Here is a 43,252-nt window from a genome sequence, read left to right as displayed (position 1 = left end):
GGTCCTCTCAATGGGCCAGAGCTTACTTCAAAATGGATTATTTCAACGGGGCAAGGTCACTGCTGTCGGACATTTCAGCAGGAGATGGGTCGCGGGAGTTCTCAGCAGGTAAGAAAATACCATCGAGATCTTGCGAGAGCTGCTTGTAGCTGAGGTAGGCTTCCACTTCTCTACGATCAGTCAAGGGACTGCTTCGGAGCTTCGAAGCCGCGTCAACAAAATCCTTGTAGATCGCAAAATAAGCGAGGCTGACACCTGACCGCAGAGCGAACGCAATTGTTTCGTTGGCGCTCTCGGCGCTGTCATGTTGCCCACCGAGGATGAAGTACCCTTTAGTCTTAATTCCTGCGGCTTTGAGGCGTAGAATCAATGCACATATGTCGTCATTACTGAGTGCCGTCGAAGTCTTGTTTGCTTTCAGCTTTTTCCGCTGCGTCTCATTGCCATGTTCGATCCCGAAGGCCAACATGCTACAGCCCGATCTAACAAGTTGGCCGATAAAGTCGGGAACCTGCTTCTCATATTCGATGAAATCCTCAAAGCGGAAGATGCCCCGCCAACCAAAGCCGCAGGGCGCGCCTTCACGAACGTCGACAAGACCCGCCAGGAAGTCCTTTGCCCATTTGAGATCGTGCAACACGGCAAGCTCACTGTCAGGAGGTCGAGCGGCGATCTGGGGCAGAAGATTGTCGTCGATGAACTGGATACGCAGGTCTTGATGCTCTTGTGCCAACGCCATCAGTTCACTCAGTACAGATCCGGTGGAGCGCCTTCTTTCGCCCCCGCTTAGATTCCTGCGTTCGGTGCAAAAAGTACACTTCCATTCGCAGCCTCGCGACATGACGACGTGCGCTTCTTTATAGGTGCGATTCTTCTTGCGGGTGGGCGCTGGCTCGTAAGCGCCATCTGGACCTCGGAAGACGCGCCTGTCGAGCATCGCAATCGGTTCCCAGGCGTCCGGCAAAGCGTTCTCGATTGCTTTAGGATAAAAGTGCCATTTCTCGCAGTGGGTGTCTAAGAGTCGTTGATTCTTTGGATTTGCGATTACGTCGGCGATTTCCGGCCACGCGCCTGCACTACCCGTCAGAGCCACCAGATCGACGAAATTCTGCTCCGCATTTCCCCTGACAATGAAATCCCAGTCAGCTTGGCCTGCTCCTGAAACCGAAGTTTGCCAGACGCCAAGATTTGCTGCCGGTCCGCCTATGGCAATCATGACATCGGGGGATCGAGCCTTGATGTCGGCAACGATTTGCTGAGTGGACTTTACGGTGCTCAAAACAACATTGAACCCTACCCAATCGAACTCGCCCGCTCGATCCGCTAACTCTTTGGTCAGTGATGGAAAGCGATGACAGTCGGCAATCTCGACAAAATGTCCGGCACGACTGAGCGCGCTCGCAATGAGACCGAGGCCCAACGGGGGCGTGGTGGTGCGAGATGCATTTTTTCGTTCGGCGCTACCTGCGATCTCGATCGGCGGTAGCACGAGCAAGATTCGCCTCACATCTGCAGCTGCGGCTTTTCGAACATCTTCGACTTCCGGGTGCAGCTTCGGTCGAGCTTTGTCCGTCGTCCGATAAAAACTCGCGCCCAGCAGCTCACGCGACCTCGGAAAGTCATTCAAAGTGAAAGGCGTGAAGCCGCCGCGCCAACCTTGCTTAACCTCCTCGTGATAGAGCCTAATGAACTCGCGCTGAAGCCACGGATGAGATCCATCGTAGCGTACAGCGGAGTCAATAATTTCGCCCAGACGCGTTGTCAGGTTCGTACCGGCTATGAACGGTCGGCTCTTATACGTAGCCTCGACACGCGAGCGAAACGAGCGCGAGAACGCTACATCGACGCACGCCCAGCGAATAGTCTCGTCTTCATCGGTTGAGAATGCCCCAAGCACGCGAAGCGCTTTGTCGACCGGCAGGGCACTCAGCATTGCCGCCACCGGGAAGCGCTTATCGCCTCGCCAACGTCTAGGAATTGAACCGGTTCCGAGCGCCTCCCTGATGAAGTCCAGCGTGAAGTCAGGGGAGTATATCCCTTGAAGGGCGCTTTCGCTTGCTAGCCACAGGAACGTAGCAAAGTGCTCAGGTTCGACTTCTGCAAAATCCAGCTGCTGAGCCTGAAAGGCAGTTATTACGGCGGCGAACCTAGGCAACTGGCTGTAGTAATCGCTCTGTCTCAACACGTCTAGCAAAACTGAATGCTTAAGGCCCAACCGGGCAAGCCGTGTCTGAAAATCGCCATCCGCCAGTCCCCGTCGAATGACCTCCTCGATTTTTGTGGTCACCTCATAGTCGTGGGACTGGAAGTCGTTGTCAAATCTGCAGAGGTAGAAAAAGAATTCCCGTAGCAGGAAACCATCGCTGCAAATCTGCCGCCAAACATTAGGCCTTACGAGATTGATAAAATCGTTGATCGATCCCGACACGCTTGACGCGGCCGCCAGGAAGCGCCAGATGACATCCAGTTCCCCCGAGCTGCGCAGGGAGAAGGTCACTCCCCGTTGACTTTCCAGCATTGTATCAAGCGTCAGCGACAATTGGTCGAGATATGCAAGAGCTTCAAGCCCGACTACTCCGTGTTCGATCTTTCCTCGCGCACTAAGTATGTTGAGGGCGGTACAAACGCGCTCCCACTCGGCATAGACCAAGCCGTTCGCGACGATTTCCTCCGCTTGGCGTATGAGCCCGTCTTCAGTTTCAGGATCCTGCAGGGTGATCTTGGCGACTGCCTGTCTTTCCTGCCATGCGACTGATGTCGCAAGTGGCCAATCGCACGCGCTCGCGAATGCTTTCGCGCAGGCTGACCATGTATAGTGCGCTCTCAAGAACGATGCGAGTTCCATGGCACCATGCTTGCGTCGGCTATAGTTCCCAGTGAGGCCAAGGATAGCTTTGCTCATGGTCTCAGCATCGACGGCCTTTTCGCCCGTGAGGGAAATTTCAACCACCCCCTCGCTGCTAACACCGACATTTCCGCCCCAAACGTTGGCCTTCAAGAACTGGAAGAGGCCGGAATGGCTGGAACAGATCAGTGGTACGCCGAGACTGAGAGCTTCCCAACCGGAAAGCCCAAAGCCCTCGTGCCAAGATGGCATCAAGGCGAAATGAGAATTCGCGAGTGTCTTAAATAGACGTCCCGCATCAGCTGTGTACGAAACCGGATCGAGTGAGATGTGCTCGCCATACTCAGAGAGGTTTGCCGGCTCGGCTGCTTCGGGACCAGCTCCGAACAACGTCAAGCAACCTCGATTTAGAAAACGGCTATCCCTGCCCTGATGGACCTCTTTCGCCTTTCGATAAGCAATGGCAACCGCAGAAATTGCTAGCTGCGCGTTCTTAACCCGGTCGTCCTGCTGGCCGAGACGGCCGCTCATAAAGATCTGCCAAGCCGGTTCGTTATTTTCCATGGCGGGCTCTAACGGCGGCACACCGGGGATGAGCATGCTTACGCGCTTTTTGCCAGTTGCGCCATAAGAGCTCTCAGCGAGAAGTGGCCCAACCGCCAGGACGAGGTCCGCACGATCAGCCAATTCAGTCTGCCGAGCTTCCTTCTCCCCTCGCTCTTCGAGGGAAAGCCCTTTCTGTAGGTCGTACTGCTTGTAATGCATATGCTTGATTACAGCAGATCGGACCGTCGGAAGCTTAAGCCCCCTCAGATAGCCAACGGTATCGATTGCCAGGAAACCTGTATGCACGTCATGTCCGACTACAATGACGTCGTTCTGTAAGTTATTAGAAGCCGCAAGTGCCGCGTGGATACGGTTCGCGATGGCCTCCGGGCACCCGAGTTCCTCTCCTGTTTCGACAATAACCTGATCCTCGACCGAGCTTGCCCTCGGCCCCATCACGAGACAGTGGCACAACCCGGTCGAGCCCAGCTCCGCGGCTACCGCCTTGGCAAGGTCCTGATTGAAGACGTTGATACCGCCGTGTGCGCGTCCCCAGTGCGTGGCGAGAAAAAATGCAGAATAACTCATCGTTTACCGCCGGCACCTGAACAATCATCGGATTCGCTTTCGATCGTGACTACCACAACCTGACTCGTGCGAAAATCCATTTGGCAAGCGAGTTTAGGCCAGAAGAAGAACCGGCGCATCGCGGAAATTGTGAGTATTTGTCCTCGGGTTGATTAGGGCCTGCCTTTTTTCTGCGCTCGAGTGCATCGACGGAATTTAGCTTCATGTGGTTTTCCGAAGGCGCGGCGGAGTGGATCGAGGAGGTGCTGCACGTAGTGTCGGACATGCGGCAGTGCCAATCCTGCTGAGCACCAAGACGTGCGCTGCGCCGTATGCGCCGTCCACGCCCCATTGATTTTTCAGTTTCCGCTACTGGGTAGTGCTGGCTGAGGGCTGGATGTGAGCTCACCGAATAGTATCTGACGAGCTCATTGTGAGGCTTTGATGCGGGCGTCATAGGCCATGGCATCAGGGCATCGATGTCTTTGGCGAGGTGGCCGTGGCGGCAGGAACTTCTAGGGATGGAAGCGCTCGATCCCGTCCGGCGGTATGTGAGGATCGGTGAACAACCGTCGACGTGGGGTTACTCCCGCCGCCGGCTCTACGCGCATGACGCACTGTTCCGTGAGAACTCCGATGTCTACGAGGTCCTTCACGAATTCGACTTCGTCTACACGGAAGACAAGAGGCTGTTCTTCTTTCTGGCGATCTTTGGAGAAGAATACGGGATCGATATGAGCGATCCCGACGCTGCCAGTTGTTTCGACTTTCTTGAAAAGCAAAATGGCGGAAGCCCGCTTTACCCTTCGACGGGCTAGCAATGGTCTAATTCTGAGAACCGGCGTTTGTATCAAAGGCATCACACGAACTCCAACACGAGGGGTGGGTTGTACTCCTTTTTCATTTTGAATCCTGGCCCTTTGCATCCGTGTCTGTACAGATGGTATAGTTGTGCGTACTCGGATACTGAGCAGGCGATCGATTGCCTGTCGAGCGCCTGGGCTGCCTTTCCCCAAGCTGACCGCCTATGAACACAGAAGCAAAGATGAAGATTACTGAACGTGCCGTCGCTAAGCTTGCCAATTCAATGCGTATCTACGCAGAAGCGAATGCCAGGTTCAACGAGCTAAAAAAAGTAGACCTAGAGGAAGCCATCGATAATCTCGATCGCGCATTCGAGGCGAAGCTAGAAGCTTTTCACAGCGTTTATGACGTAGATCGAGCGGTTTTCAATTATTTTGATCATGCCGACACCGCGCTTATTTTAATGCTTAGAAATGCGATCCATCACAGAGATCACGAACTGTTCTCCAGCTGGAACAATACGATGGCGCAGGATGGAGGCCCCCATCGGTTCAGCGGCGCCGAATTTTTGATCGCGAGCCACACCTTGGTAGGCGAGGCACATGTCGGACGCCAACTCTACAAGGCCGAAGATTTCCTGTTTCGCCTCGACCCCAGTCAAAATTCACCTGCTCTAGAAGGCAAAATGAGTGCTTTGAACAGAAGCAAGCTTCTGGGACAATTGAAAGCTGACCTCAGCTTCAGCGAATTTTTCTCGAAGGCACGGCGAGAGGGCTACCCTGACAAACAGCTCTATTTCAACGTTATACCTCTCTTCATATCGGCAGTTTGCCGCGTGTTTCGAAGCTTACGGGCAAGAGGCGTGCGGTTCGTGGGATACGATGCGAATGCATATGAGATGCATTTCACGGACGAGCTGAAAGTAGACTTGTCATCCCTGTCCTACGCTACCATCAGGATCAACTGAGTTGATTCGATTCATCGGCTCAATGTGGAGGTTATTTCGTTTAGCCACTTCGCTACGAAATCCCCCACGCTCGAAACCTCCCCCTGCCCGTCATCTCACGCAAGCCCAGCTCCAAAACAATCCGCCGCGCCGCCTGCGGCGTGACGTCGAGCGTCTTCGCCACCATCCCGGCCGACACGAGCGGCTTTGCCATGACGAGCTCGACCAGCTCCGGCAGCTTTGAAGACGTCCGGCGCCCGTCCAGCTTTCGGTCCATCATAGTCTTCGCCAGCACCAGCCGGTCATGCTCTTTCATGCCGATCTCGGCCGCCGCCAAAAGACCTCGCGCGATGGCGAGCATTCGAGTTTCCCGGTCGCGATGGCGGCGCCGATCGACGGGAATGGTTTTGAGGCCGAGGTTAATGGCGGCCAGATGGGCGCCGGTGGTGATGCCGGCCTGGCGCAGGATTGAGGCGCAAAACAGCCGGCCGAGCCAGGGCGCGTGCTGAAGGACGGAAAACTCGTTCCAGGCATCGAGGGCGACAATCGCCTGCAGCACCACCGGCAGGTGTTCGGCCTGGCGGAGCACCCCGCGCCATTCGTCGAGCCGGGCATCCTCGTCCCAGTCGAGATCATAGACCAACGCATTGCGTTCGCGGATCTCGGCTCGGCCCGGCTTTTTCGCCACCGTCGGCATCGTCCCCCTCCCCTTCCCGAACCGGAGCAGGCTCCACGTCGGCTTCCCTTTCAACCTCGCCACCGCCACCCAAAGATGGTCCAGGCCACGCCTGGCGCAGCGAGCGGATGCCGTCGGCAGAGAGCGCCCAATCAGGAGATTGGCCGGCAACCCGCCGGCGGGTGCGCAGCACGTCGCGGGCGATGGTCAGCTCATGGGTGGGTGTGCGAATATCGCGGGTGGCGTCATGGAGGACGAGGTCTTCCAAGTGGACGAGTTCACCATCGATCCACAGCGAGGCGCAGGCGTCGGTATAGTGCGATCGTTCGATCCAGCCTTGCCCGACCGGTGAACGGGCGATGCGCTCGTCGAGCCGCACCAACAGGTCGCGTCAGCAACCGGTCGCTGAAGGCTGGTCATGAGGATTTTGGACAAATCATAACGCATTGAATTCATGGTAAATGATTTGTTAAACGGACGCTATTGCGGAGTTAGCATCCGTCACTGGTCGACATCGTTGAGACGACGCCTCACTTCCGATAAGTACTGCTTATCGGAAGTGATTGCTATAACGCCGCAAATCAGCGAAAACGGTATCAATGGAGGGCCAATGCGGCCGTGCTGACACCCGGTTTTCGCGCCTCAGGAGGCATTTTGGACATTCTTGCTGCGAACACGGCACCAGACGCGATCGCCCGGCGGGCCGAAACCCTCGACACCATTGCCGCGGTGCTGCCGATCGACCGGCGCGACAAACTCGCCGAAATCCTGTCCGACCAGGACGTCGAGACGCTCAAACATCTGGTCAACGAAGGCATGGGTGCCAACACGCTTCGGGCGCTGACGTCCGATTTCGCTTACCTCGAGGCCTGGTGCTTAGCGGCGACCGAAAGTCCGCTGCCCTGGCCGGCACCGGAAGCGCTGCTGCTGAAGTTCGTCGCCCATCATCTCTGGGATCCGACGCGGCGCGAAAGCGATCCCCAGCACGGCATGCCGCCCGAGGTGGACCAGTCCTTGCGAGACGGGGGCTTTCTCCGGTCGGCCGGGCCGCATGCGCCGGCGACCGTCGGACGACGGCTCGCCAACTGGTCGACGCTGACCAAGTGGCGCGGCCTCGACGGCGCCTTCGCCTCCCCGACTTTGAAATCCGCCATTCGTCTCGCCGTGCGCGCCGTCCCCCGGACGCGCCGCCGCAAGAGCGCCAAGGCGGTCACCGGCGATGTTTTGGCCAAACTGCTGGCGACCTGCAGCGGCGACAGCCTGCGCGATCTGCGCGACCGGGCCATACTGATGGTCGCCTTCGGCTCCGGCGGCCGCCGGCGCAGCGAGGTGGCCGGCCTGCGGAAAGAACAGCTAACGATCGAGCCGCCGGTGACTGTCGAGGATGGAAGCCCCCTCCCCTCGCTCTCCATCCACCTCGGCCGCACCAAAAATTCCGGCGCCGGCCAGGACGAGGTCGTCTATCTGACCGGCCGGCCGGTGGAGGCGCTGCATGCCTGGCTGGCCGCCGCCAAGATCGACGGCGGCAGTGTGTTCCGGGCGATCGATCGCTGGGGCAATGTGTCTCGCCGGGCGCTCGATCCGAAGGCGGTCAATGATATCGTCAAGTTGCGCGTCGAAATGGCCCGATTGGAGGTGGGGGAGTTTTCGGCGCATGGATTACGGTCGGGGTATCTGACGGAAGCAGCCAACCGCGGCATCCCGTTACCCGAGGCGATGGAGCAGTCGAGGCACCGGTCGCTTCAGCAAGCGTCCAGCTACTACAACAACGCGACGCGGCGAAGTGGGCGGGCGACTCGCATAATGGGATGACGAAACATCCGTCCGACGGGCTTGGACGGGTTTAAGAAGTTCATTCTGCTGCCTCCAAGGCCTAAGCCGGATTATGCGAAGAGGCAGCGTTGGTCGACCGAGTTTAGCCGCCTCGTCTTGACTATGCGTGACTTGAGTCGTTGCGCGTCCAGACCAACAGTCTATGATTCCAACCCGGGGCTGAGTTACGCGATGACGGCCGAAAACTGGTCAGTCTCTACCAACTGCCAGCCCTTGCTCGTTGCGAAGTAAATCTCGCCGGTAAACCCGCCGCTTGAGCGGGTTTTGTCCACCAAACAAGCCGCACACCAGTTGCCAGAAGGTTCTCTTTTGAATGATCCGTCAGCCATATACCTTAGGTGTGCAAATGGGCGACCACAGTAGTCACACCCGGCTGGTAGTTGACCAAGCCAAAACTTGTCCGTTTTTGTCGCGCGAGTGGCCGATATGACCTGTTTGAGAAAGGCCTCAGCCTGAACTATTTTCTGATAGTGGTAACCTGCGATGGCGTTTTCAAACCCGGTGTCGGTCTCATCAAAAAACTGCGCCAATTCGGCGACGGCCTCCTGGGCATATGTGACAAAATCCGGAAGCCCTTCCTTTGCTGATTGTACGACCATTTCTTTGCCTTGCAGGCGAACGCGATGGAAACTTCTTTCGGAGGTCTTTCCGATCGAATAGCGCAGGCCAAGATCCGACATGACATCCATGTTCCGTGGTCGGTGCGAGCCCCAAAATTTCTCCGAAGCATAGTCGCGCGCGTGATCTCCGAAGTGACGACGTATGACGGATCGAACGTCTACCGGTGCTCCATCCCATTCCAGGAAGCCCTGGAACACCTCGCGGCGGGTCACAAACTCGATCTCACATTGGAGTGCAGGGGTGTAGAGGCTAGCCTCGTAGTACTCCGCTGCCAGAACGCGGAGAATATCGTCATTGCTGTAGATTTGAAGGCGTATCACCGCCGGTCCACCTGCACTCGCGTATTCGAAGAGCTCACGCAGGGTCGCATGCCACTCGTTGTTAAATTGAAGCGCACGCTTCACAGATGCGGCCAGCTCTCCCATCTGTGCATTCGATTCGGTCGTGGCAACAATATCGAGATCATTGAACGAATCCGTTACAACGAGTTCTTTGATCAGCTCCGCGTCAGTCATCGATACATCGATGAACCTGCCGTAACGCCTGATCTCGGCCTCGCTAATACGATCAGGCGTGAACCATTCGCCTGCCCGCTCCGGGTACGAGATCGTAGAGCTGATCGATCTCAATCTCGAATGGACAAGTTCGAAACCAGGTTCGTACATCCTATCAGCTGCGACAGCCTCTTGATCGATTTGGAGGACGTGACCCTCTACGTCATCCTTGACTTCTCGAAACGCCGCTCGCGAAAGTCGTCTCTCGAGATCGTTCAGATAGAACTCCTTCGAGTTTTGTTGCTGAGCAAAGTATAGGTAGTGCATGTCATCGGCGGGTATTTTGGAAAAAATCAGAATGAAATCTTCGACACCGCTGGTGTTCATGTGCTTTGCGATGAGCTTTATGGCTCGGTCGATGTCCGGTTGAGACCCAAACCGCCACATGTAGTGCCTTCGAGCAATGCGACGATTGAGAACACGCGGATTCGAAACAACCTTTTCGATGCGAGCCGGAAGTTTATTTTGCCCCAGCACAATTCGTCCAGCCGAAACGTCATAGGGGCAGTTCCGCATCCACTCGGAAAACGGGACATGCAGATCCACCCAGTCCACAGATAGAAGGATAAAGCGGTATTCCCGCTCCTTGACTAGAAGCTTGTGTCGAAGAAGTGCGGCATATTTGATCAGTTCATGCACTGCATCGCGCGATGCACTTCGCGTCCGTTTGATCTCAATGATTACATACTCACCTCCCGGTGCGACCGCGAATATATCGAGGAATCCGTCTGAGCCATTTGGGTTCCTGAGGTGGTGTTCCTTACCTAGAAATTTCAGGTTTGGTTCCACCAGATCCAAATTGTCGATCAAATAATCCCTGATTTGATCCTCATTCACACCAGACATGATCGACTCTCGCGAAACCGCTAAATGCCGATTCATATCGGGACAATTGTTACGATACAGCAAACTCCAGCCCAAAATGCCAAACGACGATCAAGCCGCGGGTGGAAACCGCTAGCCTGGATCGCGGGGAGTTTTCCCCTAATGGATTGCGGGCCGGATGATCACGGTGCCGCCAATCGTGGCTTTTCCTCCTCCCGTAGGCGATCGAGGAGACGCTGCATCGACAAGTGCTGCAAGCCTCAAGCTATTTCAATCACGCTGGCCGGCAGTGGGCAGCTGCCTGAATGCAGATTGCCTATTATTCGAGGCACGTAATCGGCCGCAGCTAAGACGCCTTGCAATTAGGAGTAGGGTAATAGAATTTCGGCTACATAAACTTTGATAGGGTTGCCCGATGTCCGAATCCAATAATTTCCGAGATTTTGTCCTCTACCTTGAAGCGGCATGGGACAATCCAGGAAGAACCGAGCTTCCTCCACCTGCCGTCGCGTTTCGTGACGAGGAGGAGCAACTTAACGCAATGCTAGCAAAAGTTCTTTTGGACGACGGAAGCCCCTTTTCAGTGGCCGACCTGCGAAAGCTTATCCGCTACGCAGCATTGTCAAACGCCCTCACGGGGAGAGACGGCGCGCTGCTCTTCGTGTTGGAAAAGATCGCGCAGCGCTTTCCTGTCTCACAAGGTCTTATCAAACCAAGCCACGAACGATGGCACATTGCGCTTGATGTAGGTAGGCGGTTGTTAGCCTTAAACAACTTCAGAACGCCCGATTCAAAGACGGAAAACATGGTCGCTGCCCTGCAACGCTTGCGTGATGGCGGCCACAGTTTCTCGCTCGACGAGACGGGCATTGACCGCAATTCGGACGGTTTCCTGACCGTCACACAGCAGATCCTTGCGCGATTGACAAGCGTTGGCCGGACAAAAGCTTTTTCCTTCTTGGAAGGCTTAGCAAGGCGCCTTTATGATTATGAGTTCGACCAAGTCCTATACTCACGCAATCCAAAACAGCACCCAAGAGAATCCTCCGTGCCCTTCGGATTTCTCTGGCAGCTGACGGCCCGCGTGGAAGGTTTGACGTCCATCGTAGCTGACCATAATGATGTCCTGCATCAGGCTGTGGCGCTGGCCCGCGATCTTGTAGCCCTGACCGGCATAGAGAGCTACGGCCAGTTTTGGGCGTTGAGCGTGTCGACTAGGGATATCGACCAGTGGCTCGCTGACGCGACGCTGCATGATCACCTATTTTCGCTGCAGCAATGGACGCCGTTCATTACTCCCATATTTCTCCGTAGCTTCTTTGGCACCGATCAGGATTCAAGGCTGCGCGGTCAGTTGGGATGGGGAGTGGAGGACGCAGCAACCGCATCAGAGGCCCTGATAAGAGAGGTAGCAACCAGTCCTGGCGTTTTAACTGAGAGCGCATTGGAGTCCGTTCTTCCTGCAGAAACGGTGTCTGCGTTGCTTCGTGACCTGACGCATCAAGCTCCAACCCCGAACAACAACTACGTATCTCCCTTCTCAGCACCCGAAGCAGATCTCATGTTCAAGCCTTTCTGCAGGGCAGGTTCGACCGCGGACGTGTTTATCCCGACTCGATCGGCATTTGGCCCTGCCTGCTACGAGGCCGTCGCTGCTGGCCTTCGCAAAGTGCTCACAAAAGATGAAATTGGCGCATTGACGGGTGAGGGCCTCGAGCGAACCACCGGCGCAATCCTGAAGTTTCGAGATGTCCATCCGACGATAGAAGCTAAATCGTACCAGATGGCCGGTGCCGATGGAGAGTGCGATCTGGTTCTCGAGGATGACAATACGATCATATTTATCGAGTGCAAAGCCAAACCCATTACGCGCACCGCCATGTCGGGCAACGCAGCCGACGCGATACTTCTTTATCTTGAGGGCATCGTTGCCTCACAAGCGCAAGCCCTCCAGCATCAATCCATGCTTGAGAGCCATGGCCGGATTGTTTTCGAGGACGGTTTCGTTCTGGAGCACCGCGCCAGGAAGATCATTCGTCTTTCCATGACCCTTTTCGACTATGGAACCCTGCAAGATCGATTTGTCTTCGCACAGCTTTCTGCTGCTCTAACAGATAGCGAGCTGGTGGCGAAAGATCCTTCGGCCAAGAAGAGAGTGAAGAAGGCAAACGAAACGCTCGAAAAGCTGCGAAAGACCCTGGCCATCGCTAATAATCTGAATGATGACGTATCGAGGCAGATTTGGATTCGCTCACTCCCTACGGCATCGCTCTCTATTGGGCAATTGGCTGCGCTCCTAGTCGAACAGAACGATGTCGCGAAACTCGCCCGCGTCCTTTCCCGACCGGCGAGTTTCGCAACGGGAAGCGTACTCAAGGAATACCACTACTTGCGAATGCAACAGCTAGTCTAACCATCCCGGTGTATCGCTCCAGTCCTTTCGCTGGTTCATTCACACGAACCCCCACCTCGAGAGTGCCGTATCGGAGTAAATCATACGTCCGTGACCCTGACCCTTTCTCGGCTTTTGCGACGAGCGCTTCATAAGGGGTCGCCGACCCGTAACGCCAGAAGTTCGTAGGTGAACCACGCAGCAAATGACTGCAATGCGACGCTCACGATTTCTCCGAACCGTTGCCATATCGGTGAAGGCCTGCATGTGTATCAGCCCATCACGCATCGCGGATCTTTGCCTTCAATAGGAGCGGGCGAAATGCGCTAACCAAAACCCTGACAGCTGTCAGGGTTTTGTCTGTGGGGGCCTTAGGTGTTTAGTCCCGGCATTTGATGGATGGGATCGATGATGAATCGATCTGGCTCCAAAGTCCATCGTTTGCATATGAACTCGTAAGGCGTGAGGCCCTTTAGCGTCTTGAGCCGGCGCCCGAAATTGTAGGCGTCGATAAAGTCGGCGAGATGTTTTTTTAATTGCGCATGATCGTCGTAGTGGAAGCGCTTGACGGTCGCCTCCTTGATCGTTCGGTTCATCCGCTCGACCTGTCCGTTGGTCCAGGGATGCTTCACCTTTGTCAGGCGATGCTCGATGCTGTGATCGTCGCAGACCCAATCGAAGATGTGCTGGAAGGCATTTCGATCACAAGCTCGGTTAGTGAACTGAATGCCATTGTCGGTCAAAACGGTGTGAATGGTGTAGGGCACTGCCGCGATCAGATTGCGCAAGAACTGGGCGGCATTCATCTTGTCGGCTTTGTTGTAGAGCTCTGCGAACGCGAACTTGGATGTTCGGTCAATTGCGACAAAGAGATAGAGCTTGCCCTCAGCCGTCTGCACCTCGGCAATATCGATGTGGAAGTAGCCGATCGGATAACTTTTGAACTTCTTCTTCGGCTCCTTGTCGCCTCCGACCTCCGGCAGACGTGAAATGCCGTGGCGCTGCAAACACCTGTGCAACGACGAACGCGTCAGATGTGAGATGGTAGGCTGAAGAGCGTAGAGGCAATCATCGAGCGGTAGCAACGTATGCCGGCGGAAGGCGACGATAACGGCCTCTTCTTCGAGGGAAAGGGTCGTCGAGTGCGGGTCCTTCGGACCTGTAGGAAGATCGACCAACGATGTCCGCTTCTTCCATTTCGCCACGGTTTTCTGGTTGATCCCGTATCGCTTCGAAAGCGTTCTCAGGCTCTTCTTCACTATTTTGTATTGCTCGACGGATTGCCTCTGTCGTCGTGGCGCTCCCGTGTAGAACTATGGCCCATAGTGCTTCCCTCCATGCCAAGAAAAATATTGCACCATCAAATGCCGGGTCTAAACAACTAGCCCACTGCGCGCTCGCCTTGTCCGTGAACTCTTAGCAGCGCCATGAGAACCGGCCCTAACGAAAATTCGCCCCGTGCCGCCTTGCGTGTTAAATCTCGGAGATATCCTCCTGGCGCGTTGATGTGCCCTGCCCGCTCGAGGATGCAAGCGATCGCCGTCGCCGCGTTTTCCGGCCCCATCACGTCGCATGCCTCTTGATAGGCCGACGGGCTGACGCCCAGCATCGATCGGGCGACCACCGCTGCAATCATCATTGCGCGCCAGCTGTCGATCGTACCGCCCGGCCCATACATCGAGATCTCGGGGCAAGCCCGCATCACCATGCCAAGCGGAAAATTCCGGACTGGCTCCCGCTTTGGCCGACCATCGTTCACGGCCTTTGCGCCCTGCTCGTTCCTAGAGCTAGGTTCAAATTCACAGCAAGATTCGGTATTTGAATTCTGTATGTGCTGCTCATGATGGTCACCATTGGTGCTAACATTTTCATCTTTTTGATGCATTTCCAGGATGTTGATGATCTCCTGCTGCAGAAGCTCCATCTCGTCCAGGATTGAATTCACATCACTGAGCGTCGGAGAGCGCGGAATCCTGCCCACGAGACCGGTGTAGATCGCTTCGATGCTTTCCCAGTTGCCCGACGCACCTTCCTCGATCGCAGCAGAAATGAGCTTTCGAACGTCGCGCCTGCATATCGTTAAATTTTCCTTCGCCCGACGGAGGGCAAAACGATCGGCAACGACTTGTTGCGCCATCATTGCAAGCTCATCCACCCGCATGAGCAAGGGTGACAGATCAAAGCCGAATGCGCTATCGATCTCACCTGCCTTGTCCTTCCGGGCATAGCGCTTCCCATTCGCGCTGTCCTTGCGAACGATCAGTCCGGCCTCTACGAGAAGAGCCAGATGTCTGCGAAGCGTGGCGCCAGCGATACCGTGCGCCCGAAGTGTCAACTGGGCGTTGGACGGAAAAACGATGAGCTGCGCATCTTGGCGCAATTCGTTGTCGGGATAAAAGCTCAAGAGTGCGTCGAGGACGGCGAGGCTGCGATCCTGCAACCCAAGCAACTCCCTTGCTTCGGAGGCGTCCCTAAAGACCTTCCATTTGTCCGCCGTCTTGCCTGGCTTAATCTCACTCGCCTCAATTTGCCGCTTCACCAAGGCAAGCGTCATCGGCCGTCGCCCAAAGGGCGTCGTCACACTTCCAATCTGCATTTTTTTCACCTTCAAAAAGGCAAAAGAAACCCGCTCACCAAAATTACGGTGCCAAAGACTCTTGACTGGGATTCGGGGAAATGCGATTCTCTAGTTGTCACACATTGAGAGAGGCTTCCACGACGGCAACGTTTGGGGGCCTTTTTCTTTTGCAGCGCTTCCTTTCTTCCGAACCCTGACAACTGTCAGGGTTCCTCGTTTTCTCGCAGGCGGGCAAAGCGCTCAGTCAGCGCTGGGAGCTCCGCCTCAACAAACTTCAAAAATTCAATCCCAAGCGTGCCCTCAGCCGAAATTCGAACCTCTTTCGAGGACATCGACAGGGTGCCGAGCTTCGTTCCGCTTTTGTCTTCAATCGGGATTGGCTCCCGACGACCCGTCGATACCGGCTTGATCGCGTTCAATGCACGCTGAAACCTCTGATCGGAGGTCTCTGCAGCATCGCCTTTTCTATCCAGCGCCGCCCGTAAGGCGTCGAGCGTTCCCGCGTCACCCGCAACCGTCTTGGCAAGATCGAGCCAACGTGGCCGCCCGATCTTTGGAGCCCGCCCAATGGCCTCGATGATATCTGCCGGAACGACCCTGTAGACATTCCGCATCCGAGCCAGTTCTGCGTCTTCGATCGAAAGCGCGGCGTATATGTGCCGAGGCTTGATCCCCGCATCATCCATTCGTGATGCAAATAGCGCGCGCTCGATCCAGGTGAGGTCTTGGCGCGCCGCGTTTTCAATACCTTGTGCGAGAACCAGGTCGAGGTCGGAAATCTCGACTTCGAGCGCGCGAACAGGCCTCTTAAGCTGCATGGCAGCGAGCCAGCGTCGATGCCCGTAGATGATCTGATAGCGACCCGGCGACGAGGGGTGTTTGCGGACTTGGACCGGAACCTTTTGCCCCTCAGTCTCGATCGACCGCTTGAACACCTCGAAGCTCGCCCCGTCATCGTCCGGCAGCCTGTCCGGATAAGGGGAGGGGTCGATGAGTGACGGATCCAACTCGCGAACCGCACCACCGCCCGACTCAACGATAGCCTTCAAGCGATCTCGCTCGGTTCGAATGTCGTCGATCGCTCGATGAGCAGCACCGATCACACCTGCTCCGACACGATTGCCGGGAGCCGGGGCAGGGGTCTGCGACGGCTGCTGTTGATCCGCAGCCTGATCACTCTCCAACTCCGCGGAAAGCAAACCGAAGCTGGCGACAATCGACTTGCGAGGAGATTTACTCATGTCCGCCCCCAGCTGTCATTGACGAGGCGAACAATCGCCTCGTTCACAGCATCTACTGCCTCGCGGGCACGCTTATGAGTATCGCGCCCGATCTGCCCCAATTCGAGCTCGTATACTGAACGTTTCGCCAAGCCGGCTGCCTCAACGGCGGTGCTTTCAATGGCGGTTGGCAATAGTACATCGGAGCCGAACAGGTGCCGAAGCATCGCAACGACTTGCGACTGTGGCGCGTCATTTGTGTCGTGCCGTGTGACCAGATACCGAATGAAGTCCTGGTCCAACTGAGCGCCGCTCTCGTTCAAAACACTAATCAGATCGCCCATCATGAGAAGAAACTGGCTCATTGACGCGACGTCCAGCATGGCCGGGTGGACCGTGATGATCATGCTAGTCGCGGCGTATATCGCGCTCAACGTCAGAAAGCCGAGCGACGGCGGAGTGTCGAGAATCACGATGTCGTAGTCCGCCTCGACTTCCGAAAGGGCGAGTTTCAGTCGCTCAAAGAAGATCGCGCCGGAGCTGGACTTGTTCGCCAATATCCGTGGCGTTTCGTGCTCATACTCCATGACTTCAAGATTGCCAGGAATGAGGTCGATGCCATCGAAATATGTCTTGCGAATTATCTCGCGGATTGGACGACGTTCGGCATCGTCGTAACGCAAAGCGGCATAGATCGTTTCATTCGAGCCGACGTCAACCTCGGGCTGAGCACCGAACAAAGCGGACAAGGATGCCTGCGGGTCTAGGTCGAGCGCGAGGACGCGATACCCATGCAGGGCGAGATAGTGGGCAAGGTGGACGCAGGTTGTCGTTTTCGCGCTGCCGCCCTTGAAGTTGGCTATCGCAAGAACCTGGAGGTGCTCGCCGGCACGACGTCGAGGAAGGAATCGCAAGGCGTCTGCAGGTTTCTGCATCGCGAACAATTCACGCAGTTCATTGATCTGGGCTAGCGTGTAGACGCGATGGTTATTCTCCAGCCTGCTGGGAACCGGACCACGTCCTTCGGTCGACATCAGCTTCAGGGTCGAATCGGGTATAGACGTCAGCTTCGACACTTCATTGGTCAGAAACGGACGCAGAGTCTTTTCTGACTTTGGCGGATACATACGAGTTCTGAGCTGCTGCAATTGCCCGGACAAGAGCCCGGCATGGCGCATGATTTTGCTGCCGGCATCTTCCTTCGAGCCAACAACAGTTTCTACTCGGTTTGCTATCGCCATCTGTCCCTCTTGGCGGCTTTCTACCGGTTTACCGGCCACTGCCCGCCAAAGATAGAACACGATTCTCCGAACCGGTCCAGAAGTTTAGGGTTAACAGAACGTTAACGACTGGGGACAATCTGCATGAAGCTATTCGGGTTTTTGCTTTTTTGCTCCGTAAGTTAGCTCACATCACCGAGTCCTTGATCCCGGATTGTTCTCCTGTGAATCCTACAAATCCGAACAGCATAACAACAAGGAGATTCGGAGGTTCTGTAGCACCACACCCCCCTTGAACCGCGACTCACCTCGCAACGCGCATGTTGAATCCTACAATTGCCCCTCGATTCCAATCTGTGCTGATTTCCGGCCGTCCAACAAACGACGGAGAAAATCATGCAGATTCTCGCGATCTCAACGCCTCGGACGATCCTAGAGGCGCACCTCCTTCACATCCACTATCAGCTACGTGCGCGGGTCTTTTCCGATCGCCTGGGCTGGGAAGTCAACGTGACGGCGGGGTGTGGGTCCGATGATTTTGACGCGCTTCGGCCGACCTACGTTCTCGCCATCGCAGAGACGGGCCAACTGGCGGGGTGCGTGAGGCTCCTTCCCACGCTTGGTCCGACAATGGTAGCCGACGTTTTTCCGTCGCTTCTCCCCGACGGTCGACTCAACGGTCATGCCGCGATGATCGAGAGTTCTCGCTTCTGCGTCGACACGGCTCTCGCGGAGGGGAGGGGGGACGGCTTCGTCCACGAAGCCACGCTGACCATGTTCGCGGGCATCATCGAATGGTGCATGGCGAATGGCTACACCGAGATTGTCACGGTAACCGATATTCGGTTCGAGCGGATCCTCGCTCGCGTCGGATGGCCGCTCAAGCGTTTGGGCGAGCCAAAGAAGATCGGCGTGACGATGGCCGTGGCTGGGGTCCTGCCCGCCAATGCGGCGACGTTCCTCAGCCTCCGCCCTTCCAATTACCGTTCTGAACTCACCCCTCTCAGCCAGGCAGCTTAAGGAGAAATCCGTGAACCAGCTTCGCTCCCACCCGCGGCTTGTCCGCAAACTGCAAGAAGCGCTTGGCGATCAGCTCTGCGTGGCGCTGGACGACGCGAATGTTGTCGAGATCATGCTCAATCCGGACGGAAAGCTGTTCATCGAACGCCTCGGTCACGGCGTTGCGCCCGCCGGCGAGATGTCGTCTGCCGCCGCGGAGATGGTGATCGGGACCGTGGCGCATGCGCTTCAATCCGAAGTGGACACGGAACAGCCGATCATCTCCGGCGAGCTGCCGATCGGCGGCCACCGCTTTGAGGGTCTGTTGCCCCCAATCGTCGCCAAGCCTGCCTTTACCATTCGGCGCCGCGCGTCACGCCTCATTCCGCTCGAAGATTATGTCCGCACCGGCGTCATGAGCGAGTACCAGGCATCGACGATCCGCAGCGCCATTTCCGCGAGGCTTAACATTATCATTTCCGGAGGAACCGGTTCGGGCAAGACGACGCTTGCAAACGCTGTGATCGACGCGATCGTCAAATCTGCGCCGGAGGATCGCCTGGTCATTCTTGAAGACACCGCGGAAATCCAATGCGCGGCCGAAAACGCCGTTCTCCTCCATACCAGCGATACGATCGATATGGCGCGGCTCTTGAAGAGCACCATGCGGCTGCGTCCCGACCGGATCGTCGTTGGCGAAGTCCGCGACGGCGCGGCCCTGACGTTGCTCAAGGCCTGGAACACCGGCCACCCCGGGGGCGTGGCGACCGTTCACTCCAACACTGCCATGTCGGCGCTGCGTCGCCTTGAACAGCTGACGGCCGAAGCAAGCCAGCAGCCGATGCCCGAGGTGATCGGAGAGGCCGTCGACCTGGTTATCTCGATCGAACGGACGCCGCGTGGGCGTCTTGTTCGAGACATCATCCAAGTCGAGCGGTTCATCAACGGACGGTACGAGATCGAATCCGATCAGCTCACCGAAGAACAGGAGGCGCGCCATGTCGCGTAAGCATGCTCTCATCGTTGCCGCGCTCTGGGCGGTGCCAATCGTTCTTGCCTCGGTCGCGCCGGCGCTTGCCAGCTCCGGCGGCAGCCTCCCATGGGAAGGGCCGCTGCAACAGATCCAGGAGTCGATCACAGGTCCGGTCGCGGGTGCGATCGCGCTTGCAGCCGTGGCCATTGCCGGCGGCATGCTCATCTTCGGCGGCGAGCTCAACGATTTCGCGCGGCGACTTGTGTACGTCGTTCTCGTCGCCGGCATCCTGCTCGGCGCCACCAACATCGTCGGCCTGTTCGGTGCGACGGGCGCTTCGATCGGGCTGACGGACGATCAGATCACAATTGTTTCGAACGGAGGAGGGGAGGGCGATCATGGTTGAGTCCCTTTCCGGCCTGCGGCGCAACCGAATCCACCGCGCGCTTTCGCGCCCGAACCTACTGATGGGCGCCGACCGGGAGTTGGTGCTGATCACGGGTCTTGCAGCGGTGATCCTGATCTTCGTCGTCCTCACTGTTTATTCGGCGCTCTTCGGCGTCGCTGTATGGGTCGTGATCGTCGGGCTGCTCAGAATGATGGCGAAGTCCGACCCGCTGACGCGGCAAGTCTATATCAGGCACATTTCCTACAAGCCCTACTACAAGGCGACCACTTCGCCGTGGCGGCGGTATTGAGGAGGCGGCCATGGTAGCTCTCAAACGCTTCCGGGTGACCGGCCCATCCTTTGCCGATCTCGTTCCCTACGCCGGCCTCGTCGACAATGGTGTCCTCCTGTTGAAGGACGGAAGCCTGATGGCCGGCTGGTATTTCGCTGGCCCGGACTCCGAAAGCGCGACCGACCTCGAGCGCAACGAGCTGTCGAGGCAGATCAATGCCGTTCTGTCACGGCTTGGAAGTGGCTGGATGATCCAGGTCGAGGCCATCCGCATTCCGACGGTCGACTATCCCTCGGAAGACCGTTGCCATTTCCCTGACCCGGTGACCCGTGCGATCGATGTCGAGCGCCGGGCGCATTTCGCACGCGAGCAGGGGCATTTCGAGAGCAAGCATGCGCTGATCCTTACCTACCGGCCGCTCGAGTCCAGGAAGACTGCTCTCAGCAAATACATCTACTCGGATGAGGAAAGCCGGAAGAAATCCTACGCGGACACTGTGCTCTTCGTGTTCAAGAACGCGGTGCGAGAGCTTGAGCAGTATTTTGCCAACACACTTTCGATCCGACGAATGGAAACCCGCGAAACGGTCGAAAGGGGAGGGGAGAGGATTGCCCGATATGACGAGCTCCTCCAGTTCGCCCGATTCTGCACCACCGGGGAAAGCCATCCAATCCGGCTTCCCGATGTTCCCATGTATCTCGACTGGATCGCCACCGCAGAGCTCGAACACGGGCTGACGCCAAAAGTCGAAAACCGTTTCCTCGGCGTCGTTGCGATCGATGGTCTGCCGGCCGAAAGCTGGCCGGGCATTCTGAACAGCCTAGACCTGATGCCGCTGACCTACCGATGGTCATCGCGCTTCATCTTTCTCGATGCCGAGGAGGCCCGACAGAAGCTCGAACGCACACGCAAGAAATGGCAACAGAAAGTTCGGCCGTTCTTCGACCAGATATTCCAGACACAAAGTCGATCCGTCGACCAGGACGCCATGACCATGGTGGCCGAGACTGAGGACGCCATCGCGCAGGCCTCATCGCAGCTGGTTGCCTATGGCTATTACACACCGGTCGTCGTGCTGTTCGACAGCGATCGCGAAGCACTCCAGGAGAAGGCCGAAGCGATCCGCCGGCTGATCCAGGCGGAAGGTTTCGGGGCGCGGATCGAAACGCTCAACGCCACTGACGCCTATCTCGGTAGCTTGCCAGGCAACTGGTATTGCAACATCCGTGAGCCGCTGATCAACACCAGCAATCTCGCCGACTTGATTCCGCTGAACTCCGTCTGGTCCGGAAATCCGGTCTCCCCATGCCCCTTTTACCCACCGAATTCCCCGCCCTTGATGCAGGTCGCGAGCGGCTCGACAGCGTTCCGTCTGAACCTGCACGTCGATGATGTCGGCCACACGCTGATCTTCGGGCCGACCGGTTCAGGCAAGTCTACTTTGCTCGCCCTGATCGCGGCACAGTTTCGCCGGTACGAAAATGCGCAGATCTTCGCCTTTGACAAAGGCAGTTCACTTCTGCCCCTGACGCATGCAGCCGGCGGCGATCTCTATGAGATCGGTGGTGACAGTGCGGAGGGAGAAAGGGCGTTGGCCTTTTGCCCCTTGTCCGAACTCAAAAGTGACGCCGACCGGGCGTGGGCGACAGAATGGATCGAGATGCTGGTCGGCCTGCAGGGTGTCACCATCACCCCCGATCATCGTAACGCCATCTCTCGGCAGATCGGCCTGATGGCGAGCGCATCCGGTCGGTCGCTGTCTGATTTCGTCAGCGGCGTGCAGCTGCGCGAGATCAAGGACGCACTGCATCACTACACCGTCGATGGTCCAATGGGCCAGCTTCTCGATGGGGAAGAGGACGGCCTCACGCTCGGCGCCTTCCAGACCTTCGAGACCGAACAACTGATGAACATGGGTGAGCGAAATCTCGTGCCAGTGCTGACCTACCTGTTCCGTCGAATTGAGAAGCGTTTGGATGGGTCCCCCAGTCTGATCGTGCTCGACGAGGCGTGGCTGATGCTCGGCCATCCTGTATTCCGCGACAAGATTCGCGAGTGGCTGAAGGTGCTGCGCAAGGCGAATTGCGCTGTCGTTCTTGCGACCCAATCGATCTCCGATGCCGAACGGTCCGGGATTATCGACGTGCTGAAGGAATCCTGCCCGACCAAGATTTGCCTTCCGAATGGCGCCGCCCGTGAGTCGGGCACGCGAGAATTCTACGAGAGCATCGGCTTCAACGAGCGACAGATCGAGATCGTCGCTACCGCCATGCCGAAGCGCGAATACTACGTCGCCACGCCAGAAGGCCGGCGGCTCTTCGACATGTCGCTTGGGCCAGTCGCCCTGAGCTTCGTCGGCGCGTCGGGCAAAGAGGACCTCAAACGCATCCGCGCGCTGAAATCCGAACATGGCCGCGACTGGCCGATCCACTGGCTTGAAACGAGAGGAGTTCACGATGCCGCATCGCTACTCAAGTACGAATAGATGGCTTGCCCGCTTGGCGGCCGCCGCTCTCGTGATCGGAGCTGCAGGCTCAGTGCAAGCCGGTACAGCCACCGGCGCTGCGACCGAATGGACGCAGCTCGCCAACAATGCGCAGCTCGTGGATCTCATGAAAAGCTCCGGCATCCAGGTCGACAATCAACTGACCCAGATCAGCCAGCTTGCAGAGCAGATCCAGAACCAGCTGAAGATCTACGAGAACATGCTGCAAAACACTGCGCAGCTTCCTCACCATGTCTGGGGTCAGGTCGAAAGCGATCTCAACCAGCTGCGCAGTATCGTCGACCAGGGACAGGGCATCGCCTTTTCGATGGGGAATGCGGACGACGTTCTTCAGCAGCGCTTTCAGAGTTATGCCGATCTCAAGACGAATTTGCCGGACAACGCAACGTTCTCCTCGACCTACCAGTCCTGGTCGAACACCAACCGCGACACAATCGCCAGCTCGCTGAAAGCGGCGAGCCTCACGGCCGACCAGTTCGATAGCGAGGAAGATTCGATGTCGTCGTTGAGGTCGATGTCCGAAACGGCTGACGGGCAGATGAAGGCCTTGCAGGTCGGCCACGAGATCGCCGCCCAGCAAGTCGCGCAAATGCAGAAGCTTCGCGGTCTCGTCTCCCAACAGATGACAATGATGGGAACCTGGCTTCAGACGGAACAGACCGACAAGGACCTGGCGCAGGCGCGGCGGGAAAAGTTCTTCAACGCGGAGGTCAAGAGCGTTCCGGAAGGCCAGAAAATGGAACCGCGATGGTGAGCCGCCCCGTCCTGATTGCCTTGCTGGTGGCTGCCGCCGCTGCATCGTCTGCAGCGACTGTGCTAATCCTCAATTCGCGAAACACAGGAATAACTGCGCTAACCGAGGAGCAGCGCGCCGTCCGGGAAAAATTCTTCGGCTCCGACAAGGAACTGCCGCCGATCAAGGAAGGCCAGGAGATGCGCCCGAGATGGTGAAGGTAACTGTTGCGCGTTCGTTCCTGATTACAGGCCTCTTCTTCCTCGCCTATGCAGTTCCCGCATTTGCGCAGGAGGGACAGGTCCTCACGGAACTGGAAAACCAGGTCTCGTCCGCTGCGAAGGGGTGGGAGACCACCATCATGGAGGCGGCGAAATCCCTATTCTGGATTCTCGCAACGATCGAGATCGGCATTGCCGCCGTCTGGTTGGCGATACAGTCAGCTTCACTGGACAGCTGGTTCGCCGAACTGGTGCGGCGGATCATGTTCATCGGGTTCTTCGCATTCGTTCTGACCCAAGGTCCGACCTTTGCGCGAGCAGTAGTCGACAGCCTTTTCCAGATTGGCGCCGGCGGGGGTTCAGCTTCGCCCGCTGAAGTGTTCGATGCAGGCATCCGCGTCGCCTCCCAAATGTCGCAACAAGCACAGTTCGGGGTGTTCGAAGACAATGCGCTCGCGATTGCCGCCGTTCTCGCCATGGGCATCGTTGTCATCTGCTTCTCGCTGGTTGCGGCTATTTTCGTGTCGGTCATGGTCGAAATGTATGTCGGCTTGCTCGCCGGCATGATCATGCTCGGACTGGGCGGCTCTTCCTTCACGAAAGACTTTGCTGTTCGCTACCTCGTCTATGCCTTCGGCGTCGGCATGAAGCTCATGGCCTTGGTGATGATCGCCAAGATCGGATCGAACGTGCTGCTCGGCCTCGCTCAAGCTCCGACTGCCTCGTCAGATCAGTTCGTCACCACCTTGGCCATCGCCGGTATTTCCGTCGTGGTCTTCATTATCGCCATGTATGTCCCGAACATCATTCAAGGCGTTGTCCAGGGCGCATCGGTTTCCGGAGGAATGGAAGCGATCCGCCACGGCGGGCAGGCGGCCTCTTTCGCCGCGGGCGCTGGCTTCCTCGCTGCCGGCGCTGCCGGCGCGGGCTTTGCGGCCGCTCAAGCCGCACGAGCTGGCGGTTCATCCGTCGCTGGTGCCGCTCTACGGGGGATAGGTGCAGGCTTCGGTTCCGGCGCGCAAGCAGCCGGATCGGCCGCGAAGGAAAAGGCGATCGGTTCGCCCGGCGCCTATGCGGGGTCCATTCTCGGACTGGCCAACGCCAAGCTCGATCAACAGCGCGGCGGTCATAGCGGACCGAAACCTCCTCCCGAACGCAACGACAAACCGTAATCGAGACAAGGGAAGAATAAATGGCAGCGAACCGCGCCCCGGAAAACCCGTATCTTGCCGCCCGCCAGGAATGGAGCGAACGTTATGGCTCCTATGTGAAGGCCGCAGCCGCATGGCGCATTGTCGGTGTCCTCGGCCTGGTCATGGCCGTCATCGGCTTCAGCTACGCGATGTATCTGAGCACGCAAGTGAGGCTCGTGCCTTACATCGTCGAGGTCGACAAGCTCGGAGCCGCAGTCACGGCAGGCTTTCCCGAGCAGATCGAGTATGCCGATGTCCGCGTGGTGCGCGCCACACTCGGCAACTTCGTCACAAGCTTTCGCTCGATCACGCCGGATGCGGTGGTGCAGAAGCAATATATCGACCGCACCTACGCCCTTCTTCGCACCTCCGACCCGTCAACCGAGAAGGTCAACGCCTGGTTTCGAGGCAATTCTCCATTCGAGAAGGCGAAGTCCTCGACCGTTGCCATCGAGGTCAACAACATCGTCGCGCTCTCGAACCAGACCTATCAGATCGACTGGACGGAATACGAGCGGGACCGCAAGGGCAAGGAAACCGGCACACGCCGTTTCCGCGGGATCGCAACGGTGACGCTCACCGCGCCACAGGATGAGGCGACGATTCGCCTCAATCCGATCGGCCTCTACGTCCGGGATTTTGACTGGACGGGACAGCTTTAAGGGCAGGGATTCTTTCAATGAAAAAAACGGGATTGATCGCAGCCGCCGGCTGCATGGCCGGACTCTTGCTTGCGGCGGGCGCGCAGGCGCAAAGCATGACGACGAATGAGGTCAGGGGAACAAATCTTTCCAGAAAGTGGCGTGGCACGCCGGGACTGGTTACGACAGGTCCGGACGGCAAGGTGATCTTTCTGTTCGGCGAGACCCAGCCGTCCGTCGTCTGCTCGCCGCTGCAGGTCTGCGACATCGAACTTCAGGGTGGCGAGATCGTCCGCGACGTCCTCGTCGGCGACACCGTGCGCTGGAAGGTAGAGCCTGCGACGTCGGGAGCGACAGGCGGGCAGGCCATCCACCTGATCGTCAAACCCTCCGAACCTGGGCTCGTTACCTCGATGGTCGTGACGACATCGCGGCGCACCTATCATATCCAGCTCAAGTCCCACCCCAGCCAGTACATGGCGCGCGTTGGGTTCGAATATCCGGAAGACGTGTCGACCAAGCTCGCCGACATCAACGCCCGTCTCGAAACCGGTGGCATTCCGGGCGCCGCGCCGGACAAGCTGAATTTTTCCTATTCGATCAGCGGCAGTGCTTCTTGGAAACCGAAACGGGTCTATTCGGACGGGGTGAAGACCTACATCCAGTTCCCGAAATCGATCTCCGGCGAGGACGCGCCGGTGCTCTTCGTCGTCTCCGGCGGTCAAAATCGCATCGTCAATTATCGGATGAAGAACGACGTGATGACCGTCGACTATGCGATCGACAAGGCGATCCTCGTTTCCGGCGTCGGTTGGCGGCAACAGAAGATCAGGATCCGGAGGGGAGGCTGACCATGCGGAGGCTTCTCGCGTTTTTCATCGCGGTCGCGCTGCTCTCCGGCTGCCAAACGGCGGGCGACGCACTGACCACCAGTTCCACGCCTGTGGCCGTCACCGGACCGGCTGCAAGCGCCATCGCCGGCGACATGGCAAGTCGCCTGGCTGAACAGATCGGCCCGGCCGGTGCTACGAACACGATCAAAATGGAAAAGGATACGTCTGAATTCGCGACCGCCCTTGAGGCGGCCCTGAAAGGGTGGGGCTATACAGTCGCCACCGACGGCAAAACGGCCAAAGACGTCAAGCCGGTCGAACTTGATTATGCAATCGAGGGCTTCGACGGGCAGGTGCTGGTGCGGCTCTCGACGCCTTCCATCGCTCTTGGCCGCGCCTATACGCCGACAGAGGCCGGCGCCACGCCGGCCAGTCCGCTTTCGATCATGCAGCGCAATTGACGGAGACAAACATGGTCCAGTCGCTCCAGCTTGGCACGCCCAGCCAAGCCGACGATCAGAATGGCATGCGCCGGCTCAACCGCCTGCCGATCATCGTCGCCATCATCGTCATCGTGCTATTCATCGGCGTCGTCGTGATTGGTCTATCGCTGCGGGGGCTCTCCTTCAATCGTGGCGACATCGAGGGTGCTTCCAACACACCGGCGACGACTTTCGGGGACCAACTCAAGCGGGGTGTCACGGATGGCATTATCGGTGAACCAGAAAAGCAGGAGGTGTTTCAGCCGACACCCGTCGTGGTGGAAAAAAAGGAGACGCAGGAACCGGTCGTCGAGCGCCGACCTGAGGAGAGACAAGACCGTCGCCAAAGGCTCGAGTCAGAGGAAGAGTGGAAGGCTCGCCTGAAACGGGAGGAGGATGAACAATATATGCGCGAGGCCCAGCGCCAACGGATGGCACGTCTCCAGGCTCGCGCGACGGCGCTCGAATCGCCGTTGCAGGTAGACATCTCCGACGTCGAGAAGGCCGCAAACTCCACCAACGACACCGGCCGTCAGCCGACAAATATCGCAGCAAACAGCGCGTCAGACCTTTATGCCGCCGCCATGAAATCCGGCCTGATGGGACAGAACGTCGATCAGAACGGGCAGACGTCGAAGGAGGACTTTTTCAATCAGGACATCAAGGATCTCGGCTACCTGCCGAACCAGGTCGTGCCGCAGATGTCGCCGTATGAGCTGAAGCGTGGCTCAGTCATTCCCGCCACCTTGATCACCGGCCTCAACTCCGACCTGCCGGGGCGCATCAGCGCGCAGGTCAGCCAGAACGTCTATGACAGCGCCACCGGCTATCGGCTCCTGATCCCGCAGGGTGCCAAGCTCTTTGGCCGTTACGATTCCAAAGTCTCGTTCGGCCAGGAGCGTGTCCTCGTGGTCTGGACCGACCTGATCTTTCCTAATGGATCGACCCTGCAGATCGGCGGCATGGCCGGCACGGACGCCGAGGGATATGGCGGCTTCAAGGACAAGGTCGATCGGCATCTCTGGCGCACCTGGAGCTCGGCAGCACTCGTCGCGTTGATCGGAACTGGGATCGACATGTCGATGCCGGAGAGTTCGACGATTGCGACGCAGGACACGGCGTCCGATGCGGCTAGGCGGAATTTCGCGGAAAGCTTCGGGCGCGTCGCGGAGCAGACGATCTCGAAGAACCTCAATGTCCAGCCGACGATCCAAATCCGCCCGGGCTACAAATTCAACGTGCTCGTCGATCAGGATATTATTTTTCCGCAAGCTTATCGACGGTAGCAACTGTGATGAATTCTCTTATCACTGCACATGCTCCAAAAATACTCGCGACGATAGCGGCTTCCACAGTATATGGGCTTTTTCCGCCCTTAGGGGTTGCATTTAGCGACTGGCTCGGCGATTCTGGGGTCACTAACCCGCAAACGATAATGACTGTTACGGAAAGAAGCATGCAGGAAAACGAGCATTCGCCAACCTATCCCAACGCTTTCAGCGCGATGAAAAATGCGGCGACAGTGGCGTCCGCTTTGGATGAATTCCAATCGCACTATCCCATTGATTTCGTCACATTCCATCTTGCGAGGACAATCGTCGATAGCGTTGACGCGCCATTTGTACGAACCACCTATCCCGATAGCTGGGTTTCGCGCTATCTGCTTAACGACTACATAAACGTCGATCCAATCATTCGAGAGGGTTTTTCTCGACAGCTGCCTTTCGATTGGCGCGAGATTGATATTGCCGAGACCGCGCAGGAGTTCATGGTCGATGCCGAGCTGCACGGAATCGGGAGCAACGGGGTCTCTATCCCGATTGTTGACAAATCGCGTCGTTCGCTCCTTTCGATCAACTCCCAGAAGAGCGATGATGAGTGGGCGTTCATCGAGCGCCAATTTTTACCGGAGTGGCTTGAGCTCGGATTCCTTCTGCACCGCAAAGCAGTGTTCGAACTCCACGGAGAGAATGATCCCGTGCCTGCGCTAGGATCACGGGAAATCGAGTGCCTTCATTGGGCCTCGCGCGGTAAAGATAGCAAGGACATTGGCAAGATTCTGGGATTATCCGAGCATACGACGCGCGGCTACCTGAAATCGGCACGCTATAAGCTGGGTTGCCCCACATTGTCGGCCGCCATAGCCCATGCAGTACACCTGAACCTCATCACTCCTCATCTGGGTACCCCAACCTAGGGGTATCAGTCCGGGGGATTTATCTCCGCGCATTCCCGCTGCATGTTCGGACAGCCCGACGAACAGAGGGAGAGTGGGATTGAACGACGCGTTGAGGAATTTGATCGATACGATAGAGGCGTCGCAAGATGAGGTAGCGATCAAAACAGCGTTGCGTAACTACGGCAATGCATTCGGGCTTGAGCGATATGCTTATGTCGACGCGTCAGGCACCGAAATTCGCACCTTCAACAACTATCCAAAAGAATGGCAAGAAACATATTTAGCCAATCATTATTCACGCATCGATCCAGTCGTAACTGAAGCCAGGCGCCGACGCGAGGCCTTTGTCTGGACCGCAGATGATTGGCCGGCTCGAGGCATGTCCCAACTTCGAAAGTTCCGAGATCAGGCGTTCGATCACGGGATCCGTCGCGGCGTCACAATCGGGCTGAACGGCAGTTTCGGTTCACACATGATGCTGACGTTTGCAACATCGGAGGCACGAACAGATTTCCATGAATTGCAGCAAACACTTCCAGCTTTGCAGGCTTTGATGGTCATTCACTACCAATTGAGGTTCATCGCTGCGAAGATGCGCCTCGCCCCAAAGCAAACGCTGTCACCGCGTGAAGTGATGTGCCTTATGTGGGCGACGAAGGGAAAGACCGCACCCGAGACGGCGGTGCTCACCGGCATCAATGCTAGAACCGTGCAACACTATCTCGACAAGGCGCGTGAAAAGTTTGACGCCCAGTCCGTGCCGCAGCTCGTCGCAATTGCCAAGGATCGCGGCTTGGTCTGACGTTTATCCGTCACTCTCAAGTGGCACGTCCGGAACGTAGCCGAGCGCGTCCAGGATTTTCGAGAGTTCCTCTTGCTGGTTCTCGGACTTCTTCTGGCGCGCGATGTGTTCGTTTTGAAGGGCTTGAAGCACCGAACCGGAGATCGACGGGTCGTCACTGGCGAGAACCCACTCGTCATATACGGCTTGATCGGCTGCGAGGAGCCGACGGTGTTCGCGGATCGCCGAAACAGCCAGCGTCTCCAAATCCGATTTTCGCGCTGAACTGTAACGAAGTTGTCTTCCATTTTTGTCGTCTGCGCCGGATGAGCTGGCGTCCTTCATCCCCGTCTCCTCAAATTGCATACTGTGACGTCAAGACCCGAGGCCGCATACGCTCGCGATTAAATACCAGATCGTCACAGGATGGGAGGGAGTTCGTATTTTGAGCGGCTCAGCACTCGCGCGAAACTAACTTTCTGACGCTGCTGCATCATCTTGATTCGTCAACGGAATGTCTTTGTAGAGAATACTCCGTGGTGAAATACTCTACAAGCCGATGCTCTCTCGATCATGGAGATTCGAGAGGTATTTGCACGAAATCTGAAAGCCGCGCGGCTGGCCAAAGGCCTATCGCAAGAAGAGCTTGCTTTTCGAGCAGATATCGATCGCACTTACATCAGCTCCCTCGAGCGCAGCGTCTACAATGCGAGCATCGATGTGGTGGACCGCTTAGCAGCGATTTTGGAAGTAGAAGCATCTGATCTGCTGAAGCGGCCGCCGGAGAAGAAGTGACCCCTCCTTACTGGTCTGACGGGTCCCTGGTATCGAGAAGCTCCGTCAATCTTTACGGGCGATGTCAGCTGCATTATATATTCTCCACAAGGAGAATGATTATGACCGACACCTCACACGCCTACACGCCCGCCGAGGCCGCGGCTGTCAGCGAGATCGCTGTGAAGTCAGTGCACAATGCGATCGACAAGCGGATCATCGCGACGCATCTCATTGGCAGCCGGGGTCGAGCGCTCACCGATGAGGATCTGCTTCGGTTGAAGCTCTGGTACGGCGTCGGATCGATCTTGTCTGCCGAGCGCCGCAAGCGCTTATTCGATACGATCGACCAGAACCCGCATGCCGAAACTGTTAGGGCAGACGACTATCTCATTATCGACGTTGCGCGGGCACGAGAACAATTGGCCGCGCGGGCCGAGGCGCTTCGAGAGGCCGAACGAATGATTGAAAGCGTGAAAGGGGTCGTGGGCGGCGAGCCGGTGTTCAAGCGAACCCGTGTTCCCGTGCGAACGATTGCCGCGATGAAGACCCAGGGCGCAAGTACCGCGGAAATCGTCGAGGGTTATCCTGCGGTCACCGAGCGTATGGTGGACCTTGCCGAGATCTGGGCTGCGGCCCATCCCGGCAGGGGCCGGCCGCGGAAGCTTTCGGAACAGGGCCTGACGGTGAAATCCGTGAAGCGTCTGCGATTTCGAAACGACAGCGCTCCCAAACCCTCCGGCTCGACCTCGTGAAGTTCCTTATCGATGAATGCCTCCACACATCGCTTGTGGCCGTAGCGCAAGCGCATGGCCACGATTGTTTTCATGTGAACTGGCTGGGACTGAGCGGCGAAACCGACTGGGATCTGATGCCTCGGATCATCGAGGAGGATTTCACGTTCGTGACGAACAACGCCCGCGACTTCCGGAAGCTGTACGCGAAAGAGGAATTGCATGCGGGCCTGGTGATCATTGTCCCGCAGGTGCTTCCCGCGCAGCAACGAGAATTGTTTGCCCCTCATACTGCAGGATTTGGCGGGAGAGCAGGCTATGGTCAACGAAGTCATCGAAGTGACCCTCGATGGCGAGGACGCTGTTCTCACGCGCTATTCGCTTCCGGAGGCTTAGCGGCCTTCATTTGGCATCATTTGCCCCCAATCCTCGACAGGTCAATCCGCATCTCCGCTGATCCGACGCTTTCGGCATCTGTATCCGCAGGCGGCAGGTCGACGGTGGCCTTGTCCTGGTGTGCAGGCAACACGTTGTCGATCGTGACGCTTTTCCCAGGATCTTCCGCCTGAAAAACGCTCACCCCCTCGAACTCTCCGGTCTTCCAGGCATAGACCGCATCGTCGAAGATCTGCGGGAAGACATCGTCGTTCTTCGGATTGCCGTACCACTTGGCGACAATCCGCAAGACCTTGGCAAACATAGCCGTTCCCTTGCGGAGGTTTTCGCAAGGATCGACGAGATCGGGCTTCAGATCAGCCGCGTCCTTCACACCGACGCCAGCCGGAAACTGCGTCAGGCCGACACGCACCACCGCCTGGCCGACATACTGCCGGACGATCGCCATCGCCTCATCCTGCGTTGTCGCCTTCGGAACGAGGATCAATCGGCCACCTGATTTGACGGTGACGGCGAGCGGACCATTTGCGCCCGCCGCGGTCACGAACTGCTCGACGATTGCGGGCTTCAAAGAGGGGTCGGCGCATTGTTGGATGAGAGCGGCGTCGAGCATCAGGTCTCCATGGCATTCAGGTGTTGAAGGAGAAAACGACGGGTTTGTCGAACAGACGCGCCCAAGCGTTTGTGCTGGCGCGCTGGATAGCCACGATGGACGTCCCCTTGGTCCACCAACCGTTGCCGACGGCAATGACGACGTCCGGATCGTGGAGCATGGATTGGAGAAGGGGCCAGACGATCAGTTGCTCGTAGCAGATCAGGGGTGCGGCCCGCCTGTAGGCAATTGTCGCGACCGGGTTCGCGAAGAAATGCGCTCGCGCTCCGCCGCTCTGACCGAGGAGGGGCCGCCAAGGCTGCCACATCGAACCTGGCACCGGCATGCGCTCGCGATAAAGGAGGCGAGCCCCGTCGCTGGAGATGGCGATCAGAACATTGTCGTATCCGCCTGCATCTACGACAGCGGCGCCGGCGATAACGGTGGCGTCAGTTGCCTGCAAAGCTCGCACCCATAGCCGCTCGACGGTCGGCGTCCAGAAGCCAAGAGCGCTTTCGGGAAGAACAATCGAGCGGGCGCCGCCCGATGCCCGATCCGTGACCGTGGCAATCAGATCACGGTAACGCTGCAAGCTAGTGTCGCGCCCCAACGACGCTCCCATTTCGAGATCGACCCCCTGCCAACCTTGGGGTAGCGTCGATTCGTCCCAGGTTGCGGCGGACCCGATCCAAAAGCCTGCCAGGACGATCGCGACAGCTCGCCACATGCGGGTTACGAGGCCCATGAGGCCGGCTGTCACGGCAACCAGCCCCCACCATCCCCATCCTGGAAACAGCACGCCCGCGGCCGTGATCGGATGAGCCCAGCCGGTGATGCCGAATGGCGGAATGGCCATCAGAGCCGCTGCCAGGAAATAGTGACACGGACGAGCACCCGTCTCCTTCGTCCAGAGGACGGTGTACACGATGACGAAGCCGGTGGACGCACAGAGCCAGAGCAATAATCCAGGCCAGAGGTCAGACGAATAGAAGGTGGCTACGCCCTGCGGCAGACCGCGTGACGCAGCGAGAAAATAGCCGGCCGAGACAAACGCGGCCGTCAGCCTCGTTCGCGCAAGCGCCCAGAGAACCGGAAACGCGAGCGCGACCGGGAGAAGGAGGACATGTCCACTCCATCCCACCGTCCCGGCGACGATTGAAACGGCCATCAATGCGGTTGGCTGGAGGTGCTCACGGCGCATAGGTGAGCACCGGTTGCGCCAGACCGAGGATTCCGGAGGCGGGCAGGGGGCCGAAATAGCGGGAGTCATAGGAGCTCCTGAACGGTGAATGGAGAAAGACGCTTTCGTCGGGCACGACGCCGCCGGGAAATGGCTTCATCGACCGGCCATTGCCGTCCCGCTCTGCCAGATCGGAAAATGGGATTGGATGCCCATCGATTGTCACTCGGGCGCCGATTTGAACATGCTGCCCGGGGACTGCGACGACGGTCTTGATGAGCGGCGCTACGCCGCCCGGGCAGGTGCCGGAGCGGAGATAACCACGCTCTCTCGCCGCCATCATCACCGCAGTTTGCGGAGGGCAAATGAAGACAAGGTCTCCGGCAGCGGCCGGGCGATCGAGCGCCACGATCCGCCAGAGGCCGAGGGGTTCGCTCGGTGTCAGGTTGATGCGGAAACCGCCGACGATTGCGGCAGCAACACCGCTGCCAACGATGGATGCCGCCAAGGCCAAGAGCACGACTGCATGCGCCCTTTGAGCGCGTCGCGTCCCAAACGCAAACACGGATGTCTTCATTTGAGCGAGAGCCCCTGGCTCTTCGTCTGACGCAGGGTCTCCGCTTGCTTCAGCGCCTCGGTCGTGCGCTCATGAGCGGCGAGTTGCTGCACCGTCCGCATCGAATTCCACGCCGATTGCACCTCCGTCTTCTGTCCGGCCGTCATTCCCGAAGTGACGGCACTGAAGGTCTGTCCATTGGGTTCCTTCGCGGCAAGCGACAGGAAGGTTCGCTCGCCGAACCGCTCCGATACCGCCTTGGCGAAACCCTCCAGTTCCGCCTTCACCATTTTGTCGGCGAGCGCGTATTCGAGACCGGCGGGCAGGTCGTTCCGGTCGATCGCATCGCGAACGCGTTCCAATGTTTGTTTTGCGTTTGGCGACAGTGCGGGAATATCGATCGAGACCTTCAGCCGGACGGCACGTTCTTCGACCTCGAACTTGCGTTCCGCCTCCGCCCGCTGGCGCAGATAGCGCTCCAAATTTCGGGCCAGCGCCGGCGCATTGGTCCCAGCCTTCTCGCGCTCCTGTCTGTCGGAGCGGCTGGCGAGGATCCCGGTCTTGCCCTTCAGCGCGCCGAAGCTTTCGGGCTCCGACCCAAGCTTGGCCAACGTGGATTTCTGGGCGGTCTCGTCCTTCAGCATTGCATCGACATTGACTGCCTTGAACGCGCTTTCCGGCTGGGCGTAAACGAGGTGGAAGCGGGTCGAGACCTCCTCCCATTGCTTCTTCAATCCTGGATCGGCGGCGATCTTGTCCTCGATCGCCTGGTCGACCGATTTGGCGAAGGTTGTGATGCCCGAGACCATCGGCTTTGCCTCCTTGGTGTTGTTTTGGGTTGGGGACTGCGCGGCGCCGCGGATGAGGCCGAGCTTGCCGGCGACGGCGGCAAGGCGAGCGCCGAGATTGGCAAGTTTTTGCTTTTGGCTGACGACCCATTCCAGCCGGTCGCGAACCAGGGTTCGGGCGACGTTGACCAGATGCAGACCGCGTGCTTCGGCAAAACGAAGCGCCTCGCGGTAGAAGTCACTTTTCTCGTAATCGAGAGTCGTTTCCTTCGCGTTCCTTCGCGACAAGATCGGGATCAACCCACCGTTCTTCGCGAAGGATCTACGGCCGTAGTAGACGGTCAGGTCCTCACGATGACGGGTCATGGCGACATAGGTGAGATGGCGATCGAGCGAAAGGGAAGCGAGCACCTTGACCTGGTCGACCGTCGCGCCCTGGCTCTTGTGGATGGTCGTGGCATAGCCGTGATCGAGGTTGTTGTAGAAGCGCTGTTCGACCAGCACCTGGCGAGCATTCTCCCTCTCGCCGATCCGCGCGGTGATGCGTCCTGGTCCCGTCTCGACGACCTTGGCCAGCATGCCGTTCTTGACGCCGAGCGATCCCTCGTTCTTCAGGAAAACGATCTGATCGCCGACGGCGAAGTTGCGTCCGCCATCGGCGGTCTTGAACATGGTTCCCTGGTCGAGAACCCCGCGTTCGATAAGCTTGATGCGCGCCATTTGGTTGAGCATGCGCACGTCGCGGCGCAGATGAGCGAGGATAAGCGACGTCTTTGCCGGATCGTAATCGCGGTCCCAGGCAGCGATCAGGTTGTCGACTGCGTCGGCTTTCAGGTCCGATCCTATTATCTTGCCATTGGCACGGTAGGCGTCGACCGCCCGGCCGACCTTACCGCGCGCGAGATCGAGCGAGGCATAGCGCATCCATTGCTGGCGCTGGCGATAGATCGTTTCGAGTTCGGCATAGCCGATGCGATCGGCGATGGCGCGGAAGGCAGCCCCAGCCTCGATCGGTTGAAGCTGTTCGGGATCGCCGACGAGAACGAGCTTGGCACCGGCTTTCGTCACCGCTTCGACGAACAGCGCCATCTGCCTAGATGACACCATGCCGGCCTCGTCGAGAACGAACACCGTCTTGCCATCGAGCTGGTCACGGCCCTGGTTCCAGCGAAGGTCCCACGATGCAAGGGTCCGAGAGATGATGCCCGCTTCCTTCTCCAGGCCCTCGGCCGCCTTGCCGGCAAGTGCTGCGCCGACGACCCGATAACCGGCCGCTTCCCATGCCTCCCGCGCCGCCTTCATCATCGTCGTCTTGCCGGCGCCGGCGCGGCCGATCACGGCGGCGATCCGCTCAGGTCCCGCCACATGTTCGATCGCGGTCCTCTGCTCGTCAGATAGACGTTCATGACGCTCGAATGTCGCTGCCAGCACTGCGTCGCGAACGCCATGCGAAGAGCGCTGAGACAGCCAGATGGCGCGATTGGCCATCTCGGCTTCGAGCCGGATCATGTCGCGCGTCGTGTACTTGGCGGGCACTCGGATACCGGTGGCAAGGTCGATCCGCTCGCGCTCGATGCGGAAGGTTTCGGGGTGCAGAATGATCCGTACCATAAGGCTTTGGAACAGATCCGCGTCGTCGACGTAGCGGTGGAGGTTCTTAGCCACGTCGCGCTCGTCGAAGACGCTCTTCTCACGCGTGATCAGGTCGAGCACGAGCTTCGGATTATGGTCGATTCGTCTCGCGTTCTCGGCCCTGCGAGCCTCCTGCAGTTCGAGGCGTTCGAGCTCGACCGGGTCGGACGCACCATCTGATTTTCGCTCGATCGCCTTCGTGCCGACGCCGAGATGGATAGTCGGCTCGAGTTCAATCCCTTGCTTCTCGAAGGAGCGGCCATCGACGTAAATGTCGAGGCCGGCGAGCGCCAGGTGCCTGTTCTGGCAGGCAAACCAGCCGTCGCGAAACGCGTTGAAATCGTCGATGCTTCCGGCCCAAAGCTCATAGACGATTTTGCCGGCGTCGTTGCGGATCGGATTGCCGTCCGGTCCTGTTACCGGGACCTTCTTGGCTCCAAAACCGTCCGCGGTCAGCGGCCGCAAGGTCGTCATGAGATGAACATGCGGATTGCCGGGCGCATCATGGTAGACCCAGTCGGCCACCATGCCCTTCGCCGTGATGTACTGCTCGACGAAATCCCGCACCAGCGCGATGTTCTGCTTGGGCGTCAGCTCGACCGGCAAGGCGATCGTCACATCCTTGGCGAGCTGCGCGTCGGAGCGCTTCTCGAAATCTTCGACCTTGTTCCAGAAAGCCTCGGAAGCGCCGGACACCGAACGATCGGCAATCATCGAGCGCAGCCATTGCGGCGCGTCGGCGGGAATGACGAACTCCTCATGGAGCAATCCCTGCTTGCGGGTGTAATCGATCGTGCGGGCCTCGCGCTCGAACTCCATCTTGGCGCAATGCCGGTAGGCCGCTGACAGCACGGCGCTGCGGCCTGAGCCGCGGGCGACGACGCTGACGGAGAAATGGGGGACGGCCACGGCGGAACTCTTTCAACAGGTTCTGTCCAAGAGCGGCAGGCCCGCTAGGGGCCTCAAGCAAGGACGTCGCACCAGCGACGTATAATTGCGCCCTTCGGATCCGCTCCTTCGGAACGGCCGGGATCATTCACGAAAGCATCGCCCTTGGCGATTGTAGGATTCACAGTAGTGCGTTCCGCACTCACCTCCGGGACATTGGGTACGAAAGACAAGCTTTCTCACCCAAGGGAGTTAGACGGAATGAAGAAGCCATCCTCGAAAATCCGCGACGAAATCGCCAAGCTCCAGGAGCAGCTCAAGGCCGCCGAGACCCGTGAGGCAGAGCGCATCGGCCGGATCGCCCTCAAGGCTGGACTTGGCGACATCGAGATCGACGAGGCGGAGCTGCAGGGCGCCTTCGAGGATCTGGCCAAACGGTTTCGCGGAGGAAAGGCCGCGACGACCGGAGGGAAGAGGGGAGCTGACGTCGGCGAAAGCAGCGCACCGTCCACGCAGAACCCGTCTGTCGCGCCTGCGGGCGGGACTGCTGAGGCTTGAGCGGATGGCGCGCACGACAATATCCGACGCCCGCAAGAAGGACACGCGGGAGAAGATCGAGCTTGGCGGTCTGATCGTCAAAGCCGGTCTTCGCTACGAGAAGCGGGCGCTTCTGCTGGGCGCGCTGATCGATTTGAGCGAGCGGCTCAAAACCAATGTACAGGAACGATCGCGGCTTCTGGCAATCGGTGCGGAGGCCTTTGGGAAAGCCGATGAGTAGGATCATGCTCTTCATCGCCCCCGTCGCGCTCATGATTCTCGTCGCCGCTGGTTTGACCGGGATCGAGCACTGGCTGTCCGGGCTCGGAAAAACGGAAGCCGCACGGCAGACGCTTGGTCGGGCCGGGATCGCGCTGCCTTATGTCAGTGCAGGGCTCGTCGGCATCGTCTTCCTGTTTGCCAGCGCCGGCGCGATCAGGATCAAGACGGCTGGATGGGGCGTCGTCGCCGGCGGTGCGGCGACGATCCTGATCGCCGCAATTCGCGAAACGATGAGGTTGTCTGCGCTCACCGATAAGGTTCCGGCCGGTATGTCCATTTTCTCCTATGTCGATCCGGCGACGCTGATCGGAGCGGCGGCGGCGGCGATTGCCGCATGCTTTGCTCTGCGTGTCGCGTTGGCCGGCAATGCGGCATTCGCCAGCGCCGAGCCGAAGCGCGTCCGCGGCAAGCGGGCGCTGCATGGCGAGGCCGAGTGGATGAAGCTGCCGGAAGCGGCAAACCTGTTTTCGGATACCGGCGGAATCGTGATCGGTGAGCGATACCGTGTCGACAAGGACAGCACCGCAGCGCGCTCGTTTCGTGCCGACGAGCCGGAAACATGGGGCGCCGGCGGCAAATCACCGCTGCTCTGCTTCGACGGCTCGTTCGGTTCGTCGCACGGTATCGTGTTCGCCGGTTCGGGCGGTTTCAAAACAACATCGGTGACGATCCCGACCGCTCTGAAATGGGGCGGCTCGCTGATCGTTCTCGATCCATCGAACGAGGTGGCGCCGATGGTCTCAGCCCACCGGACGAGCGCGAACCGGGATCTGTTTGTCCTCGACCCGAAGAACCCGGCAACAGGCTTCAATGCCCTGGACTGGATCGGCAAGTTCGGCGGGACGAAGGAAGAGGATATCGCCTCCGTCGCCTCATGGATCATGAGCGACAGTGGCGGCGCGCGCGGCGTGCGCGATGATTTCTTCCGAGCCTCGGCATTGCAATTGTTGACGGCGATGATCGCCGATGTTTGTCTCTCCGGTCACACGGAGAAGGAAAACCAAACGCTGCGCCAGGTTCGCGCCAATCTCTCTGAGCCCGAACCGAAGTTGCGGCAACGTCTGCAGGAGATCTACGACAATTCGGACTCGGATTTCGTCAAGGAGAACGTCGCGGCCTTCGTCAATATGACACCCGAAACCTTCTCTGGCGTCTATGCCAACGCGATCAAGGAAACCCACTGGCTGTCGTATTCGAACTATGCCGCGCTGGTTTCGGGTAGGACGTTTTCCACGGGCGATCTCGCCGATGGGAACACCGACGTCTTTATCAACATCGATCTGAAAACACTGGAGACGCATGCCGGCCTCGCGCGCGTCATTATCGGCTCGTTCCTCAACGGGATATATAACCGTAATGGGACTATGCCCGGCAGAGCGCTCTTCCTCCTCGATGAGGTGGCGCGGCTCGGATACATGCGGATCCTGGAAACGGCGCGCGATGCCGGCCGAAAGTACGGCATCACGCTCACCATGATCTACCAGTCGATCGGCCAGATGCGCGAAACCTATGGCGGGCGCGACGCCGCCAGCAAGTGGTTCGAGAGCGCGAGCTGGATCAGTTTTGCGGCGATCAACGATCCGGAAACGGCGGATTACATCTCGCGCCGTTGCGGCACGACGACGGTCGAGATCGACCAGGTCAGCCGCAGTTTCCAGGCGAAGGGATCCTCGCGCACGCGATCGAAGCAGCTGGCCGCGCGACCGTTGATCCAGCCGCACGAGGTGCTTCGCATGCGCGCCGATGAGCAGATCGTCTTTACCGCGGGCAATGCGCCGCTCAGATGTGGCCGCGCGATCTGGTTTCGGCGCGACGACATGAAGGCTTGCGTTGGGACGAACAGGTTTCACAGGCTCAGAGGCACGCCGGAAGCCTCTCGGATCGAGCCGGCGCGCAGTGCAACGAGCAAGGCCGATCCAGAACAATGAAGAGTATCGGAGAAATCAGCATAGCGGCCGCACGAAAGGGCGGGATTTCGGGAATTCTCGTCGTGCGAGGAGCGGGAAACAGCGCAGCCGCAGGAGCCTCAACATAGTGGCCCGGAGGGGAGGCGGGACCGACTGCGCCCCGCTCCCGCACACCATATTGCCGGCCCGACTGCAGGTCGAGGCCGTGCGTCTCCGTAAACGCAGATGAAACCGGGGTCGATATAGGATGAGGCAAACAGGAAGGGAGCGGGCAGGTGGCGAAATCGAATGTGGTTCCGTTCAGAAGGCCGCGGAAATCCGGCGGCAAGAACGATCGCCGTAGCCCGCAGAGAAAATCCCGAACGGGATGGAAGGGTCCACGCATATCGCTGATGGCAGTCATCTCAGCTATTGTCATTGCTGCGGCAGGCTGGCTTGCCTTTGGCGGCGCCGGCAGCCTCCCCGGACTGCCGGCCGTGGCCAAGACACCGGCAGCGGACTCATCGTCGGCCGCGTTTTCAATCTGCGGCGACGGCCGTCATGTGAATTGTGTCGTCGACGGCGACACGTTCTGGTTCCAGGGCCAGAAAATCCGCATTGCCGATATCGACACGCCGGAACTCAGCCCGCCGCGCTGCGAGGCGGAACGGATCAAAGGCGAGGCGGCGAAGGCACGCCTGCTGGCGCTGCTGAATGGAGGCAACTTCTCACTGACGGCCGGCTGGCGCGACGAAGACAAGTATGGCCGCAAGCTCCGGACCGTAACGCGATCGGGACACTCGATCGGCGACACACTTATCGATGAGGGTCTCGCCAGACGCTGGGACGGCGCAAGACATGGATGGTGCGGCTGAGTGCCGCGAGAGGATCGTCGCCCATGGGGCGGAGACCGTGTGCGGGCTCCGTGAGCGCCGCGACTAGAGCCGTGCGCCGCAGGCGTCTCGCCCAAACACAATGCGAGTTTTCGCCTATCATCACCGATATGAATCGATCAACGCCGACCGATTCATAACTGTCGTTGGACGCGATTCCGGGGATCGGCGATTCTGGTCTCATGATCGCACAGCCCTATCACCTCTATGTCGAACGCACCGATGTAGCGAAGAACATGGCGCGCTACTATGCCATGTCGATCGAACCGAACCTCTTCGGCGATGTTTGCCTGCTCAGGAAATGGGGGCGCATTGGCGCAAAGGGTCAGACGATGATCCATCATTTCGGACGGGAAGAAGAAGCCGTGCGGCTGTTTCTCGATCTGCTCCGACAAAAGCGAAAACGCGGTTACCGCCCGCGCGCCTCTGTGGCGAGTTGAGAAAGGCCCGTCGAAGCGGGCCATGTGGGCGCCTCATCGGCGCCGGTCCCAATCGGTCTCGAAGGACACCTCGATATCGAGGAAGAACGGGATCTTGATCGCAAGCTTCAGGCCGATTTTCCCCTTGCGGAAGAAGTGGCTGATCACTTTGCCGAGGGCGCGGAGCCGGCGGCCAGTGGCGGCGAGGAATTTGGCGAGCTGTTGCATGGTATTTCTCCTTTCGAATTGCGGTCATCGCGAGGATAAGCGGCGGACCGGAAAGGAGGGGCGCACCCAGAGGGCCGCAACGAACGGACTTGCCGGCGACTGAATTTTGATCGGCGAGGAGCCGCAGAAGGCGGCGGGGAAAATTCTGGCGGCGGCAGGTTGCGTCGCGACGCAGGGGCTGCAGCATCCCCGATGATAGATGACGGCAGGTCGAAAGGAAGAGGCTCAGCTGGCCGTTCTCGCCATCATTGCGATGGTCTCGCAGGCAGCGCAACGAAGGGCCGCTCTCGCCGCCCTCCGGATGGTCGAGCCCGCCGACGGATTGATTATGATGCTGGGCACCTGATGTAGCTGACACGGGAGGCGCTTACAGCGATACCGGTTTCGCGTGTGATATCCTTGATGATCGGCGCAAGTGAGCCGAGTTCGACGTCGGTGAGCGCAATCAGCTTCGGATAGTCGATGTCGACGCCGGTATAGTCAGCCGTCAAAGCGCTGGACCAATCGCCGCCGTTGATGCGGAATTCGTGCGTGTCGAAATCGATGTCGAGCTCATCCATCAGGTTGATGGTGAAGCGCCCGAAGATCTCAGCCTCACCCTCAAGCCGGTACTCCGCGATGAGAACGCTGCGCTCCAGCGCCATGATAATCCGCACGCGCCCAATTGCTGCCTCCAGTCCTTCGAGCAGGCGATCATGAAGCTCTCGCGAGAATTCGCTGTCGCGGCCGAACCGGTTCGCCAGGACGACAAGCCGGAAACCGGAAAGCTTGGTGTAGAGCGCAAGGTTATGGTCAGATGTCATTGTGTGATCTCCTCATCTTGATGACGGAGATCGGCCACTCCGTGGCAAAGAGGGGTCAAGGACCGCGGGACGCGGCTCGCAAGCGGGGGAACCGATTTTTCCGAGAAGCGAAGTGCAACGCAGCGGCGGAAAAATTGGGGGAACCGCGCCGTCCTTGACGCCGGATTTGCTGGAGTAAAATAGGAGGTCAGAGAGAGAAGAGACCCACGGCCCTGGAGGGGACGTGACCGTATCCGGCGCGAGCCGGTGAGAGTGTCGAGGGGAAACTCCTGACAGCCGGGAGGCCGGTCGATCCGGCGGACCGGCTCATGATCCAGCAGAATGAGAGCCGCCTCAGAAGGGCGGCTCGGCTTCGATGATGCCGTCCTGTTCGGCAAGCGCCACGGCCAGATCAGCCTGGGCGAGCTGAAGCTCCGCTTCGACCTGGCGCCGCTCGACGGCGTCGCAGGCGTTCCTCAACTCGGCCCGCAGCTCCTCGATGTGCTGTTCGATGGTCATCGTCTCATCTCCTTGAGTTCGTGAAAGACGAGACGGCGGGGCGGGAAGAGATGACGGGGTCAAGGAGCGCGGAAGCGACCGGCGGAGCCGGCGAGTGGGGGAGCCGATTTTGTCGGAGTGGAGGGCGCACCGGAGCGAAGGCAAAATTGGGGGCACCGCTCGTCCTCGAGGCAGGCATTTCTTCCCGGCACGATAGCCTCCACTGAGCAGACAAATTCCGGTTCCGTATCGCACCGAAAAAGCCGGCGGCAGGCTCGACGCCTGCCGACGGCTTATCTTTGTCGCCGGTTGACCCCGCCTCGGCGGCGGGGCCTGTCC

Annotated in this window: 38 protein-coding genes and 3 pseudogenes; 26 read left to right on the top strand and 15 right to left on the bottom strand. The window is 58.6% G+C overall.

Annotation, left to right across the window (positions count from 1 at the left end; all coding sequences use genetic code 11):
- Window positions 1-37: 37 nt before the first annotated feature.
- Window positions 38-3,979, bottom strand: a complete 3,942-nt coding sequence (locus G9X64_RS32300) for a B12-binding domain-containing radical SAM protein (RefSeq protein ID WP_096772335.1) — start codon at window positions 3,977-3,979, stop codon at window positions 38-40.
- 500 nt (window positions 3,980-4,479) lie between these two features.
- Here G9X64_RS32300 and G9X64_RS32295 point away from each other — a divergent pair, with 500 nt between their 5' ends.
- On the top strand, window positions 4,480-4,776 hold the full coding sequence (locus G9X64_RS32295; protein ID WP_096772334.1) for a hypothetical protein: 297 nt from the start codon (window positions 4,480-4,482) through the stop codon (window positions 4,774-4,776).
- A gap of 227 nt (window positions 4,777-5,003) precedes the next feature.
- Window positions 5,004-5,729, top strand: coding sequence for a hypothetical protein (locus G9X64_RS32290; RefSeq protein WP_096772333.1), 726 nt, complete (start codon window positions 5,004-5,006; stop codon window positions 5,727-5,729).
- A gap of 52 nt (window positions 5,730-5,781) precedes the next feature.
- Here G9X64_RS32290 and G9X64_RS32285 read toward each other — a convergent pair.
- Window positions 5,782-6,840: pseudogene (locus tag G9X64_RS32285) on the bottom strand (RHE_PE00001 family protein).
- Between the two features lie 204 nt (window positions 6,841-7,044).
- Between G9X64_RS32285 and G9X64_RS32280 the strand changes: the two are divergent.
- The gene (locus tag G9X64_RS32280) at window positions 7,045-8,196 is read left to right on the top strand and encodes a site-specific integrase (RefSeq protein WP_376766415.1); all 1,152 of its coding nucleotides are present in this window, start codon (window positions 7,045-7,047) and stop codon (window positions 8,194-8,196) included.
- 185 nt (window positions 8,197-8,381) lie between these two features.
- Here G9X64_RS32280 and G9X64_RS32275 read toward each other — a convergent pair whose 3' ends face one another.
- The gene (locus G9X64_RS32275; RefSeq protein WP_064843629.1) at window positions 8,382-10,238 is read right to left on the bottom strand and encodes a PDDEXK family nuclease; all 1,857 of its coding nucleotides are present in this window, start codon (window positions 10,236-10,238) and stop codon (window positions 8,382-8,384) included.
- A 394-nt stretch (window positions 10,239-10,632) separates the two neighbouring features.
- Between G9X64_RS32275 and G9X64_RS32270 the strand changes: the two genes are divergently transcribed.
- Entirely contained in the window at window positions 10,633-12,630 is a 1,998-nt protein-coding gene (locus G9X64_RS32270; protein ID WP_141098791.1) for a PDDEXK family nuclease, read from the top strand.
- A gap of 350 nt (window positions 12,631-12,980) precedes the next feature.
- Here the strand turns inward: G9X64_RS32270 and G9X64_RS32265 are convergent.
- From G9X64_RS32265 to repA, 4 genes and pseudogenes are all read right to left on the bottom strand, one after another.
- A pseudogene (locus tag G9X64_RS32265) lies at window positions 12,981-13,926 on the bottom strand (IS481 family transposase).
- A 64-nt stretch (window positions 13,927-13,990) separates the two neighbouring features.
- Window positions 13,991-15,205, bottom strand: coding sequence for a plasmid replication protein RepC (gene repC / locus G9X64_RS32260; RefSeq protein WP_064843808.1), 1,215 nt, complete (start codon window positions 15,203-15,205; stop codon window positions 13,991-13,993).
- 185 nt (window positions 15,206-15,390) lie between these two features.
- Window positions 15,391-16,428 (bottom strand): plasmid partitioning protein RepB, encoded by a 1,038-nt coding sequence (repB, locus tag G9X64_RS32255; protein ID WP_064843806.1) that lies wholly within the window; start codon window positions 16,426-16,428, stop codon window positions 15,391-15,393.
- Window positions 16,425-17,648, bottom strand: coding sequence for a plasmid partitioning protein RepA (gene repA / locus G9X64_RS32250; protein WP_064843953.1), 1,224 nt, complete (start codon window positions 17,646-17,648; stop codon window positions 16,425-16,427). The genes repB and repA overlap by 4 nt, the downstream gene beginning before the upstream one ends.
- 375 nt (window positions 17,649-18,023) lie before the next feature.
- On the opposite strand from repA, the gene traI reads away from it, so the two are divergent.
- The 14 genes from traI (at window position 18,024) to G9X64_RS32180 (ending at window position 29,869) form a co-directional block, all read left to right on the top strand.
- Entirely contained in the window at window positions 18,024-18,647 is a 624-nt protein-coding gene (traI, locus tag G9X64_RS32245; protein ID WP_141399552.1) for an acyl-homoserine-lactone synthase, read from the top strand.
- Window positions 18,648-18,657: 10 nt separating this feature from the next.
- Window positions 18,658-19,635: a P-type conjugative transfer ATPase TrbB gene (trbB, locus tag G9X64_RS32240; RefSeq protein WP_064843803.1), complete on the top strand. Its 978-nt coding sequence runs from the start codon at window positions 18,658-18,660 to the stop codon at window positions 19,633-19,635.
- Window positions 19,625-20,005: a TrbC/VirB2 family protein gene (locus G9X64_RS32235; RefSeq protein WP_064843801.1), complete on the top strand. Its 381-nt coding sequence runs from the start codon at window positions 19,625-19,627 to the stop codon at window positions 20,003-20,005. Before trbB ends, G9X64_RS32235 begins: the two co-directional genes overlap by 11 nt.
- The gene (locus tag G9X64_RS32230) at window positions 19,998-20,297 is read left to right on the top strand and encodes a conjugal transfer protein TrbD (protein ID WP_064843799.1); all 300 of its coding nucleotides are present in this window, start codon (window positions 19,998-20,000) and stop codon (window positions 20,295-20,297) included. The genes G9X64_RS32235 and G9X64_RS32230 overlap by 8 nt, the downstream gene beginning before the upstream one ends.
- A 10-nt stretch (window positions 20,298-20,307) precedes the next feature.
- Window positions 20,308-22,764 carry a conjugal transfer protein TrbE gene (locus G9X64_RS32225; protein ID WP_096771499.1) on the top strand — a complete coding sequence of 819 codons (2,457 nt, stop codon included), beginning with the start codon at window positions 20,308-20,310 and terminating at the stop codon, window positions 22,762-22,764.
- On the top strand, window positions 22,736-23,539 hold the full coding sequence (gene trbJ / locus G9X64_RS32220; RefSeq protein ID WP_064843797.1) for a P-type conjugative transfer protein TrbJ: 804 nt from the start codon (window positions 22,736-22,738) through the stop codon (window positions 23,537-23,539). Before G9X64_RS32225 ends, trbJ begins: the two co-directional genes overlap by 29 nt.
- Window positions 23,536-23,736 carry an entry exclusion protein TrbK gene (gene trbK, locus G9X64_RS32215; RefSeq protein WP_081284279.1) on the top strand — a complete coding sequence of 67 codons (201 nt, stop codon included), beginning with the start codon at window positions 23,536-23,538 and terminating at the stop codon, window positions 23,734-23,736. The genes trbJ and trbK overlap by 4 nt, the downstream gene beginning before the upstream one ends.
- Complete coding sequence (gene trbL, locus G9X64_RS32210; protein ID WP_088395896.1) at window positions 23,730-24,911, top strand: P-type conjugative transfer protein TrbL; 1,182 nt, start codon at window positions 23,730-23,732, stop codon at window positions 24,909-24,911. The genes trbK and trbL overlap by 7 nt, the downstream gene beginning before the upstream one ends.
- Before the next feature lie 20 nt (window positions 24,912-24,931).
- Window positions 24,932-25,594, top strand: a complete 663-nt coding sequence (locus G9X64_RS32205) for a conjugal transfer protein TrbF (RefSeq protein WP_088395895.1) — start codon at window positions 24,932-24,934, stop codon at window positions 25,592-25,594.
- A 17-nt stretch (window positions 25,595-25,611) separates the two neighbouring features.
- Window positions 25,612-26,424 carry a P-type conjugative transfer protein TrbG gene (trbG, locus tag G9X64_RS32200; protein ID WP_088395894.1) on the top strand — a complete coding sequence of 271 codons (813 nt, stop codon included), beginning with the start codon at window positions 25,612-25,614 and terminating at the stop codon, window positions 26,422-26,424.
- 2 nt (window positions 26,425-26,426) lie between these two features.
- On the top strand, window positions 26,427-26,867 hold the full coding sequence (gene trbH, locus G9X64_RS32195) for a conjugal transfer protein TrbH (protein ID WP_088395893.1): 441 nt from the start codon (window positions 26,427-26,429) through the stop codon (window positions 26,865-26,867).
- An 11-nt stretch (window positions 26,868-26,878) separates the two neighbouring features.
- Entirely contained in the window at window positions 26,879-28,174 is a 1,296-nt protein-coding gene (gene trbI, locus G9X64_RS32190; protein ID WP_096771500.1) for an IncP-type conjugal transfer protein TrbI, read from the top strand.
- A gap of 170 nt (window positions 28,175-28,344) precedes the next feature.
- Window positions 28,345-29,085: a LuxR family transcriptional regulator gene (locus G9X64_RS32185; RefSeq protein WP_096764645.1), complete on the top strand. Its 741-nt coding sequence runs from the start codon at window positions 28,345-28,347 to the stop codon at window positions 29,083-29,085.
- A 79-nt stretch (window positions 29,086-29,164) separates the two neighbouring features.
- A complete protein-coding gene (locus G9X64_RS32180; RefSeq protein WP_088395890.1) occupies window positions 29,165-29,869 on the top strand; it encodes an autoinducer binding domain-containing protein in 705 nt (234 codons plus the stop codon).
- A 3-nt stretch (window positions 29,870-29,872) separates the two neighbouring features.
- Here the strand turns inward: G9X64_RS32180 and G9X64_RS32175 are convergent, their stop codons facing one another.
- A complete protein-coding gene (locus G9X64_RS32175; protein ID WP_088395889.1) occupies window positions 29,873-30,193 on the bottom strand; it encodes a transcriptional repressor TraM in 321 nt (106 codons plus the stop codon).
- Window positions 30,194-30,421: 228 nt separating this feature from the next.
- On the opposite strand from G9X64_RS32175, the gene G9X64_RS32170 reads away from it, so the two are divergent.
- From G9X64_RS32170 to G9X64_RS37190, 3 genes and pseudogenes are all read left to right on the top strand, one after another.
- Window positions 30,422-30,643: a helix-turn-helix domain-containing protein gene (locus tag G9X64_RS32170; RefSeq protein WP_088395888.1), complete on the top strand. Its 222-nt coding sequence runs from the start codon at window positions 30,422-30,424 to the stop codon at window positions 30,641-30,643.
- Between the two features lie 101 nt (window positions 30,644-30,744).
- Window positions 30,745-31,377 (top strand): DUF433 domain-containing protein, encoded by a 633-nt coding sequence (locus G9X64_RS32165; RefSeq protein ID WP_088395887.1) that lies wholly within the window; start codon window positions 30,745-30,747, stop codon window positions 31,375-31,377.
- Window positions 31,374-31,586, top strand: a pseudogene (locus tag G9X64_RS37190) (DUF5615 family PIN-like protein); the annotation flags it as partial. The gene G9X64_RS32165 and the pseudogene G9X64_RS37190, both read left to right, overlap by 4 nt.
- A gap of 182 nt (window positions 31,587-31,768) precedes the next feature.
- On the opposite strand, the gene G9X64_RS32155 reads toward G9X64_RS37190, so the two are convergent.
- From G9X64_RS32155 to traA, 4 genes are read right to left on the bottom strand one after another with little or no spacing between them, the layout of a single operon-like run.
- On the bottom strand, window positions 31,769-32,365 hold the full coding sequence (locus G9X64_RS32155; RefSeq protein ID WP_096771501.1) for a TraH family protein: 597 nt from the start codon (window positions 32,363-32,365) through the stop codon (window positions 31,769-31,771).
- 16 nt (window positions 32,366-32,381) lie between these two features.
- Complete coding sequence (locus tag G9X64_RS32150; RefSeq protein ID WP_088395885.1) at window positions 32,382-33,545, bottom strand: conjugal transfer protein TraB; 1,164 nt, start codon at window positions 33,543-33,545, stop codon at window positions 32,382-32,384.
- Window positions 33,535-34,101, bottom strand: a complete 567-nt coding sequence (gene traF, locus G9X64_RS32145) for a conjugative transfer signal peptidase TraF (RefSeq protein WP_088395884.1) — start codon at window positions 34,099-34,101, stop codon at window positions 33,535-33,537. The genes G9X64_RS32150 and traF overlap by 11 nt, the downstream gene beginning before the upstream one ends.
- Window positions 34,098-37,409: a Ti-type conjugative transfer relaxase TraA gene (gene traA, locus G9X64_RS32140; protein ID WP_096771502.1), complete on the bottom strand. Its 3,312-nt coding sequence runs from the start codon at window positions 37,407-37,409 to the stop codon at window positions 34,098-34,100. Before traA ends, traF begins: the two co-directional genes overlap by 4 nt.
- 240 nt (window positions 37,410-37,649) lie before the next feature.
- Between traA and traC the strand changes: the two genes are divergently transcribed.
- From traC to G9X64_RS32115, 5 genes are all read left to right on the top strand, one after another.
- Window positions 37,650-37,946, top strand: coding sequence for a conjugal transfer protein TraC (traC, locus tag G9X64_RS32135; RefSeq protein ID WP_088395915.1), 297 nt, complete (start codon window positions 37,650-37,652; stop codon window positions 37,944-37,946).
- Between the two features lie 4 nt (window positions 37,947-37,950).
- Window positions 37,951-38,166 carry a type IV conjugative transfer system coupling protein TraD gene (traD, locus tag G9X64_RS32130; RefSeq protein WP_040140151.1) on the top strand — a complete coding sequence of 72 codons (216 nt, stop codon included), beginning with the start codon at window positions 37,951-37,953 and terminating at the stop codon, window positions 38,164-38,166.
- Entirely contained in the window at window positions 38,159-40,135 is a 1,977-nt protein-coding gene (gene traG / locus G9X64_RS32125; RefSeq protein WP_096771503.1) for a Ti-type conjugative transfer system protein TraG, read from the top strand. Before traD ends, traG begins: the two co-directional genes overlap by 8 nt.
- A 371-nt stretch (window positions 40,136-40,506) precedes the next feature.
- Complete coding sequence (locus G9X64_RS32120) at window positions 40,507-40,968, top strand: thermonuclease family protein (RefSeq protein WP_210259757.1); 462 nt, start codon at window positions 40,507-40,509, stop codon at window positions 40,966-40,968.
- Window positions 40,969-41,168: 200 nt separating this feature from the next.
- On the top strand, window positions 41,169-41,426 hold the full coding sequence (locus tag G9X64_RS32115; protein ID WP_096771504.1) for a WGR domain-containing protein: 258 nt from the start codon (window positions 41,169-41,171) through the stop codon (window positions 41,424-41,426).
- Window positions 41,427-41,459: 33 nt separating this feature from the next.
- On the opposite strand, the gene G9X64_RS32110 is transcribed toward G9X64_RS32115, so the two are convergent.
- The 3 genes from G9X64_RS32110 to G9X64_RS32100 all read right to left on the bottom strand — a co-directional run bounded on the left by G9X64_RS32110 (window position 41,460) and on the right by G9X64_RS32100 (window position 42,934).
- Window positions 41,460-41,633, bottom strand: a complete 174-nt coding sequence (locus tag G9X64_RS32110) for a hypothetical protein (protein ID WP_170961491.1) — start codon at window positions 41,631-41,633, stop codon at window positions 41,460-41,462.
- Window positions 41,634-41,959: 326 nt separating this feature from the next.
- Window positions 41,960-42,436 carry a hypothetical protein gene (locus G9X64_RS32105; protein ID WP_096771505.1) on the bottom strand — a complete coding sequence of 159 codons (477 nt, stop codon included), beginning with the start codon at window positions 42,434-42,436 and terminating at the stop codon, window positions 41,960-41,962.
- A gap of 333 nt (window positions 42,437-42,769) precedes the next feature.
- On the bottom strand, window positions 42,770-42,934 hold the full coding sequence (locus G9X64_RS32100) for a hypothetical protein (RefSeq protein ID WP_167669584.1): 165 nt from the start codon (window positions 42,932-42,934) through the stop codon (window positions 42,770-42,772).
- Window positions 42,935-43,252 lie beyond the last annotated feature (318 nt).

The sequence above is a fragment of the Rhizobium sophorae genome (assembly GCF_013087515.1).
GTDB lineage: Bacteria > Pseudomonadota > Alphaproteobacteria > Rhizobiales > Rhizobiaceae > Rhizobium > Rhizobium sophorae.
Note: the sequence above shows the minus strand (reverse complement) of the source record. Positions and strands in the feature narration are given on the sequence as shown.

Excerpts from the sequence above, each read along its gene's own strand:
- G9X64_RS32300 (WP_096772335.1), bottom strand. The coding sequence starts at position 3,979 with ATGAGTTATTCTGCATTTTTTCTCGCCACGCACTGGGGACGCGCACAC.
- G9X64_RS32295 (WP_096772334.1), top strand. The coding sequence starts at position 4,480 with ATGGAAGCGCTCGATCCCGTCCGGCGGTATGTGAGGATCGGTGAACAA.
- G9X64_RS32290 (WP_096772333.1), top strand. The coding sequence starts at position 5,004 with ATGAAGATTACTGAACGTGCCGTCGCTAAGCTTGCCAATTCAATGCGT.
- G9X64_RS32275 (WP_064843629.1), bottom strand. The coding sequence starts at position 10,238 with ATGTCTGGTGTGAATGAGGATCAAATCAGGGATTATTTGATCGACAAT.
- G9X64_RS32270 (WP_141098791.1), top strand. The coding sequence starts at position 10,633 with ATGTCCGAATCCAATAATTTCCGAGATTTTGTCCTCTACCTTGAAGCG.
- repC (WP_064843808.1), bottom strand. The coding sequence starts at position 15,205 with ATGCAGATTGGAAGTGTGACGACGCCCTTTGGGCGACGGCCGATGACG.
- repB (WP_064843806.1), bottom strand. The coding sequence starts at position 16,428 with ATGAGTAAATCTCCTCGCAAGTCGATTGTCGCCAGCTTCGGTTTGCTT.
- repA (WP_064843953.1), bottom strand. The coding sequence starts at position 17,648 with ATGGCGATAGCAAACCGAGTAGAAACTGTTGTTGGCTCGAAGGAAGAT.
- traI (WP_141399552.1), top strand. The coding sequence starts at position 18,024 with ATGCAGATTCTCGCGATCTCAACGCCTCGGACGATCCTAGAGGCGCAC.
- G9X64_RS32235 (WP_064843801.1), top strand. The coding sequence starts at position 19,625 with ATGTCGCGTAAGCATGCTCTCATCGTTGCCGCGCTCTGGGCGGTGCCA.
- G9X64_RS32230 (WP_064843799.1), top strand. The coding sequence starts at position 19,998 with ATGGTTGAGTCCCTTTCCGGCCTGCGGCGCAACCGAATCCACCGCGCG.
- G9X64_RS32225 (WP_096771499.1), top strand. The coding sequence starts at position 20,308 with ATGGTAGCTCTCAAACGCTTCCGGGTGACCGGCCCATCCTTTGCCGAT.
- trbJ (WP_064843797.1), top strand. The coding sequence starts at position 22,736 with ATGCCGCATCGCTACTCAAGTACGAATAGATGGCTTGCCCGCTTGGCG.
- trbL (WP_088395896.1), top strand. The coding sequence starts at position 23,730 with ATGGTGAAGGTAACTGTTGCGCGTTCGTTCCTGATTACAGGCCTCTTC.
- G9X64_RS32205 (WP_088395895.1), top strand. The coding sequence starts at position 24,932 with ATGGCAGCGAACCGCGCCCCGGAAAACCCGTATCTTGCCGCCCGCCAG.
- trbG (WP_088395894.1), top strand. The coding sequence starts at position 25,612 with ATGAAAAAAACGGGATTGATCGCAGCCGCCGGCTGCATGGCCGGACTC.
- trbH (WP_088395893.1), top strand. The coding sequence starts at position 26,427 with ATGCGGAGGCTTCTCGCGTTTTTCATCGCGGTCGCGCTGCTCTCCGGC.
- trbI (WP_096771500.1), top strand. The coding sequence starts at position 26,879 with ATGGTCCAGTCGCTCCAGCTTGGCACGCCCAGCCAAGCCGACGATCAG.
- G9X64_RS32185 (WP_096764645.1), top strand. The coding sequence starts at position 28,345 with ATGCAGGAAAACGAGCATTCGCCAACCTATCCCAACGCTTTCAGCGCG.
- G9X64_RS32175 (WP_088395889.1), bottom strand. The coding sequence starts at position 30,193 with ATGAAGGACGCCAGCTCATCCGGCGCAGACGACAAAAATGGAAGACAA.
- G9X64_RS32170 (WP_088395888.1), top strand. The coding sequence starts at position 30,422 with ATGGAGATTCGAGAGGTATTTGCACGAAATCTGAAAGCCGCGCGGCTG.
- G9X64_RS32165 (WP_088395887.1), top strand. The coding sequence starts at position 30,745 with ATGACCGACACCTCACACGCCTACACGCCCGCCGAGGCCGCGGCTGTC.
- G9X64_RS32155 (WP_096771501.1), bottom strand. The coding sequence starts at position 32,365 with ATGCTCGACGCCGCTCTCATCCAACAATGCGCCGACCCCTCTTTGAAG.
- G9X64_RS32150 (WP_088395885.1), bottom strand. The coding sequence starts at position 33,545 with ATGCGCCGTGAGCACCTCCAGCCAACCGCATTGATGGCCGTTTCAATC.
- traF (WP_088395884.1), bottom strand. The coding sequence starts at position 34,101 with ATGAAGACATCCGTGTTTGCGTTTGGGACGCGACGCGCTCAAAGGGCG.
- traC (WP_088395915.1), top strand. The coding sequence starts at position 37,650 with ATGAAGAAGCCATCCTCGAAAATCCGCGACGAAATCGCCAAGCTCCAG.
- traD (WP_040140151.1), top strand. The coding sequence starts at position 37,951 with ATGGCGCGCACGACAATATCCGACGCCCGCAAGAAGGACACGCGGGAG.
- traG (WP_096771503.1), top strand. The coding sequence starts at position 38,159 with ATGAGTAGGATCATGCTCTTCATCGCCCCCGTCGCGCTCATGATTCTC.
- G9X64_RS32120 (WP_210259757.1), top strand. The coding sequence starts at position 40,507 with ATGGCAGTCATCTCAGCTATTGTCATTGCTGCGGCAGGCTGGCTTGCC.
- G9X64_RS32115 (WP_096771504.1), top strand. The coding sequence starts at position 41,169 with ATGATCGCACAGCCCTATCACCTCTATGTCGAACGCACCGATGTAGCG.
- G9X64_RS32110 (WP_170961491.1), bottom strand. The coding sequence starts at position 41,633 with ATGCAACAGCTCGCCAAATTCCTCGCCGCCACTGGCCGCCGGCTCCGC.
- G9X64_RS32105 (WP_096771505.1), bottom strand. The coding sequence starts at position 42,436 with ATGACATCTGACCATAACCTTGCGCTCTACACCAAGCTTTCCGGTTTC.
- G9X64_RS32100 (WP_167669584.1), bottom strand. The coding sequence starts at position 42,934 with ATGACCATCGAACAGCACATCGAGGAGCTGCGGGCCGAGTTGAGGAAC.